Here is a 57,671-nt window from a genome sequence, read left to right as displayed (position 1 = left end):
GTCGGCAGCATGTCCTGCCCGAACGGGGTCAACCGGACCGCGCGGGACGACCGGTCGAACAGGCGCGCCCCGAAGTGTTCTTCCAGGGCGGCGATTCGGCGGCTGGCGACCGACTGGGGGATGCCCGCGGCGGCAGCGCCGGAGGTGAAGCTGCCGTGACCGCTGACGGCGACGAAAGCCCGGCAGGCGGCGACCACATCCATCCGCCGAACCTATACCTGGAACGCATCGAAGAGACGGCAGGGAGCGGGAACGGCATCATTTCGCCGCTGGCCGCTGGACCTCACACTGATGTGAGGTCCAGGCTACCCGCGGGTCGGAACGCGGCCAGTGACACCACGTCACACAGGGCCGTGACGCGGTGTCACTGACACGTGGTCACGAGGACTGGTGTCGTTGAGGCACCTCCACCCGCTGCCGAAGGAAGTCGGCGTGGCCGCTGTGGCTTCGAAGCACGACCTCGCTCCGGGTGGACCACCGCAAGAGGGACAGGAGACCTGGACGTGTATCGAAGACGAGGCTTCGCCCTGACGGGAATTCTTGGCATGGTCGGTGCCATGGCTGCGGTCATCCCGGCGACGGCCGGGGAGTCGACGGCCGGGAAACCGCCGGCGGGGCTGCAGTGGGCGGCGTGCCCGCAGGACGTGGTGGTGCCGCCGGTGGTGCAGGCGTCGGTGCAGTGCGCGAAGGTGCCGGTTCCGCTCGACTACCGCGACCCCGACGGCACCCAGATCGAGCTGATGGTGTCGCGGATCGCGAGCGCCAAGCCGGAGAAGCGGCGCGGGGTGTTGATGTTCAACCCCGGCGGGCCGGGCGGCACCGGGCTGGACCAGCCGGGTTTCCTGGCATCCAAGGGGCTGCCGGCCAGCGTCATGGACGCCTACGACCTGATCGGCATGGACACCCGGGGCGTCGGGCACTCGACGCCGGTGAGCTGCGGCTTCACCGCCGACGACGCGTACTGGGGCAACATCCCGCCGTACGCGGCCGACGACGCGGCCGTCAGTCGGCAGGCGGAGATCGTCAAGGAGGTCGCCGCGCGGTGCGCGGCGAACGACACCGAGGGACGGCTGCGACACCTGACGACCGCGAACATGGCCCGTGACCTGGACCGGATCCGGGCCGCGCTGGGCGAGGAGAAGGCCAGCTTCTACGGAGCGTCCTACGGGTCGGCGCTCGGTGCGGCGTACGTCTCGATGTTCCCGGACACCACCGACCGGGTCGTGCTCGACAGCAACCTCGGCGACACCCACCTGGACCGGGCCGGGCTGCGCCGGTACGCGCTCGGCATGGAGCAGACGTTCCCCGACTTCGCGAAGTGGGCGGCGGCGCGGCACGACTCCTACGGTCTGGGCCGCACGCCGCAGCAGGTGCGCCGGACCTACTTCGCCATCGCCGAACGGCTCGACGATGAGCCGGCGGCCGACGGGCTCACCGGCTCCATCTTCCGGCACCTCACCTTCGCCTGGCTCTACGGTGAGATGCAGTACGGAAATATGGCGCGGGTGTGGCAGTCGCACCTGAACCCGGGCGCGGCGGCGGCGCCGGTGCCGCCGCCGGCGGCGGCACCGAACCCGGTGGACAACGCCCTGACCGTGTTCCTCGCCGTCAGCTGCAACGACGTCGAGTGGGCGGAGGACGTGGACACCTACCGGCGCGCCGTCGCGCAGGACCGCGAGCGATTTCCGCTGTTCGGCGCGGCCAGCGCCAACATCACCCCGTGCGCCTTCTGGAAGCACGAGCCGGCCGAGGCGCCCGTCGCCGTCAGCGCCGAGGGGCCACGCAACGTGCTGATCCTGCAGAACCGGCACGACCCGGTCACCCCGCTCTTGGGCGGCGAGCTGCTGCGGAAGAAGTTCGGGGAGCGCGCGCGGCTGGTGACCGTCAACGAGAGCGGGCACGGCGTCTACGTGCTCGGCGGTAACGGCTGCGCGTTGAACCTGACCACGTCGTACCTGGTCGAGGGCGCGATGCCGGCAAAGGACACGACCTGCCAGGGCGGCTGACCTGAGGCAGGAGCCGGACGAGGGCGCGGAACAGGGATGTTCCGCGCCCTCGGCGTCGAGAAGACCGCCGGTAACGGCTCCGATGTGCTGAAGATTCCCCAATGGCCGCCCGCCCCGCTGAACGGGCGCCAGTGGTACCGGGGTACCACTGGCGGCCGGAAAGTGTCGACTGCGGTACCGCGATCGTGCCGTCGCGCGAAACTAGCGTGGCGAGCATGATTCAGGTACGCGAACTAACCAAGCGATACGGTGCGAAGACGGTCGTCGACCGCCTGTCGTTCACCGCGAAGCCCGGACAGGTCACCGGCTTCCTCGGCCCCAACGGCGCCGGCAAGTCGACGACCATGCGGATGATCGTCGGCCTCGACGCGCCGACATCCGGCGACGTGCTGGTCAACGGCAAGCCGTACGCGTCGTCGAAGGCGCCACTGCGCGAGATCGGCGTGCTGCTCGAGGCGAAGGCCATGCACCCCGGCCGGACGGCGGTCAGCCACCTTCTCACCCTGGCGCGCACGCACGGCATCCCGCGCTCGCGCGTCGGCGAGGTGCTCGACCTGGTCGGCCTCTCGACCGTCGCCCACAAGCGGGTCGGCGCGTTCTCCCTCGGCATGGGCCAGCGGCTCGGCATCGCCGCCGCGCTGCTCGGCGACCCGGCCGTGGTGATGCTCGACGAGCCGGTCAACGGCCTCGACCCCGAGGGGGTCCTCTGGGTGCGCAACCTGCTCACCGGCCTGGCCGCCGAGGGCCGCACCGTGATGCTGTCCTCACACCTGATGAGCGAGGTCTCGCTGATCGCGGACCACCTGGTCATCATCGGCCGGGGCAGGCTGCTGGCCGACACCACCGTGGCCGACTTCGTGACCGCCGAGGGCGTCCGGGTCGTCACTCCCGCCCCCGACGCGCTGCGCACGACGATTGCCGGCCCGGGCATCACGGTCACCTCGACCGGCGTCGAGGAACTGCTCGTCGCCGGCACCTCCGCCCGCAAGATCGGCCTGGCCGCGGCCGCCCGCGGCATCCCACTGTTCGAACTCACCCCGCAGAACGCCTCGCTGGAAGAGGCGTTCATGGACCTGACCCGCGACGCTGTCGAATACGAGGCATCCCGATGAAGATCACCCCTGGTGGCGTCGTCGCCGCCGAATGGACCAAGTTCTCCTCGCTACGCTCCACCTGGATCACGACCGGCATCTCCGCTCTCCTCCTGATCGCCTTCGGCATGATCGCCTCGGCTTCCCTGTCGGGCGACAACTTGACCTCGATCGACCTGGCCCTGTCCGGCAGCGCCCTGGCCGCCCTGTCCGTCGGTGTGCTCGGCGCGCTGCTGGGGGCGAGCGAATACACCACCGGCATGATCCGGGCGACCCTCACCGCGGTGCCGCGCCGGTTGCCCGTGCTGTGGTCAAAGAGCCTCGTGGCCGGGGCAGCCGCCTTCGTGACGATGACCATCGGCGCCTTCGTCGCTTTCGCCGTGGGGTCGGCCGTGCTCAACGACAAGGTCGCCGGTCTGGGCCTCGGCGACGACGGTGTGCTGCGGGCCCTGGTCGGCGCCGGCCTCTATCTGGGCCTGGTCGCGGTGCTCGGCGTCGCGCTCGGCATGCTCGTCCGCTCCAGCGCCGGCGCCATCGCGATCCTGGCCGGCGCGCTGCTGATCGTTCCCGGTCTGGCCGCGCTGCTGCCGGACTCGATCTCCGAGGCCATCACCCCGTACCTGCCCAGCAACGCCGGCAGCGCGGTGATGGCGCTGACCCCGGCGGACGGCACCCTGGCGCCCTGGGCCGGCCTCGTGGTCTTCGCCGGGTATGTGATCGTGACGCTCGCCGCGGCAGCGTACCGGCTCAAAAGGAACGACGCGTAAGCGCGTAAGGGGAGAATCGGCTGATGAGCACGCAGGGATGGCTGGTGGACCGGCAGGCGGGGTTGCGGGCCTTCGACCGGCTCCGCCCGTGGGTCATGGACACCCTGGTGGCCATTCCGATCGTGCTCTTCAGCATCCCGAACATCATCGAGAATCCCCTGTCGGCGACGATCGCGACGCTGGCCCTGCTGCCGCCGCTGTACTGGCGGCGCCGGTACCCGTTCCCGGCGTTCCTGGTCACCGCGACCATCGAGTTGATCGAGGGTTTGCTGGACGTCGGTGTCGGCGCCGGGGTGATCCTGCTCGTGATGCTCTTCGGGGTGGCCTCCCGCGGTTCGTGGCGGGCGCTGGCCTGGGCCACCGTGATCACCATCGCGCTGCTGGTGGCCGAGATCTACCTGCTCAACCCGGTGACGGAGAACCGCATCATCACGCTGTTCCTGGTTCTCGGCACGTCGGGGGCCGCGGTCGCGTCCGGCGTCGCGGTGCGCACCCGCCGGGCGTACCTCATCGCCCTTGAGGACCGCGCCGCCCGCCTGGAAGTCGAGCGGGATCAGCGGGCCCGCCTGGCCGTCGCCGAGGAGCGAGCCCGGGTGGCCCGCGAGATGCACGACATTGTCGGACATCACGTCTCGGTGATCGTGGGCCTGGCCGACGGCGGCGCCGCGCTTGCGACCGCGCGGGCTGAGCAGACCGCCGAGCCGCTCCGGTTGATCGGTGACACCGGCCGGCAGGCGCTCTCCGAGCTGCGCCGGGTGCTGGGCGTCCTGCGCGAGGAAGACGCCGATCCGCAGCTGAGCCCGCAGCCCGGCATCGACGATCTCGACCGGCTGTTGCCGAGCGTGCGGGCGACCGGGCTGCCAGTCACCTATTCCACCTCGGGTGAGCTGCACACCCTCGGTCGGGGCGTGCAGCTCGCGGTCTACCGCATCGTTCAGGAAGCGCTCACCAACACCCTCAAACACGCGGGGCGCGGGGCGGCCGCTGACGTCACTCTGGCTGTCGCCGACGGCGAGGTACGGGTACAGGTACGCGACAACGGTCGCGGCGGGCCGGCTCGCCCGAGTCACGGCCTGCTCGGCATGCGGGAACGCGCCGCCATGTACGGCGGCGAGGTGACCGCCGGCCCGGCCGAGAGAGGCTGGCTCGTCGACGTGGTCCTCAAGGAGCCCTCATGACCACCGTGCTGATCGCCGACGACCAGCAGTTGCAACGAATGGGTTTCCGGATGCTGCTCGACGGCACCCCCGGCATGATCGTGGTGGGCGAGGCCTCCGCCGGTGCCGAGGCGGTGCGAATGGTAGAGCAGACCCGCCCCGACGTGGTGTTGATGGACGTACGCATGCCCGGCATGGACGGTATCGAGGCCACCCGCCGCATTACCGCGACCGGCTCACGCACTCGTGTGCTGATCCTGACCACGTTCGACCTGGACGAATACGTCTACGCCGGACTGCGAGCCGGAGCGAGCGGCTTCCTGCTCAAAGACGCCCGCCCCGAGGAGCTGATCGCCGGCATCCGCGCCGTCGCTAGCGGAGACTCGGTGGTGGCCCCCAGCCTGACCCGCAAGCTGATGGACGCCTACCTCCAGCGTCCAGAGGCGGCCGCACATGCGGACCCCCGCCTGAGGAATTTGAGCGAGCGAGAGCGAGAGGTGCTCGAAGCAATCGGCCAGGGCGCCACCAACACCGAGATCGCCGAGCGCTTCACCCTCACCGAATCCACAGTGAAGAAGCATGTCGGACGCGTGCTAGCCAAGATCGGAGCGCGAGACCGAATCCAGGCAGTCATCTTCGCGTACGACAACGGCCTGGTCGAACCACGGGCCTGAGTTTGCCCTCCTCGCTGTTGGTGCCGATGTGGAGATCAACGTTCGCGCTGCGGCCGGCGTCAACCTTCTCGTCGGTGTCGCCTGGATCGTCGCCTTCACGCGCTTCCTGCGGGCACTCGACGACCTGCAGCGCAAGATCATGCAGGATGGGTTGGCAGTGACCCTCGGAGTGGACTGGGGTCGTCGGCTTCGCCTACTTCGTAACGGATGCCGCCGGCCTGGTCACCTACGGCCTCAACATCGCGCTCTTCCCCGCGCTGCTGGGAGTCGTCTACGTGATCGCCTTTGTGGTCGGCCGGATCAGGTACCGATGAAGAACCGCATCGTGGACCTCCGAGCCGAACGCGCCTGGACGCAGGCTGACCTGGCTCAGCGCATCGGTGTGTCACGACAGTCGATCAACGCGATCGAGACGGGGAAGTTCGACCCCAGCCTGCCGGTGGCGTTGCGTCTCGCCAAGCTGTTCAACCTGACGGTCGAGGACATCTTTACCGATGATCAACGATGCCCATAGCCGCCTGAACTTACCGGCGCCGATGTGATCGGGTGGCAGCGTAGGAGTTCAGACCGCCGGGATTACGGCCTGGATGAGGTGTGGTCCCGGTTCGGTGATCGCGCGGGCGGCGAAACGTCGGCATTGGCGTGTGGTGAACGACGGGTATCCCGGGCGGGGGTCCTGCGTCGATCATTGCCCGGAGATAGATGCGAGTCACTCTCACCTCCTGGCGGAACGCCCGGGCGCGGAGGGCGAGACGTCGGCACCGGAAGCCGGGCGTGACCGAACGGCCCGACTCCGCGTCCCCGGAGGATCGCCATGCCACGTCCCGCTCTCCGTAACCGGCTCGCTGCGTTCACCGCCGCCGTCCTGACCGCGAGCGTCCTGACGGTGACCCCACCGTCACCGGCGCTGGCCGCCACGACGTTCGCCGCCAACGACTACTGCCTCGGCCAGTGCGCCGACATCCTGCCCCCCGGGCAGAACGGCAACGCCACGCTGGTCGCCATCCTGGCGCACCAGGCGCTCGGCACCCGCCCGGCGCACTCCAGCGACCAGCTCGACGGGTACGCGAACCTGGTCTACAACTACGCCGGGCTGACCGACGAGCAGATCGCCCACTTCTACAACGACGCCTCGTTCGGCGTCCCGGCCGCACAGGTGGAGAGCACCGTCTCGCCGCGCGCCGACGTCACCATCGTGCGGGACAAGGCCACCGGCGTCCCGCACGTCAACGGCACCACCCGCGCCGGCACCATGTTCGGCGCCGGCTACGCCGGGGCCCAGGACCGGCTCTGGGTGATGGACCTGCTACGCCACGCCGGCCGCGGCACGCTCACCTCGTTCGCCGGCGGCGCGCCCGGCAACCGGGAGCTGGAGCAGAGCATCTGGGCCAACTCGCCCTACTCGGAGGCGGACCTCCGGGCCCAGGTGGACGCGCTGCGCCTCAAGGGCGCCCGGGGTCAGCAGCTCTACACCGACGTCGTCGACTACATCGCCGGCATCAACGCCTACATCGACAGGTCGATCGCCGAGGACAACTACCCGGGTGAGTACGTGCTCGCGGGCGCCGGCAAGCCGACGCACTTCACCATGACCGACCTCATCGCCACCGCCGGTGTCGTCGGCGGGCTCTTCGGCGGGGGCGGCGGCAGCGAGATCCAGTCCGCGCTGGTCCGGGTGGCCGCCCGCGCCAAGTACGGTGCCACCGAGGGCGACCGGGTGTGGGCGGCGTTCCGCTCGCAGAACGACCCGGAGACCGTGCTCACCCTGCACGACGGGCAGAGCTTCCCCTACGGGGCGACGCCGCCCGGCGCTACCAGCGCGGTGCTACCCGACGCCGGCTCGGTGGTCGCCGAGCCCCTGGCCTACGACGCCACCGGCGGGGCCGCCGCCCGCGCCGGCGCCAGCACCGCCACCCCAGGGCTGCTCGGCGGCCTGGCCAACCTGCGCGCGCACGGCATGTCCAACGCGGTAGTGGTCTCCGGACGGCACACCACCACCGGCAACCCGGTGGCCGTGTTCGGGCCGCAGACCGGCTACTTCGCGCCGCAGTTGCTGATGCTCCAGGAGTTGCAGGGGCCTGGCATCAGCGCTCGCGGCGCCGCGTTCGCCGGGCTCAACCTCTACGTGCTGCTCGGCCGGGGCCAGGACTACGCGTGGAGCGCGACGTCCGCCTCCCAGGACCTCACCGACACGTACGCGGTGCCGCTGTGCACCACCGACGGCAGCGCCCCGACGCTGCGCACCAACCGCTACCTCTACCACGGGCAGTGCCTCGCCATGGAGGCGCTGGAGCAGCGCAACTCCTGGTCCCCGACGCTGGCCGACTCCACCCCGGCCGGCTCGTACACCCTGCGCGCGCTGCGCACCAAGTACGGGCTGGTGGCCCACCGGGGCCTGGTGAACGGGCAGCCGACCGCGTTCACCAAACTGCGCTCGACCTACCGGCACGAGGCTGACTCGGCGGTCGGCTTCCAGGCCTTCAACGACCCGTCGGCGATGGGCAGCGCGGCGGCCTTCCAGGCGTCCGCGGCCGATGTGGGGTACGCGTTCAACTGGTTCTACGTCAACTCGACCGAGGCGGCGTACGTCAACTCAGGCTCGAACCCGGTCCGTCCGGCCACCGCCGACCCGAACCTGCCCACGAAGGCCGAAGCGGCGTACGAGTGGGCCGGCTGGAACCCGGACACCAACGACGCCACCTACACCCCGGCGTCGGCGCATCCGCAGTCGGTCAACCAGGACTACTACGTCAGCTGGAACAACAAGCAGGCGCGGGACTTCGGGGCGGCGGACGGCAACTTCAGCTTCGGCTCCGTACACCGGGCTCAGCTGCTCGACGGCCCGGTGCGCACGGCGATCGCCCAGCGCAAGCTCGGCCGCGCCGACGTCGTCAAGATCATGGCGGATGCGGCGGTGACCGACCTGCGCGGCCAGCAGGTTCTCGGCGACCTGCTGCGGGTGCTGGACAGCACGCCGGTCACCGATCCGGCGCTGGCCGACGCGGTGGGCAAGCTGCGCGCCTGGCAGCAGGCCGGGGCTCGCCGGGTGGAGACGTCCCCCGGCTCCAAGGTCTACCAGCACGCCGACGCCATCCGGATCTTCGACGCCTGGTGGCCGCTGCTGGCCTCGGCGCAGTTCCGCCCCGGCCTCGGGCCGGATCTCTACGCCGCGCTGGTCGACGCCATCGAGGTGAACGAGGCGCCGTCGGGCGGCCAGAACGGCGGGCGCGACGGCACCGCGAGCTGGGCGTTGCAGGGACAGGCGCACAAGGGCTCGTCGTTCCAGTACGGCTGGTGGGGTTACGTCGACAAGGACCTGCGGACCGTACTCGGCGACCCGGTGGCCGGCGGGCTGGGCCGCGCGTACTGCGGTAACGGCAACCTCGGCGCCTGCCGGCAGGCACTGCTCGACGCGCTCGGCCAGGCCGCCGCCGTGCCGGCCAGCACTGTCTACCCCGGAGACAAGTCCTGCGGGGCCGGCGACCAGTGGTGCGCCGACTCGATCGCCCAGTCCGGGCTCGGCGGCATCACCCACCCGGTGATCGCCTGGCAGAACCGCCCCACCTACCAGCAGGTCGTCTCGTTCCCGGCGCGCCGGGGCGACGACGTCACCAACCTGGCGCAGGGCCGCCCGGCCACCGCGTCGAGCACCCAGTTCCTGACCGGCCACACGCCGAACAAGGCGGTCGACGGCAGCCTCGGCAATCGGTGGGCCAGCAGCTACAACGACAACCAGTGGTTGCGGGTCGACCTCGGCGCGGCCCGCAGGGTCAGCCGCGTCGTGCTGCGCTGGGAGGCCGCGTACGGCACCTCGTACCGGATAGAGGTCTCCGGCGACGGCAACTCCTGGACGCCGGTGTTCGCGACCACCACCGGCAACGGCGCCGTCGACAACGCCACCTTTGCCCCGGTCACCGCCCGCTACGTGCGGGTGTACGGGATCAAGCGGGCAACCTCGTACGGCTTCTCGCTCTACGAATTCGAGCTGTACGGAACGTGACAGTGCCCGGAGGGGGCGGCGCGAACCACTCGCCGGCCCCTCCGGGCGTGCGCAGCGCCATCGCTGGCAGTCGGGTCTGAAGCGATCAGCCCGGCAGCGAGCCTGCTCCGATCACAGCGCCGGGTATCACCTCACACGGCAGGCGCCGTCGTGGGCATGGCACCCTCGGCGAGTTTGAGTCGCGTCCAAATGTTCATGTTGATGACAACAGCCACGATCTCCTGGATCTCGTCCTCCGTGAAGTGCGCAGCCACCCGGTCGTGCGCCTCCTGCAGCCGCGTGTTGACTGTGACGTCGGAGGCCCGGGTCAACGCCTCGGTGTAGGCCAGGGCGGCTTGTTCCGCTTCGGTGAACAGGTGCGTCTCCCACCACGCGGTGAGGGTCTCGACCTTGGACGGCGGGATGTCGGCGACACGGGCGGCGGCATGGTGCACCAGAAGGCAGTAGCTGCAATTGTTGATCTGCGCGACGCGTAATCGCAGAAGCTGAGCCAGGGCCTGGTCCACCTGGAGTGTGGCGGTGTGGCCGAAAGCTGCGGCCCCGGCATCTGCCAGAGCCATGAGTTGTTCGTTTGTGACGTTCAGTCGGACGTTCTGAATCCTGGTATCCAAGAGGTGACCTCCTGCAGATCACAACGACAAGACCAGTGGTGGGGACGTCCAGTCGGTGCGCAGCAGACCCGCCCAGCCCTTGCTGGCCGCACCAGCACGGATAGCGAGACCACGTGGCGCAACGAGGCACGCGCCCCCGGCCCGGTGCTGCCGGCCGTTTCTCAGTGAGCCCATCGTCAGGGCAGACGGCCTGTTTTCAGCGCGGCCCGACGAACTCGGTCCGCACGCTCCACGCGAACTGAATCAGCAGGGTCACCGGGGACCTCTCGGCAATGTCGTGCATCACCTTCAGGTCGTCGGGGTCGGGCTCCTCGCTGAGCGTGATCGTGCGTTGCAGGTAGCGCTCTGCGCCTTCCTGCTCGGGTTCGTGGTAGCCGATCTCGACGGTGATATCGCCGGCGGTGTCGTACTTGTAGTCGACATACTGCCGCAGCGTCTGAGCAGTGCACGACGCGAGCGCCATCAAGAGGTACTCCGTCGGCGTCGGGCCGTCACCGAGTGCGCCGTTGTGTGGTTCGTCGGCGACGAACGTGAAGCCGCGGGTAGTCATGTCCGTGCGCCGGCGCTCGGTGGCCGGAAGGACAACTCGGGCCGATGCGACGACATGATCATGAGCGGTTTCCATCAGCCGCGCCTTCCTGTAGATCCAGTGGTGAGGGGCCCAGGGATACGCAGCCGGCAGCAGCCGAGCCGCAGTCCGGGCAGGGGGCCGTGGTCAGGCGTATCGACCTCATGGCCGGGTACCTCCGGAGGTTAGTCTTAGCGGACTAGATAGTCCAATCGGTTGTTCGCTCCCAGGGTCGGCTGCTGGGTGAACCTGGACCGCGTGGTGTTTCGAGCTGCACTGATAGGCGGCGAGGGTTCAGTGTCGCCCCGGATGGCTCGATCAACACCAGGCCCTGGAATGGACCAATGGGTCCGTTGACCGGAGTTGGCTGGGAAGTCGGTGCGTGATGTCGAGGAGCATTGCTTGCCCGGTCTTGAGGGCTCCCACGACCTGGCTCTCATCGACCTGGCTCTCATCGACCTCCGGGCTGCTCGTACCCCGCCGTGAGCAGCCTCGTCACCACTGATCGGCCCCAGTCAAGGGGTCGGCTCACCGGACGGCTGCACGAGGAACGATCTGATGTGTTCCAGTGCCATGTCCAGCGCGACTCCCATGGGTGCGACGTCGTGCGCGGCGTTCGCCAGCAGGTAGCCGCCCTGCAATGCGGCCATCAACCCCGTGGCCAACTTCTCCGGGTCGGCGTCCTGGCGCAGTAGACCGCTGTCCCGCATCCGGTGCAGACCGTCACTGATCAGCTTTTCCCATGCCGCGAACGTCTCCGACAGCGACGATCGAGCCTGCTCATCTTGATCGGACAGCTCAAGAGCCATCGACCCGAGGCCGCACCCGTATTTGCCGTTGTTCAGCGAGTTGGCCTGGACCAGCGCGTTACGCCACCGGACCAGCCCTGAGAATGATCTCAGTCGTTCGAGCCCTGCACGCTCACGCTGAAGCACAAGCGCGCCTCGATACTTGACCAAGGCGCGCACGAGTTCCTGCTTGTCGGCGAAGTGGTGGTAGAGCTGAGACTTGCTCGTCTGGCTTGCCTCGCGGATGTCGTCAAGGGTCGTCGCGTTCACTCCGCGCACGAGCATCAGCCGGTTCGCGGCCTCGAGGATTCGTTCTCGGGTCGCGATGCCCCGTTGACTGATCCTCCGCCTATTCGTCGGCGCAGCCACCTGCTCGTCGCTCATCTGTCAAGTGTATCCAGCGCGCCAGATAATCTAGCGAGAATGGGACCTTTGAGTCCATCCGATGCATGTCGCATTCGGGCGACGGTGAAGGGCGGACCTTCGCGCCGTGAAAGGGATCGACGTCGTTAGCAGGAGCATTCCTGGACTATTTAGTCCTATTGGCAGGAAGGTTTCGCTGCTGTTGGCAACGCGGCGTGAGTGGCCTCTGGTCAAAGCCCGCACCCATCCGGCGGACTCCTCGTCCGGGCCGACCACCTCGGCCCGGACCGGCGCGCCGACCGGGGGCCGCGCGCCCGAGGTGTCACGCCGTCGCCCGCTTCGGCAGCTTCCACCCGGGGCGGGGGAAGTGGCAGGTGTATCCGTTGGGGTAGGTCTGCAGGTAGTTCTGGTGCTCAGGCTCGGCTTCCCAGAAGTCGCCCGCCGCGGTGACCTCGGTGACGACCTTGCCAGGCCACAGGCCCGAGGCGTCGACATCGGCGATGGTGTCCTCGGCGACCCGCTTCTGCTCGTCGCCGGTGTAGAAGATCGCCGAGCGGTAGCTCAGGCCGATGTCGTTACCCTGGCGGTTCTTCGTCGACGGGTCGTGGACCTGGAAGAAGAACTCGAGCAGCGCGCGGAAGTCGGTCTTGTCGGTGTCGTAGACGACCTCGATGGACTCCGCGTGGGTGCCGTGGTTGCGGTAGGTGGCGTTCGGGACGTCGCCGCCGCTGTACCCGACGCGCGTGGACACCACGCCGGGCTGGCGGCGGAACAACTCCTCCATGCCCCAGAAGCAGCCGCCGGCCAGAATCGCCTTTTCGGTGTTCACATCGTCTCCTTGCCTGTCATCGTGCTGGTGTTCGTGCCACTCGTGAACAGGGTGCGGTATTCGCCGTACCCTGCGTCCTGCAGGTCGTCGAGGTGGATGAACCGCAGCGACGCCGAGTTGATGCAGTAGCGCAGTCCGCCCTTCTCGGGGGGACCGTCGTTGAAGACGTGGCCGAGGTGGCTGTTCCCGTGCAACGAGCGGGCCTCAGTCCGGATCATTCCGTGGCTGGCGTCTTCGCGCTCGACGACGTTCGTCTTGGCGATCGGCCTGGTGAAGCTCGGCCAGCCGGAGTTGCTGTCGTACTTGTCGACAGATGCGAACAGCGGCTCGCCGGACACGACGTCGACGTAGATGCCGGGATCATGGTTGTCCCAGTAGGCGTTGGCGAACGGTCGCTCGGTGCCGTCCTGCTGGGTCACGCGGTACTGCTCCGGGTTGAGCCGCGAAACGGCCTCCGGGTTCTTGCGGTACTGGGTGTGCTGGTGCACAGCTCTCCCTTCATGGCCTTGCGACGCAAAGCTGCGGAGCCAGGCGGAGCGCACCTGGACACGCAAGTACAGACAATCTCCGGGTCGGCCATATTCCCGCAGCCGCTGCCAAGACTGGACTCAAAAGTTCGGTATGAGATCTGTAACCGCTGCGTGCGATCGCCTCGTTACCGGCGCTGAACTGGTATTTGTCCTAACCTCAGCAGTGACCGCCTGTCTCAATAGTGGACTTGACAGACCAGTTTTGCCGCAACTAGGTTCGGGATGTCCGACGGGATGCCTCCGGTAGCGATGCGCTGCCCGACCTGCCCGCCGGCTTTGAGTTCGGCAGACGTCCCGCCACTCGGCGACATCCTCGCGCCGCAGCCCCTGCCGGTCAGCGTGGTGTGGCACGGCGTCGAGGCTTGGCGCCGCCAATGCTGGGAACGGAGTTGTGCTCCTCGTGGCAGTGCGGCGAGGACTGGATGCAAGGAGGTATCTGATGAAGGCGATCGTGGTGACGGACGAGGCTGCGGGAACGGCCGGGATGACGCTGGTGGAGCGGCCTGAGCCGGCACCGGCCATTAACGACGTCGTTGTCCAGGTTCATGCGTCGGGTTTCGTCCCGACCGAGATGGAATGGCCCTCGACCTGGACCGATCGCCTCGGCCGTGACCGGACGCCGTCGATACCCGGGCACGAGCTGGCCGGAGTGGTAAGTGCACTCGGGTATGGCGCGACCGGACTGTCGGTGGGACAGCGGGTCTTCGGCCTCACGGACTGGACCCGCGACGGCACCCTGGCGGAGTATGTGGCCGTCGAGGCGCGCAACCTCGCACCGCTGCCCGGCGACGTCGACTTCACGGTGGGCGCGAGCCTGCCGATCTCTGGTCTGACCGCCTGGCAGGGGCTGTTCGAGCACGGCCGCCTTCGGGCGGGGCAGAGCGTCCTCGTGCACGGCGCGGCCGGGGCAGTCGGTTCGATGGTGACGCAACTCGCACGGGAGTTCGGCGCCTACGTCATCGGCACCGGGCGCGCTGCCGACCGTCAAAGAGCGCTCGACTTCGGCGCACACGAGTTCGTCGACCTCGGCAACGAGGCCCTGGAAGACGTCGGCGGAGTCGATCTGGTTTTCGACGTCATCGGCGGTGACATCGGGAAGCGGTCGGCAGGCCTGATTCGAGCCGGAGGAACACTGGTCTCCGTTGTCGGGCCGCCCGAGGTGCGGCCCGCGGACGCCCTGACGATTGATTTCGTCGTGACGTCTGATCGCGGCCAACTGGGTGAGATCGTCCAACGGGTACGGGACGGGCGACTGCGGACGAACATCGGCAACGTCGCGGGCCTCGACGACGCCGTCGCCGCTCTCAACCCGACCGAGCGGATCACCGGAAAGACGATCATCAGCGCTCGCTCGTGAGGATTCGGGGGAAGTCGGCCCCGACGACGCGTGTTCACTGCCCCCGCTCGGTTGGGTGCGACCGAGGGGATGCCGGGTCCAGCACGTTGGCATACTCCGGATGAGCACTGACGAATGCTGCCGCGAACGGGCACGTCACGGTAGCGGTCTTCCCTTGCCTGCGCAGCTCGTCGAGAACGCCGCCGATGAGCCTGCTCGCTACTCCCTTCCCCCGGAACTCGGGGAACACGGATGTCGCCGACAGGATGACGCGGCCTCCGACCGTGCTGTAGACCAGCCCTGCCGCTGTCCGGCCCCCTATCGCGGCCTCGTAGATGCCGCTCGCGCTGTTGTTGGTGATGACGAAGTCGTCCGCGCCGGGCGGGGTGGCTACCGACAGGCTCGAGCCACCCGAGTCCTGCTCGGCGCTGGCCAAGGTGATCATGCTTCCGGTGTTGTTCACCAATGTTCCTCCTGAATATCATTTCGCTCCGATTGTGCGGATTCCTCGACGTTCAGGTAACCGGCACCGGAATGCTGACGACGAGCGACCCACGCAGGTCGGCCAGGGCCCGATCAGCCGTGCGCACCAGTCGCATGACCGTCCACCCAGGGGGATCGTCAGCTTCGACGTTTGTGGTCGGCACTGTCATCCTCCGGTGGGTCCGAAACGTTCGGTGCGGATGTTCGAGGGGTCGTAGCCGATGTCGACGAGAAGGTCGGCCACGGTTTCGACGAATCCGGTGGGCCCGCAGACGAACGCGACAACGCCGGCATCGCGGGGCCAGGCGACGCGGGCAAGGATGTCCGCGTCCAGTCGTCGAGGTGGGGCCGGCCAGCCGGGGGGCGCGACCCTGGTATAGACGTGGGTGACGGCGACAGGAGTATCGCCGGTGGCTTGTGCAGTCGCAAGATCCGCCGTGAACAGGGCATCCGACGGGGATCGGGTCGAGTAGAGGAGCCTGGTGGGAGTCGTCGCCGCACGCACCATCGACATCAGGGGCGCCACGCCGGATCCACCGCCGATCAGCAACGCCGGGCGCGGGTCGGCGGGTCGGCGTACGAACCAGCCGCCGAGCGGCCCACGGATCTCGAGGTGGTCACCCGGCTCCGCAACCTCGACGAGGTGCGGCGAGACCTCGCCGTCGATCACCGCCTGGACGGTCACCTCGAGCCGGTCGGGCCCCGGGGCGGACGAGATCGAGTAGCTGCGGTGCGCCATGTAGCCGTCGGGAGCCGTCAACCGGACGTCGACGTGCTGGCCCGGCACGTGACCTGTCCAGCCGTCGACGTCGAGGACCAGGGTCCGCGCCGTCGCAGTCTCCGCGCGGGTGGCGGCGACGGTCGCCGGCTGCCAGGTCAGTCCTCCAGGTACCGCTGCTCGCGCCACGGGTCACCGTCGTTGTGGTAGCCGGCCGTCTCCCAGAACCCGGGCTCGTCGTCGAGACGCAGTTCCAGAGCGCGCAGCCATTTCGCGCTTTTCCAGAAGTACAGGTGAGGAACGAGGAGGCGAGCTGGCCCGCCGTGCACAGGAGCCAGCGGCTCCCCGTCAAACTCGTACGCCACCCAGGCTTGACCGTCGAGAAGGCCCTCGAGCGGGATGTTCGTGGTGTAGCCGCCGTAGGAGTGGGCGACCACATACTCGGCCGTGGTCTCGACGTCGGCCAGCAACGTGTCCACGGAGACGCCTCGCCAGCTCGTGCCGAACTTCGACCAGCGCGTGACGCAATGGATGTCCACGGTCGGCTCGTCGGCAGGAAGGGCGGTGAACTCCGCCCATGACCACGTGCTCCGCTCACCGGTCTCGGTGACGACGGCGAACTCCCACTCGTCGAGGTCGATGCGCGGTGTCGGTCCCGCCGACAGTACCGGGAAGTCGTCCGTGCGGTACTGACCGGGTGGGAGATCGGCGTCGTCGCGTCTGCGGCCCCCGAAACCGCGGGTGATCACTGCCATGCGCCCCGCCCTGAGTTGTGGGCGTATTGCCGCACTCTGGCGTCAGTAAACTGGACCATACCGTCCAGGTTACGCTGATGTGGTGACTGTCGGCAAACCTCGCTGGCTTTCGGTGGCGTAAGCCTCAGCATTCGTGGCGGTCGCGGCGGTGCGTGGTCGTTCGGCGGATGCCTCTGTGATACGGACTTGACGGTCCAAACAATCTCGGTCGTCGGTGAGAAGCCTCGCCCAGCAACCTGGGGCAGTCGTGGTCAGAGCCTCCACGGCAATCCTTTCCGTGGAGGCTCTGACCACTGTTGCGGATAGGTCGGCTAGCTCAGAGGCGCGGGTCCTGCTGGACCTTCAGGGCGTTGAGGATCGGGTCGCTCTCGCCCTTCTCCCGGCGAAGCTCGATCTTCAGATCGCCACCGGCGTGCTCGACGGTGACAGTGTTCATGTCCGCGCTCAGCGCACCCACCTTCGCCCGCACGTCGTGGTCGTAGAGCACGACCTTGCCGTCGGCCAGCACATCGAAGGCACGCTTGCCGGCCTTGACCTTCTCGATCTCCGCGAAGTCGAGGCCGATCCGGTACGTCCCGGCGGGGGCGTTCTTGAACACGTAGCTGAACGTCCGCCCGGTCCGCTGGGTGCGGAACAGCGCGTCGTCCTCGGTGCCGGCGATGTCGGCAGTGGTGGCACGCGCCTTGCCGCCGACGTAACCCCACGGCCGCGAGTCGAGCCCCTGGTCGGGCGACCAGAAGAAGCCGTCGGCACCGACGTACCCGGATCCGCCGACGTCGACGCCCTTCCAGTAGGCCGAGGTCGCCAGACGGACCGGCTTGAGCTGAGCCTCGCCCTTGCCGGCGTTCGATGCCACGAGCAGGTCCCCGACGAGTACGCCGGGCTCGACGCCGGCGTTGTCGGCGGTCGCCGTGACAGTGGTGGACGTGCCGGCCGCGAGCGTGACGGTGCCGGTTGCTGCCGCGCCCGTGAGGGTCAGCCACGGAAGATCGGCGGCCTCGTGCCCACCGTCGCTGGTGCGCTTCTGCTCGCTGATCCGCACCTCGAGCGGGGCGGAGCCGGTGTTGGTCACTGTCAGGTCAGCCGTCGCCTTCTGGTCCCGGTCGAGGAGCCAGTCGAAGTCACCTGCGGTGACGGTGGCGATGCCCGTGGTCAACGCCGTGTCGACCGTCTCGGCCTGGTCCTTCTTGGCGATGGTCACGGGGTGGCTGGCGGTGGCGTAGTTCGGTGCCTCGACCTGCACGGTGTTCTCGCCGACCAGTGCCTGAGCCTTCCAGCGGCCCTTGGCGTCGGCGGTGATGACCCGTTCACCGGCCGGCCCCTTGAGCGTGATGATCGCGCCCTCGATCGGCTTGCCGTCGTTCTTGTCGGTGACGGTGCCCTCGATCGTGCCGGCGGCTGGGAGGGTGTACTCCAGCCCCAGGCCTGCCTTCAGGATGGGCTGGTTGAAGGAGTATTGGCTCGCGGGGTTACGCGTCAGGCTCTCCACGCCGACCGTTGCCGACGAGCCCTTGGTGAGAGGGTTGTCGCCGCCGCCGCCGACGCCGTCGCCGTACCCGATCTGGATCCGTCCGTCCGCGATCAGGGTGACCGAGAAGCTCACGCGAGCGGTCCGGTCGCTGTAGAAGGCGATGTTGCGCCACTCGACGACCTGCGCAGCCAGCCCGTCCACCTCGCTCGTGCCGAAGTAGATGCCCGCCTCGTCGTCGACGATGAGGTCGTCCCAGAGCGGATAGATCGCGTCGATCGGGTACGACGACGGCAGTGCCGTGTTGTTGCCCAGCGTGCTGGCGCGGTCGAAGGTCAGCGTGCCGTTCGTCGTCACGCACACCCCGTCCCAGGCCGTGTCGTAGAACGGAGCCAGGAAGCTGGAGTCGAACCACAGAGGGCCGCAGAGGTCGTCGCCGTGCCACCCGGACTCCTGCGTGCCCTGGCGGTAGAGCCCGTCGGTCACCTTCATGGAGTACGAGCGACCGGCGGGGGCCACCGGCACGGGGCCCGGCTCCGGCTCCTCGGGCTGAGGCTCCGGCTCCGCCTCGTCCGCCCGCGGGTCGAGCGTCACCCGCAACGCGGCGATGGTCGGGGCCTTCAGGCCCTTCGAGCCCCGTAGCTCCACCGACAGCGGACCGCCCTCGTGCTTCACGACGGCGGTGCGCCAGTCGGCGACGCTCGGCCCCACGACTGAGGCCGGGTCGTACGCGTACTCCGTCAGTGTTCCGTCCACGAGGACGTCGAACACCCGCTTGCCCTTGGCCACGTTCTCGATCTCGGCGAACCCGAAGTCGATCGCGTAGGTGCCAGTGGGCGCGTCCGGGAAGCGGTAGAACAACTGCTTGTCCGGCGTGGTGCGCTGCGACTGGAACAGGGCGTCGTCAGTCGTGCCTTCGATTCCGGCCTTCGTGGCGGTGACCTTGGTCTTCCCCTCGTAGCCCCACGCCTTCTTACCGGCGGCCTGGTCGGCGAGCCAGGTGTAGCCGGAACCGTCGGTGAACTTTGCGCCGCCGGCGTTGACGCCGACCTGGTACTTCGTGGTCGTGAGCGTCACCGGGACGTAGGTCTTGGACTGGCGTCCGGAGTCGGACCTCACCACGATGTTCGCGCCGAGGACCCCGGGCTTGGCGTCCTTCGAGGAGATCGAGACCTTGACTGTCGTCGACTGACCAGGGGCGAGGGTGCCGCCGGTCGAGGAGAGCGACAGCCACGGCAGGTCGGTGAGCAGATCGTCCTCGACGTCGACAAGCACGACGTCGTCGGCGAGCTGGTCCGCCGCCCACAGCGCACCGGTCGCGTCGGTTTCGAGGCCGCCGCCCTGGCCCGCCTTCTGGCCCGGGAACCACCACGCGTTCACCAGGGAGCAGTCGTCGGGGTCGACCTGCAGCAGGCGGGTGGGCCGGTTCGAGGTGAGGTCGGTGTACCAGATGGTGTCGGACGCCTGGTTGTAGGCCAGGCCCATCACCTCGGGCAGCGGCGGGGCGCAGAAGGACAGCAGCGCACCCGGGTTGTCGTGCGACGTGCCGGCGACGGTGCCGATCATGCCGTTCGCCCGGCCGCCGACGTAGAACACGTCAGCGGTCGGGTTGTAGGCGAGACCGGTCAGTGGCAGCGTGGACCAGTCACCCTTGATCTGCCTCGTCTCCTTGCCGGTGTCCCGGTTGAAGCAGTGGATGTAGCTGGCCGGGCTGTCCTCCATCTGGCACATGTCACCGGTCTTGGTGTCCAGGGCCATGTCGAACGCCCGATACGCGGGGTTCCACGACGCGTCGAAGACCTTCCCGGTCGGCTTGCCCGTCACCGTCCAGGCGGTGTTGGTCCGCTTGTTGTAGTCGTGGACCCAGACGTCGCCGTCGTACCCGATGCCGGTGGGCTCCTTCTCCGCGATCGTGCCCGGGATGGCGATCCGGGTGATCACGTCTCCGCCGGAGGTCGCGCCGACCTTGCCGGCCGCCTGCGCTTCCGCGGCACGCGCCGTCGCCGCCTTGCCGTCGACGTTCGACGGCTTCATGCCGCTCGCACCGGCCTTCCAGGCGGCGAGGTCGATCGTGCTGGCCGTGCCCTTCCCGGTGCGCGCGGTGACGCCGGCGGCGTCGAGGTCGGGGTGGCGCGCGACCTCGCCCAGGTCGTACGTGAGCGGGGCGGAACCGTTGTTGGTCAGCGTCAGCGTGCCCGCGCCGTTCTGGTCGGCACCCAACAGCGCGTCGAGGCCGTCGGCCTTCAGGCCGGCGACACCAGTGGTCAGCCGCGCGTCGATCTTCGCCTTCGCGTAGAGCTTGTCGAGCGAGAAGGGGTACGCCGCGGTCAGGTAGTTCGGCGCGTCGACGGTCATGGTGTAGTCGCCGACCGGAAGCTGGCGATGCACGATGCCCGTCCCGTTGGTCGTGACGGTCTCGACGAGCCCCAACTTGTTCGTGAACGAGACCTTGGCCCCGGCCACCGGCAGCCCGTCGTTCTGGTCGACGACTGTCGCGTCGAGGTACCCGAAGTCAGGCAGGTCGTAGGTGACGACCATCCCGTCGCGCAGCACCGGGGCGTGGTCGGAGAACCTGATGCCGTCGACGCCCGCCCAGCCCTGAATGCCGGTGACGGCGTGCGCGCCGGCGGTCACCGGGTCGTCGGACCCGACGCCGTCGCCGTACCCGAAGATCACCGTGCCGGAGCGGGTGAGCGTGGCCGAGAAGTTGACCGGCTCCGTGTACTCCGTCCGGTCCGGATAGGCCCAGAGCTTGGCGTTGCGGTACTCGACGACGAACGCGTCCTCACCGTTGACCTTGGTCGCTGCCGTGAAGACGCCTCCACCGGGCGCGAACTCGACGGGGGTCTCGACGTAGAACGGGAAGATGCCCGCCCCGCCATAGCCGGGTCCGGTGGCGCCGTCCGGGGCGATCACACCGCGCAGGCCGACGCCGAGGCTGTCGTGGCTGCCGTTGTAGAGCGCGATCGGGAACGGCAGTTGCACCGTCGCCCACACGCCACTGCCGAACGCGACCGGATCGGTGCCGCGCAGGTACTCGCCGTCGGAGAGGGCGCAGCTGTAGCCGCCCTCGTCGACGACGAGCCCCACGGGGATCTCCCGCGACTCGTTCTGCGCGCCGACGGTCAGCGGCACTGTGGTGGGGGAGAAGCAGGCGTTGGGCTTGACGTTCAGCGTGTACCCGCCCTCGGGGACAGCGCCGATCGTGAACGCGCCGTTGGCGTCCGTGCGTACCGGCTTCAGCGGCGTGTCCTTGACGGAGACGTCGGCATTCGGAACGGGCCGCTTCTTGTCATCGACAACCCTGCCACTGATGTCGTGCCGCACGGCGGCCGTGAGCGGCAGCTTGACGGAGCTGTCCCGGCCGAGGGTGATCGTGACGTTGGCGGTCGCGGTCAGGTAGCCGAAGACCTTGGTGCTGAGCTGGTAGTCGCCGACCGGGAGGTTCGTCGTGAACCGGCCGTCCTTGTCGGTACCGATCGACCGGCTGAACGGCCCGCTGATCGTCACCTCGGCAGCGGGGACCGGGGCGCCGTTGGCGGTGACGACACCGGTGAGGGTGCCGCCCTGCCGGGGCGCGAGCTCGAGCAGGCGGACGAGGTCGAGCCGGCCCTCGCCGTACTTGTTGTTGACCTCGGCGGTGCCGCCGCACTCGGTGTCGTCGACGTCGACGGCCGACTCGGCGAGCAGGCGGCGGGTTGCCTCGACCTGCCCGATGAGGGTCGGGTCGTAGCTCCACAGCGCGGCGACGGCGCCGGCGACGTGGGGTGCCGCCATCGAGGTGCCAGACATCTCGACGTAGCTGTTGCCCGGGTAGGACGAACGGACGCCGTCGCCCGGAGCGGAGATCTCGGGCTTGATCCGGCCACCCTGACCCTCACCCTTGCGGGAGAACAACGAGAGCGTGCCGTCCGGCCGGTAGGCGCCGACGGAGTAGGCGCTCTCGGCGGAGCCGGGCGAGGAAACGGTGTCGCAGGCCGCGTACGGCGTGGTGTTGCCCGATGACCAGACGCTGAAGATGCCCGCGGCGCTCCAGGCCTCGTCGATGGCCCGGAAGAAGTCGTCGAAGCTGTGCTCGACGGTCTGGCCCCACGAGTTGTTGACGACGTGGGGGCGCTTGGACGGGTCGGGGTTGTTCCCCTGGACGTCGGTCGGGGCGAGCAGCCACCAGCCGGACCGCAGCAGCGACTCGACGCCGCTGCTGTCGCAGCAGCCGTTCGTCGCAATCCACTGCGCGTCGGGGGCCACGCCGACGTGGTTGGTGCCGTCGTCGCCGACCATGGTGCCCATGGTGTGCGTGCCGTGTCCGTTGTCGTCGCACGGTGCGCCAGTGCACGTGCCCCGGGCGCCCATCCAGTTGTAGTTGTGGTCGACGGTGCCGTCGGGCTTCGTGCCGCGGTACTGGTGCACCAGGGCGGGGTGGTCGAACTGGACACCCGAGTCGAGGTTGGACACTGTGATACCCGCACCGGTGGCGCCCATGGCCCACGCCTGCGGGGCGTGGATGGCGTCCAGACCCCACGACACGGTGCCCGCCTCGGCGCCGGCCTTCGGGGCGGTCGGGCGGGCAGCCTGGTCAGTGGGGACTTTCTCGTCCACGGGCTCGACCAGCGCGACCTGTGGCGTCGCGTGGATCTCGGCGACCTGCACCTTGGAGGCCACGTCGAGGGCGAGCTTCTCGGTGCCTCCCTTGACGAGCACGGCGTTGGCGATCGGGTAGGAGGTGTACTTGACGCCCGCCCGGTCGAGGTCGGTGGAGACGGATGCCAGGGAGTCCTTCGTCGCTGCGGTCAGCGCGTCGTAGACGAACTGACCACGAGCGGTCCAGTCGCTGAGCTTCTTCGCCGGACCGAGGTCGGCAGTGGTCTCGAACCTGATCCAGAAGTCGGAAGCCGGAGACGTGCGGAAGCGATCCTTCAGGTTCGCGGCGATCTTGTTGACGGCGGCGGTGGGATCCGGTTCAGCGGCAGACGCCGGTGGAGCCTGGACCATGCTCAGACCGACCGCTGCGGCAAGCGTTGCCGCGAGGGCTTTGAGTCTCATGAGAATCCTTCGACCTACAGGGGTTGGTAGGGGTCGTGGTTCTTGTGGTCGTCGGCACCGTCGCCACCGTCAACGTCACGGGCGTCGGGAGCGCTGACGCGCGGCTCGTGGGGCAGCTCGGGTGGTGGCGGGCGCTCGATGGCGGCGTCGTCACCCACGACAGGTCGCTCAGGCATGCATCGCCCAACGGCTATGAATCATCCAGTCATGCTCGGCGGGACGAGTGACCGTCGCTATCCAGCGGATACGTCAATTTTCACGACGCGTCGTGCAAGGAGTCCTCTTCCGCGAAAACTCCGGCCTCCACTGCCTTGACCGCGAGCGCGGTCCGCGAGCTCACTTTCAACTTGCGCATCGCGGCACGCAGCTGCTGATCCACTGTGGCCGGCGACTTGGCCAGGATCCGGCTGATCTCCCGGTTCGTCTTGCCGGCGACGACCAGTTGGACCACGTCGAGCTCGCGGGGTGAGAGCTGGTCGCCGTACCCGCGTCGGCCGCCGCGCCACAGTCGAGGGACGTCGGCGCCCTGTTCGCGAAGCCGCTGTGCGACCCGGTCCGCATCGCCGCGGGCCCCGAGCCTGAACAGCTGCTCGTACTGTGCCGCCAGCAGCTCTCGGCCCTGCTCGATCTGGCCTTGCGCGATGAGCGCCTCGGCTTGACGCTCGCGGGCGAGCATGGCGTCGTACGGGCGCGGCAACGCGCTCCAGGCGCGCGCCGCCCGACCGTGTGCCGTCGCCGCGCGGGCGTGGTCTCCGGCCGCGGTGAGCAGCAGGGCACGGCATACGGTGAGCGCGGCGCGAGGCGCAGGCGCCGTACGGCCACGCAGCCCTCTGGCGAACTGGTCGCCCAGACGGGTCGCGGCCTGCAGATCCCCTGCGGCGAGGTGCGCCTCGATCCGGGCGGGAACGAGGTCCGTCGCCCAGACCCAGATGCCCTTCCTCCGGACGGTGTCCATCGGCTCGTTGGTGATCTGCAGCGCCCGGCCGCTGTTTCCGTCCGTCAGCCACAGTCTGGCCAACGCGGCGGCGGCCTCCATCGTGTCGTCGGCTGCGCCGAGACGGGCAGACTCCTCGAGGACCAGCCGGAACTGCTCCTCCGCCGCGCGCCGCCGCCCGGCTGCCGCGGCCAGCCGGGCAGCGAGGCGAATGCTGCCGAGGTAGTGCGCCGGCCGGTCCCGGTCGGCATCGGCGAGTGCCGCGCTTCGCTCCGCGAGACCCTCCCACCGACCGGTCAGCCACGCCAGGTTGGCCTGTTCGAGTCCGACGTTATGGTGCAACCGGGACGCCTGCTCGGCCTCGGCAAGGCGCATGGCCACGTCGAGGTGTTCCTCCGCGTCGGCGTACCGACCCCAGATCAGCGCGCCGGTCCCGACATTTGCGTGGATCCGGGCCACGTCGAGACGCTCCGCCGCCGTCGCGCCGTCGACGGGCAGGTCGGCGACGACGTCCCAGGCCTCCTCCTCGCCGAGCATGAGCAACGCCGCGGCGCGGTTGCCGGCCAGGTTCAGCCGCTCCGCGGGAGAATCGAAGCCGGCGGTGAGTTCAGCGGCGCGATCCAGCCACCGCCGATGGGTCGACGCCGGCCACGGTCCCGCATAGGCCCAGCCAAGGTAGGTCATCGCCCGAGCCGCCTCGACCGGGTCGTGGTCGAGGTTGGCCACCGCCTGCTCCAGCTCGCTGAGTGCGGCCTGCGCCTCACCCCCGGTGATCAGGAGCCGACCCAGGGGGTTGCGGATCTCGGCCTGCTGGCGGGCGGAGAGACCGGGGGTTTCCAGCACCGAGCGCAAGGTACGGATCACGCGGTGGTGGACCTCGTCGACCGGTTCACGGCGGCCCAGTGCGGCGACTCCGGCGATGCGCGCGACCCGTGCCCGGTCCACCGGCGCCAGCACGGCCCACGTCAACAGATCGACCAGCAGCTCGACCGCCTTGGTGTGGTCACCCGAGGCCATGGCCAGCTCGGCACTCTGCTCGGCGTACCTCGCCCAGGACTGCGTCTCGCCCGCCTCACGGAAGTGGTGGGCGAGGCGTGCCACCGGCGGCGGATGGATGTGCTCCACGGCCCGGCCGGCCAGCAGGTGGAAGTGCCTGCGGTCGGTCAACGGGATCGCTTCGTAGACAGCCGTGGCGGCCAGCACATGCCGGAATCGCCACCGGCCGCGGTCGTCTCCGTCCAGGACACCGGCGCCGGCCGCCTCCGCGACAGCGCCTCGACACGCACCTGGTGACAGACCGGCGGTCATCGCTATCGTTTCCACCGACGACCGCTCAGCCAACGTCGCCGCGGCCCGCAACACCTGCTGCGCCGTCGGCGACAGACGGCCCACCCGCTCCCGGGTGGAGTCGCGCACCGTTGGCGGCACCTGAAGCTCGCGCAACTTCAGCCGGACCCACTGTCCGTCGCGGAACACGAGGTCGGCGCGGTCGCACATGAGGCGAACCGACTCCTCCACGGCCAGCGGAACGCCGCCGGTCCGCTCGTGCATGAACGTCGTGAACTCCTGGGAAATCGGGTTGCCGTCCAGCATCGAGGACACCAGCGCTGCCGTGTCCGCGGGGCGCATGGGCGCCAGGGCGATCCTCAGCTGGGTCACGCCAGCAGGCAACCGGGACGTCAGCCGCAGCAACAGTGATCCGTCGTCCACCTCCTCCGGCCGATAGGAGATCACGAGACTGGGCCCGTTCGACTGCTGCCGGGAGGTGACGAACAGCAGGAACTCCAGGGTCACCTCGTCGGCCCAGTGAGCGTCCTCGAGCACGAGGACGTCGACACCCAGAGCCCGCAGCAGCTCCTCCAGGGCGCGGAACAGGCGATGCCGTGCCGCCTTCGCATCGCCCAACGGCTGCAACGCGGGCGGCAGGTCCGCGGACCACTCAGGGAACAGGGGCCGTAACGCACCCGCAAGCTCGGTGAGCCGCAATCGCGACACCGGGCCGTCGATCCCCCGGAACGCGTCGACGATCGGCCCCAACGTCAGCGACTCGCGAAGCGGTGGGCACACCGACACCAAGGCAGTGCGCTGATCCGGCGCGGCCAACCACTCTCGCAGCAGTCGGCTCTTCCCGATCCCCGCCTCGCCCTCGACCAGCACGATCGCCGGTGGCCGGGCCAAGGCGCCCCGAAGGGCCGCCATCTCCCGATCACGACCCACGAAATGCGGAGTGGAGACGGTCGGTGAGGTCCCGTCGTCCTCGGGCGAGGGGTCGAGCATGCGTGATGATCTCGCTTTTCGCTGCTCGGACACAAGTACCACCGTGGGCGACCGTCGGGCGACTGACGCGGGTGTGGTCAGCGGTTGTTCGCCGATGTTGGCCGCCTGCCACTCGACCGGGTGGCACCCTGAGCACGTGGACTGGGCAGTGAGCCGGGGAGAGCTGGCATCGGGACTACGGTGAACGGCCTCTGATGCGTACCGCGTTGATCGTAGTGGCCGCGCTGGCGACGGCGGTGGTCGTGGACCTGATCTCGGGCATGGTCGTCCGCCGGGTAGCCCGCGGCCGTTACCAGTGGCTGCTGGAGCCCCTGCGGCATGCCTGCCGCCGCCCGGCGGGGGTGCTGCTGCTGGTCGGGGCGCTGTACTACGCGCTGCCGTTGGGTCCGGCCGGGTGGCAGCGTCATCTGTGGCACGTCGTCCTGGTGGCCTTGGTGCTGTCCGGGGCATGGTTAGTGATCAAGGCGTTGCACGTCGCCGAGGCGGTCGCGTTCAGTCGACTGCCGGGCGACGCGGTCGCCAGCCGGCGAGTCCGGCGGGCCCGAACGCAGATTCGCCCCGTGCGGCGGCTCACCGTCGCCGTGGTCACCATCGTCGCGATCGGCCTGATCCTGATCACCTTTCGGCCGGTACGCCTCTTCGGCGTCTCCGTGTTGACGTCGGCGGGGGTGGTCGGCGCGTTGATCGGCCTGTCGGCCCGTACCGCGCTCGGCAACGCGTTCGCCGGTGTCCAGGTCGCCTTTGCCGACGGCCTGCACGTCGGCGACGTGCTGGTGGTGGACGGCGAATGGGGCCGAGTTGAGGAGGTGAAGCTGACCAACGTGGTGATCCGGCTCTGGGACGAGCGGATGCTCATCCTGCCGACCACCTACTTCACCGAGCGGCCGTTTCAGAACTGGACCCGGAACGAATCTCGGGTAGTCGGCAAGATCCAGATCCATGTCGACCACACCGCCGACCTGGACGACCTACGCCGGGAAGCGCGCCGGTTGGTCGAGTCCTCACCGCTGTGGGATCGCGACCAGTGGGCGCTCCAGATGGTCGACTCCACTCACCAGACAGCGGTCATCCAGGTGCAGGCCTCGGCCGCCGACGGCGCCAGCGCCTGGGACCTGCGCTGCGACCTGCGCGAGGGACTGGTTCGCTATCTTCGCGACCGCCATCCTCAGTGGCTGCCCCGCACCCGCGGCCAGTATCAGCCTTGAGTCGGGCGGGCCCGACGGCCCGATTACCTCCCGCTGTGCGACTGCCCGCTCTTCTCGTCCCGCCAGCCATCGGGGTGGGGATGATAGCCGTAAGCGGCAGCCCGTACCGTTTCCTCGTTTTCCAGCCCGGAGCCGATCGCGCCGCCGACGGTGGCCAGCGAGCCGGTGATCCAGGCGAGCGTCAGATAGTCGGTGAAGTCGACTGGCCGCTGCAAGGTCTGTTCCAGCACGGAGGTGTCGATCAGCAGCGCCGCGACGAGCACCGTTCCCACGAACAACACCACGTAGGACAGCACCGTGGCCAGAGTGAGGGTGAGGATCGTACCCAGGTTGAACAGCCGTGCCAGCTCGGTCGGCGTCTCGCGGCTCGGTTTCTCCCACAGGTCGTGCGCGATGATCAACCAGGCCACCAACGCTGTCAGCCCGAGCAGCATGATCACGGCGAGCCGGAGTCCGCCGAGCGCATCGCCGATCTGCCAGATGGTGTCCGTGGTGAGCGCGAACGCGGCGGTGCCGAACGCGCCGACCAGCAGCTTCGACAGGCCCAGCAGGGCACGCCCCGGACGGTTGGCTCGAACCATGCCGATCAACAGCCGTAACCGGCCGGTGAGCCGTGAGGCGACGTAGCGCCGCTCACCGGCGTCGGCCTCGCCGACCACCCGGTGTACGGCGGGAACCCGGCTTGCCATCTCGGCCGGTGCCCAGCCGCCCGGCGGCACCCGCTGGTCGGTTGCGTCGGCCAGCAGCCGGCTCACCAGATCCGGAACGGCTGCGCGGGCCGCTCGCAGTTGGTGCATTCCCAGCGCGGGCAGGGACACCACAGCGACTCGACGCCGAGCGGAGGTCTGCGCCACCAGCGGCACCCGCTCGGCATGCAGCGGCAGATCGGTCAGGCAGATGGCGAGGTCCCAGTGGTCCTCGGCACGCCGACGGGCAAGATCATCGAGTAGCGCCTCAACGCCGCCGTCGCGGCGGGGCGCCACCTCGCCCCAGCCTTCCCGGACGATCCACCGCACGTCCGCGTTCACCCGCTCGGCCAGCCCGCTGGCCAGTTCGGTGGTGAGCCGCGCGGCCACCCGGGCCGGGTGGTCCGGCGGGGTTGCCACCAGTCCGACGACGATCTCCGGGCGGTCCTGTTCACTCTGCGTCATCGGTGCTCCTCACCGGTAGCCGGGCCCGGCCGCTGACGGCGAACAAACCGGGCCTCAGGCGCCGTCGCGGCAGCTACCCGTGCCGGCTGAGGTAGCGGTACGGCCAGGCCGCCGAGAGGAGCACCCCCGACCAGCCCGTACAGCGCCACCGCGACGCACTCGTCGAACCGGGCGCCCCGCCCACGCAGCCTAAGAGAACACCCTGATCGGTGCAGCGGATTCAGTGGAAGGTGCCCTTGACCCTTCTGCGCCGGGCCGAGGGCACCGGCCAGGTGCGGCCTGACGTGGTCCTGGACGACCTCGGTCAGAGCGCCATCTGCATGAATACGTTGGCGCGGGCGTACGGCGCCAGTGGAATCTGTTCCGGGCTGACGTGCTTGAAGCCGGCGGACTCGTAGAGCCGTACCGCGTTCGGGAGCTTGGTGCTGCTACCCAGGAACAGGGTGGTCGCGCCGAGCGTGCGGGCCCGATCGATCGCCGCCTGAATCAGCTGCCGGCCGATGCCCTTGCCACGGACCGCCGGGGTCACTGCCATCTTCGACAGTTCGAAGACGTCGTCCGAGCTGCGGACCAAGGCGACACAGCCGACGATCTTCGCTTCGTCACGGACGATCAGCACGTCCCCGCCCGGGTCGACGATGGCCGCGAACGGGTCGCTCAGGGTCTTGCGGTCCGATTCCTCGATGGCGAACAAGTGGGAAATCCACTCCTCGTTGAGCGTCCGGAAGGCCTGGGCCTCCTCCCCGGTGGTGATCGACGTGATGGTCAGCGTGCTCGGGTTCATGGGTGGATTGTCAACCGCCGCCATCGCGGCGGCCAAGGCTTCGAGGCCGGTCACCTTCGCGGCGGCCAGCGGTAGGCGGACAATGGGGTGATGAAGCGAGACGTAAGCCTGATGCGGTTGACCGGAACGCGCGCCAACGGCGCTGTGGCGACGGGCGCGGCGGCTACCGGCGCGCGGGCTGCGGGGGCGGTGTCGCTCGGTGCCCTCGCCGTGGGTGCGCTGGCCGTCGGGGCCGTGGCCGTCGGGGCGTTGGTCATCGGGCGGTTGGCGGTCCGCCGGGCGGTCGTGCGGGAGTTGCGCGTCGGCCGGTTGGAGATCGACGAGTTGGTGGTGCACAGCCGACCCACTGCTGAGGGATGACCGGCGCGTCAGGGGTAGCGGCCGCCCGGGACGGGGTGGACAGACGGTCGGTCTGCCCACCCCTGGCGTCGAGTCAGTAGCGACGCAGGACGCGCTTGTCCGCGTCCAGATGGCGGTCGAGTTTGATCACGATGAACTCGTTGTTGTCCGCCTGGCCGGCCGTCCGGCCCGCCGACGACGGGAAGTTGTTGTCGTTCAGGACGGCGAGCGTGCGGTCGTCGAGGATCACCACGTCCTCGATCGTCTGGAACGGGAACGTGAACGGGTCACCGAACCCGCCGACGTGCCGAGGGTTGGCGACTGCCATCAGGTCGGCGACCAGCGTCTTGTCGAGCAGTCCGTCGCGGTTCCGGTCGCGCTTGTCGGCGAGATAGATCTTCTTGACCTTTGCCGTCTCTCCCTGGCCGTTGTCCCGCTCGATGATCAGGAAGCGGTCGCGATCGACCATGATGGCGTCACCGATCGCGTGAGCAGGAGAGTCGAGCGCGTAGGTCCAGCGCCGACCGGTGTAGGTGTTGGTTCTGGTGTCGAACTCGTTGAGCCGGAGGGTGCCGGCCGGATCGCCAGTGGTCGTGCCCTCGAGCAGCGGGTAGAGCGTGCGACCGTCCGGCGACTGGGCCATGCCCTCGAAGCCCTTACTGCTGGCGAGGTTGGCCGGGGTCGCACCGCGGCCCGGGTTCTCGGGGGCGAACACCCCGGGCAGCGGCACCGGCGCCTGTAGCAAGCGGCCCGCCCGGTCGAAGTGCAGCAGGTACGGACCGAACTCGTCACCGAGCCAGTACGTGCCGTCCGGCGTCCGGGTAATCGACTCGACATCGAAGTCGGCTCCGGTGAGCACGCGGTCGGCACGAGTGAGCGGGAATGGCACCTTGCCATACGGGTCGGTCAGGTTGATGCCACCGAGCACGTCCACGGCGCCGCTGCCGAAGTTAGGCGCGACCCGCTGCACACGCAGCACGAAGTCGGCACTGTTGGCCTTGTTGCCGAAGCCGTTGTCGGACAACACGTCGAAGGTGCCGTCGGTGTTGCGTAGGACGCCGCTGAACCCCTGGATCGGTTGGTCGGCGAACGGCGGGGTGATCCCGTTGATGGGGGCGCTGCCGAGTGACGAGCCGGACGGTTCGCTGCCGGGAACGAAGGTTGCTGCTGGCAGCGCGGCGAACTTCAACAACTCGGCCTGGTCCCACGTGTTCCGCTCGGCCGCGGCTGCGGTCGCGCCACCCGGCAGCGTCAGGGTCAGGGCGACCACCGCAGCAGTCAGGCCCACCCGCTTGCTTACTGCCATCAATCCTCATCTCTCCAGGTACGAGCAGGGCGTTCTCGGTCCGCTGGCACCGTAGAGCGACGCGGTGAATTCGAACTGACCACAGGGGAATGCACGCTCAAACCGTGCTGTCACTTCTCGTCCCTGTTCGTCACCCCGTCAGCGGCCCTGCAGGCGCTTCACGTTGTCGCCGAAGGTCCAGCCCTTCGACCCGTCCCAGTTCGCCGACCAGGTCATCAGGCCCTTCAGGCCGGGCACGGAGTTCCAGGCCTGGGTGACCAACGACGTCGACATGTAGCCGCCGCCCGCCCCGGTCTGCGCCGGCAGGCCCGGGACCTGCTTGTCGTACGGCACCCGGATGGTGGTGCCCTGAATGGTGAGCCCGTTGTTCAGGCACTGCGTCTGCACCGTGAAGCCCTGCACGGTGCCCGCCGGGTACGAGTCGCCGGCGCAGCCGTACATGCTGCCGTTGTAGTACTGCATGTTCAGCCACCAGAGCCGGCCGTTGTCCACGTACTTCTTGATGATCGGCAGGTACGAGCCCCAGATCGAGCCGTAAACCACGCTGCCGCCGGTGACGTAGGCGGTCTCCGGTGCCATGGTCAGGCCGAAGTTCGACGGCATCCGGGCCAGCACGCCGTCGATGATCCGGATCAGGTTGGCCTGCGACGTGGACAGAGTGTTGATGTTGCCGCTGCCGGTCAGGCCGGTCTCGATGTCGATGTCGATGCCGTCGAAGTGGTAGGCAGTCAGGATCGGCACTATCGTCGCGATGAACCGGTCGGCGACCGCCGTGGAGCTCAGGTCGATGCCCGCGGCGGCCCCACCGATCGACATCAGGATCGTGGCGCCGGCCGATTTGGCCTGGCACATCTCGGCCGGGGTGGCCACCTTCACGCCGACGTCCATGCCGTTCTCCCAGAGGACCGTGCCGTCCGAGCGGATCACCGGGAACGCCGCGTTGATCACGTTGTAGCCGTGCTGGTTGAGCCGGCTGTCGGTGATCGGGATCCAGCCGAGGCCGGGGTGTACGCCGTTGGAGGCTCCGTCCCAGTTCTCCCAGTAGCCCTGCAGCACCTTGCCGGCGGGCCGCGACTTCACCGCACAGGTCCCACCGGTTGGCGGCGGTGTGGTGGGGGGAGGTGTGGTCGGTGGTGGCGTGGTGGGCGGCGGGGTCGTGGGTGGTGGCGTGGTGGGCGGTGGCGTCGTCCCCGAGCACGCGCCGAGGTCACGCCAGAGCGACGGAGTGGCGGCGGGGTTCCACCCGGCGCCGGGGTGCGCGGTGTGGGTGACCAGCGCCTGGTAGAGCCGGCCGCCGTAGGTGACCTGGGCGCCCGCCTGGTAGGTGGGGCCCTCGGCCCAGGTGGGGGCGGTGCAGGCGACCATCGGGACGGCGTTGGCCGAGGGCACGGCCGCCATGCTGCTGGGGACGAAGGCGACGGCGGCCGTGACGGTCATCGCCGCCCCGGCTACCACTGCGAATATTCGACGGCTTCTCATGGCTCACTCCCCAGGCTTCGACGACCCGCGACCTCCACATATTGACGTTCGTGAGAGTTAATATCAAGGGTTGTTTACAGATACCGGGAAGTCGGTGGGGGAGCGGCCCGCACCCGATCCGCTCACTCCACGTACCGCACTGTTCGCCTGACCGACGAACAGCCGTGACGTCGCAGCCAGATCCAACAACATGTATATAGCTATGACTGGACATCACCCACACCACTGCCATCACGACCACGGATCCGACGACAACGTGCCGTACGGCCAGGTTGACATCCCCGCCGGCCTCGGCCGACGGGCACTGCTGGCCGGTGCCGGCGGAACGCTGATGCTGGCCGCGCTACCGACCGCCGCCCGGGCGGCCAACACGACGATGGCCGGCGCCCCGACCGCGGCGGTCGGTGCCGGCCGGTCGTCCCTCATCACCCAGGGCACGATGCTGGTCCACACCGACATGCACAACCACACGGTCATGTCGGACGGTGACGGCAGCGCCGAGGCCGCGTTCGCCTCGATGCGCGAGGCCGGTCTGGACGTCGCCGCGCTGACCGATCACGCCACCCTCTTCGCCATTGACGGGCTCAGCTCGTCAGAGTGGCGGACCACCGGTGACCTGGCCAACGCGGCCAACGACCCGGGCCAGTTCACAGCGATCCGCGGGTTCGAGTGGTCGCATCCGTTGCAGGGGCACATCAACGTCTGGAACACCTCCGACTTCGCCGACCTGTTGCGGGCCGGCAGCCCCGGCAGCCTGTACAACTGGCTCACCGGCCGGCCCGGGGGTCTGGCGAGCTTCAACCACCCCGGTCGGGAGGCGGGCCGGTTCAACAACTTCTCCTTCAACGCCTCGGCCCGCGATCAGCTCGTGGGGCTGGAGATGTTCAACCGGACCGACGACTTCCTCTTCGAGGGCTGGTCGTCGGGTGCGACATCACCGCTGGTGGCCTGCCTGAACGCCGGTTGGCGCCCGGCTCTGACCGGTGTCACCGACGAGCACGGCACCACGTGGGGCTTCCACGAGGGCAAGGGCCGAAGCGGCCTGTGGGTCGCCGAGAACACCCGCGCGGCGGTGTTCGAGGCGATGGCCGCCCGCCGTTCCTTCGCCACGCGCGTCTCGGGCCTACGGGTGGACGCCACCGCCAACGGCGTACGCATGGGTGGCGTGCTGAACGTGACCTCCGGCGACGTCCGGTTCCTGCTGGACCTGGACCGCGGCTCGGCCTGGGACGGCAAGCCCCTACGGATCCAGGTCCTCCGTCCCGGCACCTCGGCGCCGACCGTCGTCGACGTCATCGACACCGTCAACGGCCAGGTCACCGACTTCACAGTGCCGCTCGACGTCACCGACGGCGACTGGGTGGTGCTCCGGATCTCCGACCCGTCGCTGCCCAACGGCACCCCCGGCCCCGCCGGCCACCCGTGTAACGACTTCGCGGTGGCCTACACCAGCCCCTGGTGGCTCCGGCCCTGACCGTCGAGGTGCCGGTCCCGGCACTGCCGGCCAGCCGCAGCCTGCTGGGTCGGTCGTTCCGGGACCGGCATTCGATTTCGCGAGGTGGTCGCGTCTCGGCGTGGTCAGCGAGGTAGCGGGGGCAGCGTCGGGCTGTCGAGCCAGGCGGCGAACAGATCGCCCAGCGGCTCGCGGGCGAAGCGCTGGGCGTGCAGCCGGAACTGCGCTGTCGTCACCGTCGCGTGCTGGTGCTCGGCGACCCAGGCTCGCAGGAGCGCGAAGAACGAGTCGTCACCGACCCTCTTCCGCAGGGCGTGCACCGCGAGCGCGCCACGCTTGTAGACCAGCGGGTCGAACATCCGGTCGACACCGGGATCCGCGACGACGACCTCCCGCGGACGATCCGCGACCCACGCGTACCACTGTGCGGCCAGGGCGTCCGTGGGCAGGTCGCCGCAGACGCCGGACCACAACCACTCGGCGTACGTGGCGAAGCCCTCGTTGAGCCAGATGTGCCGCCAGTCCGCTACCGTCAGGCTGTTGCCGAACCACTGGTGGGCCAGTTCATGCACCACAAGCCGCTCGTGTGTGCGCCGCCCGTCGACGTGGTTGCGTCCAAAGACGGCCATGCCCTGCGCCTCGACGGGATCGTCGAGGTCGTCGTCGGCGACCACGACGACGTACTCGCGGAACGGGTACGGCCCGAAGAGCCGCTGCAGCGCCGACATGATCTCGCCGTGCCGGCCGAAGTCGTGGGCGGTGTTCCTGCGCAGCACCGGCGGGATCGCTAAGCGCTGCACCACCGCACCGACAGCCAGGTCCACGATCTCGTAGCGTCCGATCTGCACGCTCATCAGGTACGGCGAGGTGGGCTCGCGTCGCTCGTACACCCAGGTCGTGCTGCCCGCGCCCCGGCGTTGGAGCACCGGATCGCCGGTCACCAACACGGTGTACGCAGCGGAGGTCGTGACCGCCACCCGGAAGGTGGCCTTGGCGCCCGGCTGGTCGTCACACGGAAACCAGGACGGCGATCCGTTCGGCTGGCTGGCCACGAGCGCCCCGTCGGTGAGCTCCTCCCATCCGAGCTCGCCCCAGCGGCCGGAGATGGGCACCGGCTTCCCCGCGTACCGGACCTCCACCCGGAAAGTGTCCCCGGCGCCGATCGGCCGCTCGGGTTTGATCTGCAGCTTGTCCGGCCGGTGCAGGTACTTCGCCGGGCGCCCGTCCACCCGGACGTCCTGAACGCGGAGACGCCCGAGGTCGAGAGTGAACCGCGACAACGACTGCACGGCCACCGCGGTGATGTCCGCCCGGCCGCCGAGGCGGTTCGACGAGACCCGGTAGTCGAGGTCGAGGTCGTAGTGCAGCACCCGGTAGCCGCCGTTGCCGTGCTCGGGCAGGTAGGAGTCGCCGGAGCGGCCGGCGCCGGGCGTTGCGCCGCTCGACGGCGACGCCTTCGGGCTCACGCCGACCGTGCCGCTGGGGCCGGCCAGGTGGTGATCGGGTTGCCCAACCACCGGCTGTCGGACGGCACGGCGTCGCCGCGGGTCACCAGCGAACCGGGCCCCACGGTGGTCCGCGCGCCGATGCTCGCGCCCGGCAGGACGATGCCGTGTGGGCCCAGCGCGGCTCCCGCACCCAGTGTCACCTCGTCCATGCTCATCACACGATCATGGAACAGGTGGGTCTGCACCACACAACCGCGGTTCACCGTCGCGCCGTCGCCCAGCCGCACCAGGTCGTACTCGGGCAGCCAGTAGGTCTCCAGCCAGACACCCCGGCCGATCTTCGCACCGAGCGTGCGCAGCCACGCCGCGAGCAGTGGCGTGCCGGTCGCGAAGCGGACCAACCATGGCGCGGCGAGGACCTCGACGAACGTGTCGGCGAGCTCGTTGCGCCACACGAAGGAGGTCCACAGCGCGCGCTCGGCGACCCGGAAACGCCCGACCAGCAGCCACTTCGCGGCCGTCGCGATGGCGGCGGCGACGATCGCCGCACCCAGCAGCACCGGCCCGGCAGCGAGCGCGGCCGCCCACCACCCGGCAGCGCGCCACACGAGCGCGAGTACGGCCAGGACGCCGATCGCCAGGGCGCCGGCGCACATCACCGGAACGATCCGGCACAGCTCGATAGCAGCCCGGGCCAGCTTCAACCGGACCGGCGGATCGAAGGTGCGGCTGGTGTCGGCCGCTTCCACGGTCCGCCGCAGCGGCATCGGCGGTGCGCCGAGCCACGACGAGCCCTTCTTCGCCTTGAACGGCGCCGACGACAACACGCCGACAAGCCCACGCTTGGGCACCGAACGCCCAGGCGCCGCCATTCCTGAATTGCCGAGGAACGCCTGCTTACCGATGCGGGCCGGGGCCACCCGCAGCCACCCGTGGCTCAGCTCGTAGGTAGCGACCATTGTGTCGTCGGCCAGGAAGGCCCCGTCGGCCACCGTGGTCATCGCCGGCAGCGCGAGCACAGTGGATGCCTCCACCCCGCGCCCCACCTTCGCGCCCAGCAGCCGCAACCACACCGGTGTGAAAAGGCTGGCGTAGAGCGGAAACAGCCCGACCCGGGCCATCCCCATCAGCCGCTCGGTCGTCCAGACCTGCCACGCCACCCGCCCCTGCACCCTGTGATACCCGGCGCGCAGGCCGATGCTGAGCATCCGGACGGCCCCGAGCACCAGCAGTGCGTAGCCCACCATGTAGGCGACGGTCGCCGCCGCGACGGCGCCCAGCACGGCGCCGACCGCCGGTCGGACGGCGAGCGTCCAGCCGAGCAGGGCGAGCGCCGGGAGGGCGGCCACGACCGGAACCAGCCCCAACACCTGGGCGGTCATCCCGTACGCGAGCGGCCAGAGGCGCGCCCCCGTTCGCGATCGAGGGGGACGCCGCCCGGGCCACCCGTTCGAATCCTTGCCAGCTGCCGCGGCCGGTGAGCCGGCCCAATGGTGGTTCGCCGGGACGGCGCCGGCCACCGTCGAGCCCGCGGCGACCCGGGCACCCTTGCCGACCCGCGCGCCCGGCATCAGGGTGCTGCGGGATCCGACCCGTGCGTCGGCACCGACGCGAACCCTGCCGATGCGGACGACATCGCCGTCGACCCAGTGGCCGGACAGGTCGACCTCCGGCTCGATCGCCGCGCCCCGGCCGAGCTTCAGCAGGCCGGTCACCGGCGGCGCGGAGTGCAGGTCGACGTCGGCCCCGATCTGCGCGCCGAGAGCCCTGGCGTAAGTGATCATCCAGGATGCTCCGGCGACGCTGGTGGCGCCGCTCAGCTCGGCGAGCCGTTCGGCGGCCCACAGCCGCAGGTGCACACCGCCGCCGCGTGGATAGCTGCCGGGGCGTACCCCACGAAGCAGCAGTCGCGCTCCCGCGGCGGCCAGGGCTATCCGACCCGGCGGACTGAACAGCACAAGCCAGCCCAGCGCCACCCACCACCAGGAAACGGCCGGCGCCCACGGTGCGGGAGCGAACAGGGCGAGGACGTTGCCGAGGGCGGCCAGAACGGTCAGCCAGCGAAGCCCGACCAGCGCGAGCATCGGCACCATCATCGCTGCCTGGATCAGCCCGGCGCGCCTCGGCACCGGCCGGACCTCCCGGCGCGTCACCGCCGTGGTGTCGAGCGCGACGAGCCCGGCCGCGAGCCGCGACAGTTTCGGGTGGCGGTCGATGTCGGCCACCGAGACGCGCGGATGCCGGTGCCGGATCCACGCCACCAGTTGCGCCGCGTTCAGGCTGCCGCCGCCGTAGGTGAAGAAGTCCGCGTCCGCCTCGGTGGGGCGTACGCCCAGGATCTCCGCCCAACCGCCAGCGAGCCATTCCTCCGTCGCGGTCAGCTCAGCCACCGTGTCGGCGGGGGTGGCCAGCGGCCAGGGCAGCGCGGCCCGGTCCACCTTGCCGGATGTCCGGGTCGGCAGCGCATCCACCACCGCCAGCAGCGGCACGAGCGCGGCCGGCAGCTGCTCACGGATCCGCAGCGCAGCCGCCGCGGCATCGAAGGTGACGCCGTCGTGCGGAACCACGTACCCCACCAGCAGTTGATTGCCCGCTGCGGTGCGCTGCACCGCCGCGGCCGCACCGGCGACGGTGGGCAGCGCCTGCAGTGCGGCGTCGATCTCACCCAGCTCGATCCGACGTCCGCCGAGCTTCACCTGCTCGTCACCGCGACCGATGAACAGGAGCCCTTCGGGCTCCGCCCGGACGATGTCCCCGCTGCGGTACGCCCGCTGCCAGCCGAGCGCGGGCAGCGTCGCGAACTTCTCGGCGTCCTTGCCCACGTCCAGGTAGCGGGCGAGTCCCACCCCCCCGATCACCAGCTCACCGGTCTCACCCATCTCGACCGGAACACCGAAGCCGTCGACCACGGCGAGCTCCCAGCCGGCCAGCGGCAGCCCGATGCGTACCGGGCCCTCGCCGGTCATCCGCGCGGCGCAGGCAACCACAGTCGCCTCGGTCGGTCCGTAGGTGTTCCAGACCTCGCGACCCTCGACGGCCAGGCGCTGCGCCAGCTCCGGTGGGCAGGCCTCCCCACCGAAGATCAGCAGCCGGACCTCCTCCAGCGCCTCGACCGGCCACAGGGCAGCGAGCGTCGGCACCGTCGACACCACCGAGATGCGCTGCTCGGCCAACCACTGACCAAGGTCGACGCCACTGCGGACGAGTGACCGCGCGGCCGGCACCAGACACGCGCCGTACCGCCACGCCAGCCACATCTCCTCGCAGGACGCGTCGAACGCGACCGACAGCCCGGCCAGGACCCGATCCTGCGGGCCGATCGGCTCACTGGCCTCGTCGGCGAGGAACAACTGCGCCTCGGCGTCCACGAAAGCCGCCGCCGCGCCGTGGCTGACCGCCACACCCTTCGGGGTGCCCGTCGAACCGGAGGTGAAGATGATCCAGGCGTCGTGGTCCGGGCCGGGCCGGCCGGTCCGACCCGCGGGGGTACGGCGCAGCGACACCGCCAGCCCGTCACCGAGGACCGCCACGACTCCCGCCTCGGCGAAGACGAGCTCGGCGCGTTCCTCGGGATCGTCCGCGTCGACCGGCACGTAGGCCGCGCCCGCCGCGAGAACGCCGAGGATCGCCAGGTACAGCTCTGCCGTACCGGAGGAGACCCGGACGCCGACCCGATCGCCGACACCGATTCCGTGCCCGGAGAGCGACCTCCGTACGGCCTCGACCTCATCGGCCAGGTCGCGGTACGTCAGCGCCGTAGCACCGTCGTCGAGCGCAAGGGCCTCGGGATGCGCGCGAACGGAGTCGTCGAGAATGTCGACCAGCGTCCGGCGGGCCGGGGCCGTGGAGGATCGGAACACCGCCGGGGTCACCGGTGCGGCAGCTATCGGCGGTAGCGCGACCACCTGGGGATCACTTGTTACGGGCACCGGGCGTTCACCATCTTCAGCTCGCGGATCAGCGTCAACCAGGCGTGCGGCAACGGACCCGCCCCGGGCAGCCCTCAACGCTACGTCGCTCCGGTCGATGATGACGGCGGAGCATCGGCTTCGTGTCCACCACCACACAGTTCATTCCGGGAACGCCGAACGACTGCGCCACGCGGCCCACACTCCTGACACCGGCGGCCGGAGACAGCCGACAGGGGTAACACCGACGCCTTGGAACCGGCAGGGGTGATGGTCGGACAGCGGCGACGAATTCAGGGATGTCTCAGTCCGCCGGGGAAGGCTTCTCGGGCGGCTGGTGGGCCGCGCGGTGGGCGTCGGCGACAGCGACACCGAGCAGCACGAACGCGGCCACGATGGAGGCGGTCAGCGGCGGGGCGTGATGCAGCGGTACGGCAGCCGTCGCCAGTGCGGCAATGGCGACGACCCGGCGGATCGACAGCCGGTTGAACACGATCCGTTCCAGGCGGATGCGGCCGTAGAGGAACAGGGCCGGACCGCCGAGGATCATCGCGAGCCAGACTGGTTCCGGACGGCCCGCGGGGTGTTCGAGGACAATCTCGTAGCCCACGGCGGTGGTGACGATGCCAACGACCATGACGACATGGGCGATGCCGGTGGCGCGGCCGGCAGCCAGCCGGTCCCGGGCGGCGGCGACCGCTTCGGCGAGGACCTGCCCGGAACGGTAGAAGTAGATCCTCCACAGCAACACTGTCGACAGGTACGCCACCACCAGCGTCGCCCAGGTGGACGTGGTGGCAGGTAGGTCGGTGAAGGTGATACCCACGGCCAGGACGGTCTCCCCGAGGGCGATCATCAGCAGTTGCTGGTAGCGCTCGGGCAGGTGGTGACCGCTGTCCATGGCCCAGGCGCTGACCGGTGGTCGGGCCCGGCCGTAGACCGGCCACCGCAGTTGAGCGGCCACGATGTCCACGGTGACGGCGATTGCCCAGAGGGCGGCTCTGGCGTTGCCACTGACCAGCGCGCCGGCCACCCAGATGCCCGCGCCGGCCGCGCACCACGGCACCGATCTCGCGTAGAGATCGCGGAGGGCGTGCCCGTGCAGGCTGGGCAGCAGGATCAGCGGGCGTACGCAGTGCAGGACCACGTACGGGAGGACGAACGACCAGCCCTTGCCGGTGAACGCGTAGGGCAGGGACGAGGCCATGACCAGTAGGCCAAAGGCGCTGGCCAGCACCACCCATTGGATTTTGCGTCGGCGGGGGTCGAACCAGCTGGTGATGTGCGCAGTGGTGATCCACAACCAGATCAACGGCAGGGCGAGCACCAGCAGGTACGCCAGCGACCGCCACTGCACGACGCGGTCGACTGCCGTGGCGTCCCTTGCCACCCGGGTCACCACTCCGGAGAGGGCGAAGACCAGCACCAGGTCGACGAAGAGCTCCAGGAAGTTCGCCTGCCGCACGTCCTCGCGGCGTTCCAGCAGATCCCGTCCGCCACTTCCCGGAAACCCCATGCCGCCCATGCTGGCTCCCGCGACACCGCCTCGACGTCAGGTCGGCCGTCCATCACACGGTCGAAGCTTCCCCCTACCGCCTCGGAAGTCGGTGCGAGTCGGGCTCGCACGGTTTCGTCGGTCGGAGCCCGCCGAGCGGGCGCTGATGGCGACGACAGCGCCCAGAAGCGCGCCTCCCGGTCGAAGCTGGTTGAGAGCGCACACCCCAGGACAGGGTGACGCTGCTCGACGACGCGTTCCCGGACAGCACCCCGCTCCCCGGCGCGGTGGACCGGGGCACCGGACGGTAGCCCACTGCTCGACCTGTCCGCGTCCGTAACGCCCGACAAACCGCCTGGCAAGTGCCGGCTGAGGCCGTTTGCGACCCCAACCGATGGGAAGGCGATGGTCACCCTTCCGAGGAGGCCGCCTGTTCCGCGTGACGTGCTGTCTGTCGAACCTGCCGGTTCGCCTCGTCCGCCGAGCAGCCGGTTGCCCTGAGCAGGTCGCTGGCGGTCACCCGGATCTGCGTGGCGGTGGTGACACCGAAGTTCTGCAAACCGGTGGCCATGGCCCGGCCGGCTTCGTCCGCGGCCCGCAGGGCATGGCGTCGAGTCCGGTCGTGGGGTTTGTCGGCCCGCGTCTCCCGGTCCAACTGGCGAATGGCCTCGGCCAGGGCAGCGACAGCGTCGGGAAGGTGCCCGGCAGCTTTTCCTGATACTGGATCATCGTGGCTGACCGTCGGGCCAGGGCTCTGCTGTCGTCGATGACCCGAACCAGGTAGTTGACACCTCGGTCGTAGTGTTCGACGTGGCGCCGCCAGTGCCAGCGGGCCGGTGCGACAGTCACCACCTCGTCGGCGCCGCTGAGGGCTTCGCGGAGTCGTTCCACGTCCGGTCCCATGGCGCGGAGTCCGTTCAGTGCGTGTCTCGCCCGGTTCCGGTCGTTGGTCCGCATCGCCGTCTCGATGTCGCGCAGGTACGCGGCGAGCGCGTCGAAGACCGGCGCGGCTGCGCGGTGCAGGACGCGCATGGGGTTCAGGGGCAGCAGCAACGCCACCACGACCAGGCCCACCACGCTGCCGGTGACCGCGTCGACGACCCGGGGTAGTTCCAGATTCCGTTGGCTGGAGGAGAGCGTGGCGATCAGCACCGCCGTACCACCCACCTGACTGACCACGGTGCCGCCTCGGCCCACGAGGCCGAGGGCGATGGCGATGGCGAGGGTGACGATGATGCCCGTCTGCCATGCCCCGGTGCCGATGAGCAGGACCAGTCCGTCGCCGATGGCGATGCCGAGCCCCACTCCGACCAGCAGTTCGACGGTGCGCCTTGTCCGCTGGCCGATCGCCGCCGCGATGGTGCCCACCGCCGCTGTCGGTGCGAAGACGGGGTTCGGGTTTCCCAACAGGTCGTGCGCCAGCCACCAGGCGAGCGCCGCCGCGAGCCCGGCCTGCACCGCGATCAGCCCGATGATCTCCATTTGACGCCGCCGCAGCCGGCCCGCTCGACTTCCCCGACGTCGGGTGCCGGCGGCCAGGCTCCGGATGCGGCTACCCACCGCGACGAGCGGTGCCTGATCACCGGGTTCGGATCGGGAAGCGGCCACGTGGCGGACTACCCGTCACGTCGTCTCCCGAACCAGGCCAGAGGCCGTCGGCAGAACCGTCGGCGATCAGGGGGTGGGCATCCCACCGGTGGCGCCGAGCGTCTCCCCGATGACGTAAATGGCCCTCTGGCTGTCGGCTCACGGCCGCACAGTCCCTCCGAGTCGCTGCAGTCTGTCTACGGTCGGCGACAATACGGTCGGTATTCTGCACCCGTCATCCGACAATCGTCCCCTGCGTGTTCGTTCTCGGTGACCGGAGCGCCCAGGGATGCGGCCATTGAGAGGACCCGGCGATGAGCCTGTCGTTCCCGTTGCACCAGAATCCGAGCCCGGCGAGCGCGCAGCGGCGAGCCGAGATCATGGCGAATCCGGGGTTCGGCACGTACTTCACCGACCACATGGCACGGGCGGTGTGGAGGCCGGACGGCGGCTGGCAGGACTCCGAGATCATCCCCTTCGGTCCGATCCTCATGCACCCGGCGGCAGCCGTACTGCACTACGCCCAAGAGATCTTTGAGGGGATGAAGGCGTACCGGCACCGTGACGGCTCGATCTGGTCGTTCCGGCCGCAGGCAAACGGCGAGCGCTTCGCCCGATCAGCCCGGCGGCTGGCACTGCCCGAACTGCCGGTGCCGGATTTCATGGCCTCGGTCGAGGGACTGGTCCGCGCCGATCAGGTGTGGGTGCCGGACGAGGACGAATACAGCGTCTATCTGCGGCCGTTCATGTTCGCCTCCGAGCCGTTCCTGGGGGTTCGCCCGGCGAAGGAGATCACCTACATGGTGATCGCCTGCCCAGTCGGCGCGTACTTCTCCGGCGGCGTCAAGCCGGTCTCCATCTGGCTCTCCACCGAATACACCCGGGCGGCGCGCGGCGGCACGGGCGAGGCGAAGTGCGGCGGCAACTACGCCTCCAGCCTGGCGCCGATGGTCGAGGCCGCTGAGCACGGCTGTGAGCAGGTCTGTTTCCTGGACGCCGCCGAGGGCCGCTACGTGGAGGAGCTCGGCGGCATGAACCTCTACTTCATCACGGCCGACGGCCGGATCATCACCCCGGAACTCGGCACGATCCTCGAGGGCGTCACCCGGGGGTCGATCCTCATCCTTGCCAAGGATCTGGGCCTGGAGGTCGAGGAGCGCCCGGTGGAGATCCGGGAATGGCAGGAGGGCGTGGCCTCCGGCGCGATCACCGAGGTCTTCGCGTGTGGCACCGGCGCGGTGGTCACGCCCGTCGGACGCCTGGTCTGGGAAGGCGGCGAGGTGACGGCCCCGAAGGCTGGCGCCGAGGACTCGGTGACCATGCGGCTGCGCCGCCACCTGCTCGACATCCAGTACGGCCGGGCCGCCGACCCGTACGGCTGGATGGCCCGCCTCGTCTGACGAGGAACACCCGGGACCGTCCCCACTGCCCGCTCAGGCCAGCCGCTGCCGTCCGCGGTGGCACCACTGGCGGGCGGCAGCGTCACGGTGTGCGGTAATGGCCGGTGAGCCGACCGAGCTTCATGGCCAGGTGCAGGCACAACCGTTCGTTGCCGTCCTTGAGGTCGGTCCCGGCGAGCTGTTCCACCCGTTGCAGCCGGTAGTAGAGCGTCGTCCGGTGCAGGCGGAGCTTCTCGGCGGTCGCGTGCGCGTTGCCCGCCAGGTCAAGGTAGGCCTCCAGGGTCTCCAGCAGCACCTGGTGGGCATCGTCGCGGAGCAGCCGCTCCAGCCCGGGATGGACACCCGCGACGTCGAGCTGCTGGCTGTCCAGTTGAGACAGCACCCGGTAGATGCCCAGGCCGGCCCACGAGACCACCCCGCCGAGCGCGGGCAGTTGCATGCCGACCCGGGCTGCCTGCGCGGCCTCCTGGTAGGACTCCACGGCGCTGGACAGCCCGCCGCGAGGCTGGCCGATCCCGGTCACCGTCCGGCCCACCGAGGCCAGGCCCCGGGTCGCGGTGCCCAGCGCCTCGTTGAGGTGCCCGGCGGAGGCTTCCGGCGAGGGGCGGCCGGCGACCCGGTCGCCGCAGACCAGCAGCACGCCGTGGTCGTGCCAGACCAGGTGCAGCGTCTCCCGCACCCCGATCCACCGGCGGGTGGTGACCAGGGCCTGTTCCAGAGCGATCCGGGCCACCTCGTCGGGCTGTCGCCCGGCGGCCGGCACGAGTTGGGCGACGAGCGCGATCGTCGACCCGTCGGCGACCACCACGCCCTCCTCCAGCAGCGCCCGCGCCGCGTGCTCGCGCGCCTGTCGGCCCTCCACCAGCAGGGTGCGGGTGGCCTCTGTCTCCCGCTGTGAGGCGAGCTCACCGAGCAGGTTCGCCCGGTAGAGGGCCAGTGACAGGTCGGTGAAGGGGCCGGTCGCGGTGGCGATGTCGGCGTCGGTCATCGAACCGTCCGCGTCGATGAACCAGACGAACCCGAGCAGCAGGTCGTCGTGCCGGATCGGCACGCAGACCCTGGCCAGCAGGTCCAGCTCGGCGCACGCTGGGGTGCGGACCGGCGCGTGCGCCGTGAGCACGCCCTTGTCCCGGAACCAGGCGATCACCTCCGGCGTCGTCTGCCGGCGCAGGATCGACGTCCGGCGGACGTCGTCCATCGGGCCGTCGTGCTCGCTGTAGGCGACCACCCGCTGTCGGCGGTCCTCGATGAGGGCGGGTCGCCCCACCCGGGCGGCGACGGCGTCGACGATTCGCTGGAGCTCACCGTGCATATGACTCCCATGGTTGCGCTGCGTGACAGGGATCGCGCGACCGCCAGTCTTTACCCTCCGGTGCCGGTGGGTCATCGCGCAAGGTCCACTGTCGAAGTCACGACAAAAAGACGGGCGGCGTCGCGACGGTTCCGGCATCTGTCCGAAGACCGGGGGCGACAGGCGTTCCTAGGGTTCCGGTACGGACCGCACCAGCACCGGCGTGCACGGTGCGGGTGGGATGACGAGCGGGGGATTGCCGAGTGGGAGCTGGTAGGCCCTGGCGGGGCGTGCTGGTCGCCATCACCACGCCGTTTCGCGCCGACCTGTCGGTCGACTTCGACAAACTCCAGGACCATGTCCGTTGGCTCGCCGCCGAGGGGTGCGACGGGGTCGTGCCGTGCGTGTCGATGGGGGAGAACCGAGCCCTCTCCGACGACGAGCGGGCCGCCGTGGTGAGGGCGACGGTGCAGGCCGCGCCGTCCGGCTGCGCGGTGGTGCCGGGCGTCGGTGGCTACGGCAGCAGGCAGGCCCGCCGTTGGGCCGAGCAGGCCGCCGGGGCCGGCGCCCACGGCGTGCTCGCGCTGCCACCCGACGGACCCGCCGCCCGCACCGCCGACGTGGTCGCCCACTACCGGGAGGTGGCGGCGGTCGGCCTGCCGGTGGTCGCCCACAACGACCCGTACGACACCCGGCTGGACCTCACCCCGGACCTGTTGGCGACCGTCGCCGAGATCGACGGGATCGTCGCGGTCAAGGAGGTCACCGGCGACGTACGCAGATTGCACCGCCTGCGGGACCTCTGCCCGCACGTCGACGTGCTGGTCGGCGCCGACGACGTGGTGCTCGAACTGGTGCTGTGTGGCGCCACCGGATGGGTCGCCACCCTGCCCAACGCGCTGCCCCGCCAGGCCGTGCGCCTGTACGAGCTGTGCGTCGCCCGCGACCTGGGCCGGGCGCTGCCGCTCTACGCCGAGCTGCATCCGCTCCTCGGCTGGGCCTCCCGGCCGGAAGCCGTGCAGGCCGTCAAGCTCGCCATGGAGTGCGCCGGACGGTTCGGGGGGCGGTGCCGTCCACCTCGCGGACCGCTGTCCGGGACTGCCGCCGACCGGGTGCGCCGCGACGTCCTGCGGGCCCTCGCGGCAACGGCCGATCCGGCTTCCGGGGTTGGTCCTGGCTGATCCGCGGGTGGGCCCCGGTCATTCAGGTGTCGGAAGTCGCCGGCCCACCTGCCGACATCTGCACAGTGACCGGCACCGGCCCGTACTCCTAGATTCGCTGCGCGGCCTGCTGACAGGTGTTCCGCCACACCCCCATTGGGACGCCGGCGCCGCGTTCCCTCCGACGAGAGGTGGTTCCGTGCACCGTGCTACCCCCCATCGCACCCGGCTGAGGCGGGCCGTGTTGGCCGCGGCCGTGGTGACCACGCTCGTGGCGACCGGCGCGGCGCAGGCCGCCGCGGCCCCGGCCAACCCGGCCGGCGGCACCGCGCCGTTCCAGGTCCTCGATCCGCAGGCCTGGCAGAACCCGGACACGATGACCTGGAACGACTACAAGGCCGTGCCCGGCAAGAACTGGGCCGACCCGAGCGTGTCCGGCTCGGTCCGCAACTTCAAGATCGCCCTGGTGGCGCTCGACTATCCCGACGAGACGTTCGCGGTCTCCCAGCGGGCCCGCTCGACGGTCTTCGGCAACCCCCAGTCCGTCGCGACAAACATTCCCCGGGCGGACGTGCCGAAGTTCTACCAGGACTTCCTGAACACCCCGAACACGCTCAACAAGGGCCACACCCTGCACGAGTACTGGATGCAGGACTCCAACGGCCGCTACGGCGTCGACCTCACCGGGTTCGGGCCGTACCAGATGCCAGCCAAGTCCTACCAGTACGGGCTGGACAACGGCTTCAACCCGGGCGCCTGCCCGAGCGGGGACGTGTGCGGCAAGAACATCCGTACCGACGGCCTGGGTGCCTGGCGGGCGGCCGTCGGCGAGGAGGTCGCCAACCAGTACGAGTTGGTGTTCATCCTCAGCGCCGGTCAGGACGAGTCGTCGACCTGGCAGGAGTTCGGGCAGATGATCTTCCAGAACAAGGAGGACGTGCCGGACGCCTGGGGCCCGCCGGACCCCAACCTGCCGAACTGGGCGAAGACCCGCTACGTGGACTGGACCTCGTGGAAGGCGGCGGCGACACTGTGGCCGAACGCCGGCGGCGGTTCCTCGACGCAGGGTGAGAGTTCCGGCATGGGCGTCTACGCCCACGAGCTGACCCATCTGCTGGGCATCGGCGACAACTACAACAACCCGTACGGCGAGCCGCTGCGCAGGGCGTACACCGGGATCTGGAGCATGATGTCGCGCGGGTCGTTCAACGGCCCGGGCGGTCCGCACACCCGCTGGCAGATCCCGCCGACCAACGGCGGCTCGATGGGCTCGCTGCACACGGTGCGGGACAAGCTCAAGATCGGCCTGCTCGGTGAGGAGCACGTGCTGCGGCTGTCGCGGGAGTCGCTGGCCTCCTCGGGCCTGGTGGTCGCGCAGGTCACGGCCCGGGCGGTCGACGCCGGCCCGAAGGGTCTGAGCGGCGTGAACATCGCGCTGAACAAGGACCTGTCGCCGGCGTGCGGCGTCACCACCGACCCGTTGTGCGACGGTGGCAACTTCAACAACTACACAGTCGAGGTCGTCGACCGGATGGGCGCGGACTCCTTCACGCCGGACAGTGGCGTGCTGGTCAGCAAGACGAAGAACGCCGACAGCGCGCCGTTTCAGTGGGTGGTGGACGCCAACCCGCAGGACATCGACATGATCGACTTCTACCGGCCCGACGGCACCCCGCAGAAGATCACCATGGGTGACTACCGGCAGCTCTCCGACGCGCTGTTCCACGCCGGCGCGGACACCGGCAGCCAGTACGAGTACGTCGACGAGGCCAACCGGCTGCACTTCTACATCATCGACCTCAAGCGGGACTCGGCCGGCTCGCTCTCCTACACGGTGGCGGTGCGTTCGCTCGACGGCACCGGCGGGCCGAGCAGCCACGACGTGCTGCTGGGCAAGGGCGAGGTGAGCGGCGGCGGCAAGCCGACCAACCGCGGGGTGACCTGCTCGTTCGAGCTGACCAACACCGGTTCCTACTCGGCCGGCGGGCAGCAGCACCCGGAGGACGTCAGCGCGTACCTGAAGTCGGACGTCTACCGCCTGTCGGCGGAGGTGGCCGGCAAGGGCTGGCGGACCTGGCTGCCCAACCAGCTCGCCACCGCGCAGTTCGGCAAGGCCACCACGGTCAAGGTGTCGGTGGGTGCCACCGCCGCCGCAGCGAACACCGGTTTCGTGAAGCTCACCGCGACCTCGGAGAGCGACCCGACGAAGACGGTGACCAAGCAGTGCCGGGTCGAGAAGTCCTGACCGGCGTCCGAGGTTGACCCCGTTCCTGCCGGGTCCGCGGCGGTAGGCCGCCACGGACCCGGCAGGCGGACGGAAGGAGGATGACGTGCGGCGAAGCATCGTGCCCCTGCTGCCCCTGCTGCTGGCCGGCGCCACCGGCTGCGGCACCGTCGGCGCCGCCCAGGAGGCGGTCGATCCGACGACCGTCCGGGTCCTGGTTCGCGACATCAACATCCGGGCCGCGGGAGTGGACTGCGCCGGCACCGGTCCGTACCAGCACTTCCACAACCGGGCGCCGTTCCGCGTGCTCGACCCGGACGGAGCGGCGCTGGCCAGCGGGCAGCTGCCGGCGGGAACCGCGGTGGCCGCCTTCGCCGAGGATCTGGGGGTCGAGCGCCTGCCCACCTACTGCGAGTTCGCCGTTGGAGTGCGCGTGCCGCAGCGGACCTCCTATCGGCTGGAGGTGGACGGCCGCCCTGCCCTCGACCTGACGCCGGACAGCAGCGAGGGCCCGGCGCTGGTGGCGGTGGTCCCGTCATGAGGCGGGCACTCCTGCCGCTGGTGCTGGCGGCGGCGCTGCTGGGCGGATGCAGCACGCCCGAGCCCGCGCCCGCGCCGGCGCCCGCCGGAGGGGCGGCGGCGCTGCCCGGGCCGGTCCCCGCCGACCTGGCGTTGCGCCCGGCGCCCGGCACCGCGCCGGCCGCCCCGGCGTTCACCGGCACGCTGACCGACGGCACACCGTTCGTCGCCGCCGAACTGTGGGCGCAGCGTCCCGTGGTGCTCACCTTCTTCAGCTCCTGGTGCACCACCTGCGCCAGCAGCCAGGCCGCCCTCAGCGAGCTGGCCCGCAGCTATCGGGACCGGGTGGTCTTCGTCGGCGTGGCCGGCGCGGACCAGGCCGACGAGGTCCAGGACTACCTCCGCGCCCACCGGGTGGAGTACCCGGTCGTCCTGGACGACCAGCAGACGATCTGGCGTTCGTACGCGGTGCGGGAGCCGCCGACCGTCGTGCTGGTGGCCAAGGGTGGCGCCCTGCTCCGCGGCTGGCCGGGTGGGCTGGACGCCCCGACACTCGACCGGCGGCTGCGGGAGCTGGTGCTGGCCGACCAGCCGTAGTCCCGTCGCGCGGGCACCTCGGGTGCGGCCCACGTCGAAGCACACCCGGCGAAGTTCCTACACGTGCAGGTGGTGGCACCGGCCACCGGCTCGTAGCGTACGCAGCCTCGGACACATCAAGGAGACTGCATGCCTACAGTGGGAACGCGCTGGCGCACAGGAGTGGCCGTACTGTCCGCGACTGTGCTCGCCGCCCTCGGCGCGGCGCCGCAGGCGCAGGCGGCGGACGGCCCGCCGTCGATCGTCGTCCAGGACGGCGTCACCCAGCCGGTGTTCGGCTACGCCGACGCCATCCGGGAACGCCTGTTCATCGACTCCACCTTCGACAGCGACAACGACGGTCTGCGCGACATCATCGCGTTCGACCTGATGCGGCCGGCGGCCACCGCGCAGGGGCTCAAGGCCCCCGTGGTGATGGACGCCAGCCCCTACTACTCGACGGTCTGCCGGGGCAACGAGTCCGAGTGCAAGGCGGACCTCGACGGCGACGGGCTGCTCGACAAGTGGCCGCTGTTCTACGACAACTACTTCGTGCCGCGAGGCTACGCGGTCATCCTGCTGGACATGGTCGGCACCAACAACTCCACCGGCTGCCCGACCACAAACGCCAACCAGGACAACCTGAGCGCCAAGCAGGCCATCAACTGGCTCAACGGCCGGGCCACCGCCCGCAACGCCGCCGGTGAGGTCGTCAAGGCGGACTGGCACAACGGCAGGACGGGGATGATCGGCAAGTCGTACGACGGCTCGCTGGCCATGGCCACGGCGGTGACCGGCGTGAAGGGCCTGACCACTGTCGTGCCCATCAGCGGACCGACCGAGTACTACGACTACGTGCGGAGCAACGGCGTGGTCACCCGGGGCAACAGCTACGTGTCCTCGCTGGCCAACACCGTCACCAACCCGGAGCGCCGGGAGTACTGCAAGCCGGTGCGCGACGCGATAGGCGCCGCCGACGGCGACGAGCACGGCGACTACACGTCCTTCTGGAACGAGCGCAGCTACGTCAAGAAGGTCCCCAACGTCACCGCCAGCGTCCTGCTCTACCACGGGCTCAACGACGACAACGTGCGACCGGACCACTTCAGCAAGTTCTGGTACGCCCTGGCGGAGAACAACGTGCCGCGCAAGCTGTGGCTGTCGCAGGAGGGCCACGTCGACCCGTTCGACTCGCGCCGCGCGGTGTGGGTGTCGACGCTGCACCGGTGGTTCGACTTCTGGCTGCAGAACGTCGCCAACGGCATCATGGACGAGCCGCGGGTGGACCTGGAGCGTTCTGCCGACGCGTGGGAGACCCACGCCGACTGGCCGATTCCCGGCAAGGCAGACACGGAGGTGTTCCTGCAGCCCGGCACCACGGGCGCGGGCGGTCTCGGGCTGGTGCCCACCGCGAAACCGGTGACCGGGGCGTTCCAGGACAGCCGCACGCAGAGCCAGAACACGATGATCCTCAACCCGGACGCGGTGCAGCCCAACCGGCTGGCCTTCCTCTCCGCGCCACTGTCCGCGCCGCTGCACATCTCCGGCACACCCACAGTGCAACTGCGGGCCTCCGCCGACCAGCCCGACACCAACCTCGGGGCGATCCTGGTCGACTACGGCACCGACGAGCGGGTCGCGCACCGGGCCTCCGGCGAGGGAATCATCACCCTGACCACCGAGGACTGCTGGGGCCAGAGCAGCCCCACCGACGACGGCTGCTACAAGCAGACCACGAAGCGGGTGGCCACCGCCGACTACGAGCTGGTCACCAAGGGCATCATGGACGCTCAGAACCGGCAGTCGATCCGCGTCGCCGTGCCGCTCGTGCAGGGGGAGTCGTACAACTTCAGCTTCCCGCTGCTGCCGGAGGACTACGTCTTCAAGCCCGGCCACCGGATCGGCGTCATCATCGTGGCCAGCTACCCGCAGTACTCCAGCCAGGCCGACACCACCGCCGCGAACCTGCAGGTCGCGCTGAAGAGCAGCAACATCGTCCTACCTGTGGTCGGCGGCACCGCCGCCGCGCACGCCGCCGGCCTCTGACCGGCTGACCGGCGGGCCGCCGCGCACGGCTCGCCACCGGGACGGCCCGGCGATCAACCCTCCGCGGAGGGCCGACGATCGCCGGGCCGTCTCGCTGTCGACACCCGACGAACTTCGCCGGGATGCTGCTCGGGTCTGGCGGCGCTGGTCAGGGGCTCGGCGTGTGGGTCATGGGACACCTGGTGGTCGGACGCCGGGTCGCTCTGGCGTGTCTCACCTGCTCCGGCCGTGGCGCAGCGGCCGATCCAAGGCGTTTGCCAGCGCGTTGTCAAGGCGGTGTGCCTCGCGCAACGTGGCGGCGGCGCGGGGGTCGCCCAGATCGCTGTAGATTTCGGCCAGGTCCACCACTGTGCACACGTGGGTGGTCGACCCACTGAGTCTGGTCTTGACGCAGTATTCCCGCAGAGATTCGAGGTAGTCGCGTGCCTCACGCAGATCACCGGCCGCGCGGCATGCCCGGGCGAGGTTCAACGTGATCTGCGTCCAGCCGTAATCGCCGCGTCGCACCAGCTTGTTCGCCTCATCTAGCAGCTCCCGAGCGGCAGCGGTAGGCGCACCGCTGGTAAACAGGTGTCCCGCGTGGTCGTTGAGAGCCTCGACCAGCAGCCCACGAATGTGGTCCGTCGAACATGTCCCGTACAACGTCCGTAGGATTCCGACCGCCTGCTCGTGAGCCCGGCCGGCGTCCGCAGCGCGTCCTGCCACGGCAAGGATGTTGGCATGCACTGTAAGGCTCTCGGCGTACGTCTCGCAGCCGGTGCCGTACGTCGCGGCGACGTGGTCCAGCGACTCCGTCGAGGTACGGACGGCATCTGCTATCCGGTTGGCGGCCCGGTGTGCCAGTGCCAGATTTCCCAAGCTGTCGCCAGTCAACTCGCGATCCTGCACGGCCAGGGCGATCGCGACGGCGCGCTCCGCGAGAACGGTCGCCGCGTCCGGGTCCTCGACACCCTCGCGCACATACACCGATGCACGGTCGAGTAGGTAGGCAACGTCACTCAACTGCACCTGGTGCCGCTCCGCCTCCCGGCATACGGCCAGCACATGGGGGTACCCGAACTCCCACTCCGTCCATGAGTCGCTGTGGTGGGTGTCGGGCCGCAGCGCATGGGTGAGGAAACGCAGCACGGCAGCGGTCCAGTGGGCATCCTGCTGAGGCGTCACCTGTTCTCTCACGTGGACGGCGATATTCGCCGGCACTGATACGCGATCGCCATCTGTGTCCAGCAGGCCCCGGGTCCGCAGCGCTGTGTACGCCTCTCGTAGCGCGGCTGGGGAAGCGCATGCGACCTCGGCGCGGCCGGGTAAACAGTCACCCGCCTCGCGCAGCAGCGAGTTCGGGAACGGGTTGCCCGGAGCCAGCCGGGCCAGCACCTGGAGTAGGTCACGGCCATCCGGTGCCGCGGTAGCGAGGCGCTCCCACTCGTATCCGAAGGTCGTGGCGTCCATTCGGGGTCCGTCGGGTAGATCCGTAGAGAGCGCGGTGCGTAGTTCGGCGGCGAGTTTCAGGACGCCCGGGAGGGAATCCTTGTCCCCCCGTGCGCCGCCAGCCCACATGAGGCTCTGCACGCGTTGACGTTGGGCAGTAGCCCTGTCTGTGGGTACGTCGTTCAGGATGAGGTGGGGATACGCGCCGTACAGCTCAACAGGTGTCAGGCCCTCGTCGATGTATCGGGCCCAACAGCGGATCGCCCGGTCCGCGGCTGCCTCGGCGACGGCGCGTTCGAGGTCGAGGAGGCAACCTCGGATGCGTCCGACGATCCAACTCGCGCGGTTCGGTGAGGACGGGCCGAGCCCCACGAACGCGGCGCTGTCGGCGACCTTGGCCAGCGCCGCGCGCTCGACCGATCGGGTGCAACCGCGGTTGACCTTGCGAATGACGTCTCGGACGGTCACCAGCCCGGTGGCCATGGTCCGCCACGCCGCCTCATCCGGCATCAGTGACTCCAAACGATCTTCATTCGATCGGTGTTGAATTCATTCTTTTGTGCTGGTCGGCTGCCGCCATGACCGAGACACCGCTGACCATCTTGTTCGTTTGCGACGAGTGGTCGCCTGCAAAAGGTGGCATCTCCGTGCTCAACCGAGCCCTGGCCGTCGCGTTCGCCGAGTGCGGCGACGCTGTGCTGTGCCTTGTCGCGCAGGCCACGGATGCCGAGCGCGCGGACGCCGCCCGACATGGCGTTCGGCTGTTCGTCGCCGACCGCACGCCTGCGGGTCCGGATCTCCACCTGCCAGTTGCTGAGGTCGTCGCACGGCAACCCGACGTCGTTGTAGGGCATGACCGCGTGACCGGGCATATCGGCTGGCTCTATGCCCGTAACTTCGGTGCCGCCGCGATGGTCCACATAGTGCACACCGCCCCTGCTGAGATCGAACCGTACAAGGGTAGCGGTGAGGCGTCTGCCCGGGTGGAGGCGCGCGAGGCATACACCGTTGATCTTGCGGGACAGTCTGACGTCGTCGTCGGCGTGGGGCCCCGTCTGGCCCGGTACGCCACACACCTCCTCGACGACGGCTACGGGGGTCGCCCTGTGCACCGCCTCGACCCAGGTCTCGACCCGGACCCCCTCGACCGGGCACGCCGGATTCCGGTACGCGCGAATGTGATGGTCCTCGGTCGTACCGGAGACATAGAACTCAAGGGCCTCGACATCGCGGCTGGCGCTGTCGCCAGCCTGCCGCACAGGCCCGACCGCCTGGCTCCGCTGCTGTACGTTCGCGGCGCCCCAGCCGAGCAGTGCGAGCAGGTGCGCGCCACGCTCGTCGGCCTTACCAACCTGGCCCGAGGCCGAGTCGACGTACGCCCGTTCTCGGAGGACGGTGTGGCGGTGCGCCGGGACCTTCGGCGTGCAGCGCTGTGCCTGATGCCTTCCCGGGCTGAAGGCTTCGGTCTGGCGGCGTGGGAGGCGCTCGCGGTGGGCACCCCGATCCTCGTCAGCGCGCAGAGCGGGCTGGCGGAGTTGCTGCGGGAACAACTGGGCGCCTCCGCTGACAGTTTGATCGTTGACATCACCGACGACCGTGACCGCGATATTCGGACGTGGTCAAAGGCGGTGCAGCGAGTATTGGACGACCTGCCCACCGCCTTCGCCGAGATCCACCGCCTGCGCGAGCGGCTGCTCCACCGCTTCTCCTGGTCAGCGACGGTCGCGACGCTCGGATCCGCGATCCGGGCGGCCAGGCTTCAGCGGAGATGAACGTGCGCTGTCTCCTCCTGTCGGATGCAACAGGAAACACGTTCCGGAAAGAGGTTCGGACGGTTGACGCTCATGGCAGTCGGCTGGTCCTCCTACCAGCCCAGAGTGCAGAGGAGAGTGCGCGATGTCAGAAACCAGGGTTGCCTTCCGCCGCCGTCTCGGGCGGATGACCGCGATCGTCGGTGCGGCCGGGGCACTCGTGGCGGCGACGAGTGTGCCGGCATCCGCCGCCGGTCCATACATCAGTTCGAACTCCGGAGGTGCCAACATCCGAAGCTGCGCCAACACCGGGTGCTCGTCCAACGGGTACTACGGCAACGGCACGTCCGTCACGATGGTCTGCTGGACCGATACCCAGTGGGTCTACCCGCCGAGTTCCAACTACGCGTCCAACCGCTGGTTCAGGGTGAGTGCCCCGACGGGCGGCTTCATCCACTCCTCGCTGGTCGCGGCCCAGGTGTCGACGCCCGTGTGCTGATCGTGGCGGTGGTCCGGCCGTCACCTCCCGCCGCCGGACCACCGCCGTACGAAGGTCGACCTTGATACAGTTACGATGTGTCCTGCCAAGGCGACGCTGCGCCATGATGGCCGCGCGCGACGAGGAATTCGAACCGCCTAACGACACCGTAGAACGGCTGGGAGAGTGCCTCCGCCGACGCCGTAAGGCCGCCGGGCTGTCTCTTTCCGGGCTCGCTCGAAAAGTCAACTACAGCCGCGGCTATCTCAGCAAGGTGGAGACAGGCCGCGCACCGGGCAACATCCAGTTGGCGGAGCGTTGCGACGAGGCGCTTGGGACCGGCGGCGCGTTGGCCAAGCTTGCGCGGACGCAGCCGCGTGACCCGCACCCGCCCGAACGGACGGAGCCACGCGATCCCGCGCGGGAGGCGCCGCTCGGGTTGCCTCGCCAGCGTCGCCGCGACGTCGCGACATCTCAGCACCGCACCGACGAGCCATTCGCCGAGGCTGAGCTGCCGGTTTCGTCGGGCACTGCCGTCGCGTTCATGCTCGCTCTCGACGAAGCGCACAATGCCCTGCGCGCCGTCGCCCGTGCCGACCTGCCGCCCTCGGCCCGACGTGACCCAGCCAATGACGTGCTCCATGACGCACGGGTGTACGCGCTCCGTGAGCGGCTCCTCGTGCTGGGCACCGTGCCGTTGGTGAGCGCGGCCGAAGCGGCGTTCCTGCGGCTCATCGCGGTTCGGGACGCGATCCGGACCGGGGCGCGTTTAGAGGAGGCGGCCTACCATCAGGTCTACCACCCGTTCGCCGAGGCGCTGTGGACCTTCCGGATGGCTTTGCGGGCCGACCTGGGGCAGTCGCCGTTGACCCCGGATGCGATCGGCCGGCGAGACTGGTCGGACCGTGAACGGTGCCGCGACTGTGAGCAGCAGGGATTTCCCTCCGCGTAAGACCCGGTGGTGACGGCATTGGGCGACGCGCAGAGAGGCCAGTAAGGCGGGTCTCTGTGTCGTCTGGATACACGGTAATCCGGCCACGATTCCGGCAACACCCTCCGCCGGTGTTTCCTGACCCCAGTCATACCGGAGACAGGAACACATGGTGGGCCGGACATCGTCGGCGGAGACTGAAGACGTGGAATGGATACCATTCGTCGGTGCGATCTGCGGAGCCGCTATTGCCCTCGCCAGTGCGGTGAGCGTCGAGGTACAGCACAACCGTGCCGAACGTCGACGCGGCCGTGAGGGGGAGCGCATCGGCTATTACCTGGACTTTGCCGTGGCGCTCGACACAGCCCACAGCGCGCTCCGGGAGATCGCCCAAAGCGGCGAGGACCCGTCACACGGTCTCCGTTCCGCCAGCCGCGTTGTCCACGAGTCGAACGTGTTTACCGCGCGAGAACGTCTACTCGTCGCCGGTACCAAAGAGATCGTCAAAGCCGGGGAGATGGCCTACCAGGGGTTGATCGGGGTGCGGAACGCGATCCGATCCGGCGTGACGCTCTCGTCGGGGGAGTACCACCGCGCATACCACGAGTTCGCCGAGGCGATCTGGCAGTTCCGGATGGCGGTGCGCACAGAGTTCGACCAGGCCCGGTTGGAGCCGGCCGACCTGAAGCGACGAAGCTGGTCCGAACGGGAAGATTGTCGTGGGTGTCTTGAGTTGGCAGGACGATGATCTGGCGGCCACGAATTGACTGTGGCCTCGGCATCGCGACGCTTCGATGAACAAACCAGGCGGGCTGCGCAAGGCACCGGGTTCTAGACACTCGGGTCCGCCGGATCCCGAAGACTCAGCGGACTTACCACGAGTGCTGGCCCTTGACCGCGCCGGCAGCAGCGGAAACCGCCACCACCGGCGCGGCCCGACGTCAGAGCCGGGAGGTGAAGGTGGCCAGGAAGCGGTGCGGGGTGACGACGCCGGCGTTGTCGAAGCAGATGACGTCGACGTCGGCGTTTGTGGTGTACGGCCAGGGTTGGGTGAGGTGGCAGTAGTTGCTACCGGTGCCCTGCGCCACCACCTGGGCGTGCGTCTCCTTGAGGCCGACCTGCGGGAAGGTCGCCAGGTAGCGGCCGGCGGGCGCCAGCGGTGCCACAGTGTTCGCGCCGACGCCGAGCACCGAGTTGTCGTTGGTCGGCCCGCCGACGGCGGTACCCAGGTAGCCGAAGTACGAGGGCGGGCCGAGGGAGCCGATCACCGGCCGCCGACGGTGGTACGAGAGGACGAAGTCGGTGTTGATGAAC

Annotated in this window: 44 protein-coding genes (2 of these 44 only partly in view); 21 read left to right on the top strand and 23 right to left on the bottom strand. The window is 69.5% G+C overall.

Annotated elements, in window-relative coordinates:
* Nucleotides 1-203 carry the beginning of a LysR family transcriptional regulator gene (locus KBX08_RS00495; RefSeq protein WP_210780511.1) on the bottom strand. 730 nt of this gene lie to the left of the window's left edge, so 203 of the gene's 933 nt are visible here — the first part of the coding sequence; the start codon lies at nt 201-203; the stop codon falls past the left edge of the window.
* Nucleotides 204-557: 354 nt separating this feature from the next.
* Between KBX08_RS00495 and KBX08_RS00490 the strand changes: the two genes are divergently transcribed.
* From KBX08_RS00490 to KBX08_RS00460, 7 genes are all read left to right on the top strand, one after another.
* Nucleotides 558-2,006, top strand: coding sequence for an alpha/beta hydrolase (locus KBX08_RS00490; protein ID WP_210780510.1), 1,449 nt, complete (start codon nt 558-560; stop codon nt 2,004-2,006).
* A 215-nt stretch (nt 2,007-2,221) separates the two neighbouring features.
* The gene (locus tag KBX08_RS00485) at nt 2,222-3,118 is read left to right on the top strand and encodes an ABC transporter ATP-binding protein (RefSeq protein ID WP_210780704.1); all 897 of its coding nucleotides are present in this window, start codon (nt 2,222-2,224) and stop codon (nt 3,116-3,118) included.
* Nucleotides 3,115-3,864 (top strand): ABC transporter permease, encoded by a 750-nt coding sequence (locus KBX08_RS00480; protein ID WP_210780509.1) that lies wholly within the window; start codon nt 3,115-3,117, stop codon nt 3,862-3,864. Before KBX08_RS00485 ends, KBX08_RS00480 begins: the two co-directional genes overlap by 4 nt.
* Before the next feature lie 23 nt (nt 3,865-3,887).
* Complete coding sequence (locus tag KBX08_RS00475; protein ID WP_210780508.1) at nt 3,888-5,042, top strand: sensor histidine kinase; 1,155 nt, start codon at nt 3,888-3,890, stop codon at nt 5,040-5,042.
* Complete coding sequence (locus KBX08_RS00470; RefSeq protein WP_210780507.1) at nt 5,039-5,695, top strand: response regulator transcription factor; 657 nt, start codon at nt 5,039-5,041, stop codon at nt 5,693-5,695. The genes KBX08_RS00475 and KBX08_RS00470 overlap by 4 nt, the downstream gene beginning before the upstream one ends.
* 28 nt (nt 5,696-5,723) lie before the next feature.
* Entirely contained in the window at nt 5,724-6,209 is a 486-nt protein-coding gene (locus KBX08_RS34555; RefSeq protein WP_307850417.1) for a helix-turn-helix transcriptional regulator, read from the top strand.
* A gap of 300 nt (nt 6,210-6,509) precedes the next feature.
* Nucleotides 6,510-9,695 (top strand): penicillin acylase family protein, encoded by a 3,186-nt coding sequence (locus KBX08_RS00460; protein WP_210780506.1) that lies wholly within the window; start codon nt 6,510-6,512, stop codon nt 9,693-9,695.
* Nucleotides 9,696-9,826: 131 nt separating this feature from the next.
* Here the strand turns inward: KBX08_RS00460 and KBX08_RS00455 are convergent, their stop codons facing one another.
* The 5 genes from KBX08_RS00455 to msrB form a co-directional block, all read right to left on the bottom strand.
* Nucleotides 9,827-10,255 carry a carboxymuconolactone decarboxylase family protein gene (locus KBX08_RS00455; RefSeq protein WP_210780505.1) on the bottom strand — a complete coding sequence of 143 codons (429 nt, stop codon included), beginning with the start codon at nt 10,253-10,255 and terminating at the stop codon, nt 9,827-9,829.
* A 247-nt stretch (nt 10,256-10,502) separates the two neighbouring features.
* Entirely contained in the window at nt 10,503-10,931 is a 429-nt protein-coding gene (locus KBX08_RS00450; protein ID WP_210780504.1) for an OsmC family protein, read from the bottom strand.
* Nucleotides 10,932-11,389: 458 nt separating this feature from the next.
* Nucleotides 11,390-12,046, bottom strand: a complete 657-nt coding sequence (locus tag KBX08_RS00445; protein WP_210780503.1) for a TetR/AcrR family transcriptional regulator — start codon at nt 12,044-12,046, stop codon at nt 11,390-11,392.
* 301 nt (nt 12,047-12,347) lie between these two features.
* Entirely contained in the window at nt 12,348-12,809 is a 462-nt protein-coding gene (gene msrA / locus KBX08_RS00440) for a peptide-methionine (S)-S-oxide reductase MsrA (RefSeq protein WP_247668680.1), read from the bottom strand.
* A gap of 41 nt (nt 12,810-12,850) precedes the next feature.
* Nucleotides 12,851-13,342: a peptide-methionine (R)-S-oxide reductase MsrB gene (msrB, locus tag KBX08_RS00435; protein WP_210780501.1), complete on the bottom strand. Its 492-nt coding sequence runs from the start codon at nt 13,340-13,342 to the stop codon at nt 12,851-12,853.
* A gap of 481 nt (nt 13,343-13,823) precedes the next feature.
* On the opposite strand from msrB, the gene KBX08_RS00430 reads away from it, so the two are divergent.
* A complete protein-coding gene (locus KBX08_RS00430) occupies nt 13,824-14,741 on the top strand; it encodes an NADP-dependent oxidoreductase (RefSeq protein WP_210780500.1) in 918 nt (305 codons plus the stop codon).
* A 34-nt stretch (nt 14,742-14,775) separates the two neighbouring features.
* On the opposite strand, the gene KBX08_RS00425 is transcribed toward KBX08_RS00430, so the two are convergent.
* From KBX08_RS00425 to KBX08_RS00400, 6 genes are all read right to left on the bottom strand, one after another.
* On the bottom strand, nt 14,776-15,183 hold the full coding sequence (locus KBX08_RS00425; protein ID WP_210780499.1) for a GNAT family N-acetyltransferase: 408 nt from the start codon (nt 15,181-15,183) through the stop codon (nt 14,776-14,778).
* Nucleotides 15,184-15,369: 186 nt separating this feature from the next.
* Nucleotides 15,370-16,110: an FAD-binding oxidoreductase gene (locus KBX08_RS00420; RefSeq protein WP_238689796.1), complete on the bottom strand. Its 741-nt coding sequence runs from the start codon at nt 16,108-16,110 to the stop codon at nt 15,370-15,372.
* The gene (locus tag KBX08_RS00415; protein WP_210780498.1) at nt 16,080-16,676 is read right to left on the bottom strand and encodes a sulfite oxidase-like oxidoreductase; all 597 of its coding nucleotides are present in this window, start codon (nt 16,674-16,676) and stop codon (nt 16,080-16,082) included. The genes KBX08_RS00420 and KBX08_RS00415 overlap by 31 nt, the downstream gene beginning before the upstream one ends.
* A gap of 316 nt (nt 16,677-16,992) precedes the next feature.
* Nucleotides 16,993-23,187: a S8 family serine peptidase gene (locus KBX08_RS00410; RefSeq protein WP_210780497.1), complete on the bottom strand. Its 6,195-nt coding sequence runs from the start codon at nt 23,185-23,187 to the stop codon at nt 16,993-16,995.
* Nucleotides 23,188-23,201: 14 nt separating this feature from the next.
* Complete coding sequence (locus tag KBX08_RS00405; RefSeq protein ID WP_210780496.1) at nt 23,202-23,345, bottom strand: hypothetical protein; 144 nt, start codon at nt 23,343-23,345, stop codon at nt 23,202-23,204.
* Between the two features lie 98 nt (nt 23,346-23,443).
* Nucleotides 23,444-26,398 (bottom strand): AAA family ATPase, encoded by a 2,955-nt coding sequence (locus KBX08_RS00400; protein ID WP_210780495.1) that lies wholly within the window; start codon nt 26,396-26,398, stop codon nt 23,444-23,446.
* A gap of 194 nt (nt 26,399-26,592) precedes the next feature.
* On the opposite strand from KBX08_RS00400, the gene KBX08_RS00395 reads away from it, so the two are divergent.
* Nucleotides 26,593-27,603, top strand: a complete 1,011-nt coding sequence (locus KBX08_RS00395; protein ID WP_210780494.1) for a mechanosensitive ion channel family protein — start codon at nt 26,593-26,595, stop codon at nt 27,601-27,603.
* Nucleotides 27,604-27,626: 23 nt separating this feature from the next.
* On the opposite strand, the gene KBX08_RS00390 is transcribed toward KBX08_RS00395, so the two are convergent.
* Together KBX08_RS00390 and KBX08_RS00385 are read right to left on the bottom strand one after the other, a co-directional pair.
* Nucleotides 27,627-28,754, bottom strand: a complete 1,128-nt coding sequence (locus KBX08_RS00390) for a hypothetical protein (RefSeq protein ID WP_210780493.1) — start codon at nt 28,752-28,754, stop codon at nt 27,627-27,629.
* A gap of 304 nt (nt 28,755-29,058) precedes the next feature.
* On the bottom strand, nt 29,059-29,592 hold the full coding sequence (locus KBX08_RS00385) for a GNAT family N-acetyltransferase (protein ID WP_238689791.1): 534 nt from the start codon (nt 29,590-29,592) through the stop codon (nt 29,059-29,061).
* Nucleotides 29,593-29,628: 36 nt separating this feature from the next.
* Between KBX08_RS00385 and KBX08_RS00380 the strand changes: the two genes are divergently transcribed.
* A complete protein-coding gene (locus KBX08_RS00380) occupies nt 29,629-29,898 on the top strand; it encodes a hypothetical protein (protein WP_210780492.1) in 270 nt (89 codons plus the stop codon).
* Nucleotides 29,899-29,971: 73 nt separating this feature from the next.
* Here KBX08_RS00380 and KBX08_RS00375 read toward each other — a convergent pair whose 3' ends face one another.
* Complete coding sequence (locus tag KBX08_RS00375; RefSeq protein ID WP_210780491.1) at nt 29,972-31,183, bottom strand: esterase-like activity of phytase family protein; 1,212 nt, start codon at nt 31,181-31,183, stop codon at nt 29,972-29,974.
* A gap of 138 nt (nt 31,184-31,321) precedes the next feature.
* On the bottom strand, nt 31,322-32,662 hold the full coding sequence (locus tag KBX08_RS00370; RefSeq protein ID WP_210780490.1) for a carbohydrate-binding protein: 1,341 nt from the start codon (nt 32,660-32,662) through the stop codon (nt 31,322-31,324).
* Nucleotides 32,663-32,864: 202 nt separating this feature from the next.
* Here KBX08_RS00370 and KBX08_RS00365 point away from each other — a divergent pair, with 202 nt between their 5' ends.
* Complete coding sequence (locus tag KBX08_RS00365) at nt 32,865-34,136, top strand: CehA/McbA family metallohydrolase (protein WP_238689790.1); 1,272 nt, start codon at nt 32,865-32,867, stop codon at nt 34,134-34,136.
* Nucleotides 34,137-34,240: 104 nt separating this feature from the next.
* Here the strand turns inward: KBX08_RS00365 and KBX08_RS00360 are convergent, their stop codons facing one another.
* From KBX08_RS00360 to KBX08_RS00345, 4 genes are all read right to left on the bottom strand, one after another.
* Nucleotides 34,241-35,581: a M1 family metallopeptidase gene (locus KBX08_RS00360; RefSeq protein WP_210780489.1), complete on the bottom strand. Its 1,341-nt coding sequence runs from the start codon at nt 35,579-35,581 to the stop codon at nt 34,241-34,243.
* The gene (locus KBX08_RS00355; protein WP_210780488.1) at nt 35,578-39,492 is read right to left on the bottom strand and encodes a Pls/PosA family non-ribosomal peptide synthetase; all 3,915 of its coding nucleotides are present in this window, start codon (nt 39,490-39,492) and stop codon (nt 35,578-35,580) included. Before KBX08_RS00355 ends, KBX08_RS00360 begins: the two co-directional genes overlap by 4 nt.
* A 283-nt stretch (nt 39,493-39,775) precedes the next feature.
* A complete protein-coding gene (locus KBX08_RS00350) occupies nt 39,776-40,987 on the bottom strand; it encodes a low temperature requirement protein A (RefSeq protein ID WP_210780487.1) in 1,212 nt (403 codons plus the stop codon).
* Nucleotides 40,988-41,482: 495 nt separating this feature from the next.
* Nucleotides 41,483-42,448: an aromatic acid exporter family protein gene (locus KBX08_RS00345; protein WP_210780486.1), complete on the bottom strand. Its 966-nt coding sequence runs from the start codon at nt 42,446-42,448 to the stop codon at nt 41,483-41,485.
* A 419-nt stretch (nt 42,449-42,867) separates the two neighbouring features.
* On the opposite strand from KBX08_RS00345, the gene KBX08_RS00340 reads away from it, so the two are divergent.
* Nucleotides 42,868-43,953 carry a branched-chain amino acid aminotransferase gene (locus tag KBX08_RS00340; RefSeq protein WP_210780485.1) on the top strand — a complete coding sequence of 362 codons (1,086 nt, stop codon included), beginning with the start codon at nt 42,868-42,870 and terminating at the stop codon, nt 43,951-43,953.
* A gap of 82 nt (nt 43,954-44,035) precedes the next feature.
* Here KBX08_RS00340 and KBX08_RS00335 read toward each other — a convergent pair whose 3' ends face one another.
* On the bottom strand, nt 44,036-45,265 hold the full coding sequence (locus KBX08_RS00335) for a CdaR family transcriptional regulator (protein WP_210780484.1): 1,230 nt from the start codon (nt 45,263-45,265) through the stop codon (nt 44,036-44,038).
* A gap of 242 nt (nt 45,266-45,507) precedes the next feature.
* On the opposite strand from KBX08_RS00335, the gene KBX08_RS00330 reads away from it, so the two are divergent.
* The 5 genes from KBX08_RS00330 (at nt 45,508) to KBX08_RS00310 (ending at nt 51,769) form a co-directional block, all read left to right on the top strand.
* Nucleotides 45,508-46,425, top strand: a complete 918-nt coding sequence (locus tag KBX08_RS00330) for a dihydrodipicolinate synthase family protein (protein ID WP_210780483.1) — start codon at nt 45,508-45,510, stop codon at nt 46,423-46,425.
* 178 nt (nt 46,426-46,603) lie between these two features.
* Nucleotides 46,604-48,649, top strand: a complete 2,046-nt coding sequence (locus KBX08_RS00325) for a M6 family metalloprotease domain-containing protein (protein WP_238689788.1) — start codon at nt 46,604-46,606, stop codon at nt 48,647-48,649.
* 85 nt (nt 48,650-48,734) lie between these two features.
* The gene (locus tag KBX08_RS00320; RefSeq protein WP_210780482.1) at nt 48,735-49,169 is read left to right on the top strand and encodes a hypothetical protein; all 435 of its coding nucleotides are present in this window, start codon (nt 48,735-48,737) and stop codon (nt 49,167-49,169) included.
* The gene (locus tag KBX08_RS00315; protein ID WP_210780481.1) at nt 49,166-49,744 is read left to right on the top strand and encodes a TlpA disulfide reductase family protein; all 579 of its coding nucleotides are present in this window, start codon (nt 49,166-49,168) and stop codon (nt 49,742-49,744) included. Before KBX08_RS00320 ends, KBX08_RS00315 begins: the two co-directional genes overlap by 4 nt.
* 129 nt (nt 49,745-49,873) lie before the next feature.
* Nucleotides 49,874-51,769 carry a CocE/NonD family hydrolase gene (locus KBX08_RS00310; protein ID WP_210780480.1) on the top strand — a complete coding sequence of 632 codons (1,896 nt, stop codon included), beginning with the start codon at nt 49,874-49,876 and terminating at the stop codon, nt 51,767-51,769.
* A 213-nt stretch (nt 51,770-51,982) separates the two neighbouring features.
* Here KBX08_RS00310 and KBX08_RS00305 read toward each other — a convergent pair whose 3' ends face one another.
* A complete protein-coding gene (locus tag KBX08_RS00305) occupies nt 51,983-53,707 on the bottom strand; it encodes a hypothetical protein (RefSeq protein ID WP_210780479.1) in 1,725 nt (574 codons plus the stop codon).
* Between the two features lie 68 nt (nt 53,708-53,775).
* Here KBX08_RS00305 and KBX08_RS00300 point away from each other — a divergent pair, with 68 nt between their 5' ends.
* From KBX08_RS00300 to KBX08_RS00285, 4 genes are all read left to right on the top strand, one after another.
* Nucleotides 53,776-54,969: a glycosyltransferase family 4 protein gene (locus tag KBX08_RS00300; RefSeq protein WP_210780478.1), complete on the top strand. Its 1,194-nt coding sequence runs from the start codon at nt 53,776-53,778 to the stop codon at nt 54,967-54,969.
* Nucleotides 54,970-55,093: 124 nt separating this feature from the next.
* Nucleotides 55,094-55,447 carry a hypothetical protein gene (locus tag KBX08_RS00295; protein ID WP_210780477.1) on the top strand — a complete coding sequence of 118 codons (354 nt, stop codon included), beginning with the start codon at nt 55,094-55,096 and terminating at the stop codon, nt 55,445-55,447.
* 106 nt (nt 55,448-55,553) lie between these two features.
* Complete coding sequence (locus KBX08_RS00290; protein ID WP_210780476.1) at nt 55,554-56,378, top strand: helix-turn-helix transcriptional regulator; 825 nt, start codon at nt 55,554-55,556, stop codon at nt 56,376-56,378.
* Nucleotides 56,379-56,562: 184 nt separating this feature from the next.
* Nucleotides 56,563-57,105, top strand: coding sequence for a hypothetical protein (locus KBX08_RS00285; protein WP_210780475.1), 543 nt, complete (start codon nt 56,563-56,565; stop codon nt 57,103-57,105).
* Between the two features lie 193 nt (nt 57,106-57,298).
* Here the strand turns inward: KBX08_RS00285 and KBX08_RS00280 are convergent, their stop codons facing one another.
* Nucleotides 57,299-57,671, bottom strand: the 3' end of a protein-coding gene (locus tag KBX08_RS00280) for a hypothetical protein (RefSeq protein ID WP_210780474.1). The gene runs 713 nt beyond the window's last position; only the last 373 of its 1,086 coding nucleotides appear in the window; its start codon lies beyond the right edge, outside the window; the stop codon is at nt 57,299-57,301.

The sequence above is a fragment of the Micromonospora sp. H61 genome, assembly GCF_018070325.1.
Classification (GTDB): Bacteria; Actinomycetota; Actinomycetes; order Mycobacteriales; family Micromonosporaceae; genus Micromonospora; species Micromonospora salmantinae.
The sequence above is the reverse complement of the archived record's forward strand: the minus strand, read 5'-3'. Positions and strand labels throughout refer to the sequence as shown.

Excerpts from the sequence above, each read along its gene's own strand:
- KBX08_RS00295 (WP_210780477.1), top strand. The coding sequence starts at position 55,094 with ATGTCAGAAACCAGGGTTGCCTTCCGCCGCCGTCTCGGGCGGATGACC.
- KBX08_RS00335 (WP_210780484.1), bottom strand. The coding sequence starts at position 45,265 with ATGCACGGTGAGCTCCAGCGAATCGTCGACGCCGTCGCCGCCCGGGTG.
- KBX08_RS00375 (WP_210780491.1), bottom strand. The coding sequence starts at position 31,183 with ATGGCAGTAAGCAAGCGGGTGGGCCTGACTGCTGCGGTGGTCGCCCTG.
- KBX08_RS00470 (WP_210780507.1), top strand. The coding sequence starts at position 5,039 with ATGACCACCGTGCTGATCGCCGACGACCAGCAGTTGCAACGAATGGGT.
- KBX08_RS00410 (WP_210780497.1), bottom strand. The coding sequence starts at position 23,187 with ATGAGACTCAAAGCCCTCGCGGCAACGCTTGCCGCAGCGGTCGGTCTG.
- KBX08_RS00345 (WP_210780486.1), bottom strand. The coding sequence starts at position 42,448 with ATGGAGATCATCGGGCTGATCGCGGTGCAGGCCGGGCTCGCGGCGGCG.
- KBX08_RS00350 (WP_210780487.1), bottom strand. The coding sequence starts at position 40,987 with ATGGGGTTTCCGGGAAGTGGCGGACGGGATCTGCTGGAACGCCGCGAG.
- KBX08_RS00340 (WP_210780485.1), top strand. The coding sequence starts at position 42,868 with ATGAGCCTGTCGTTCCCGTTGCACCAGAATCCGAGCCCGGCGAGCGCG.
- KBX08_RS00475 (WP_210780508.1), top strand. The coding sequence starts at position 3,888 with ATGAGCACGCAGGGATGGCTGGTGGACCGGCAGGCGGGGTTGCGGGCC.
- KBX08_RS00490 (WP_210780510.1), top strand. The coding sequence starts at position 558 with ATGGCTGCGGTCATCCCGGCGACGGCCGGGGAGTCGACGGCCGGGAAA.
- KBX08_RS00430 (WP_210780500.1), top strand. The coding sequence starts at position 13,824 with ATGAAGGCGATCGTGGTGACGGACGAGGCTGCGGGAACGGCCGGGATG.
- KBX08_RS00380 (WP_210780492.1), top strand. The coding sequence starts at position 29,629 with ATGAAGCGAGACGTAAGCCTGATGCGGTTGACCGGAACGCGCGCCAAC.
- KBX08_RS00315 (WP_210780481.1), top strand. The coding sequence starts at position 49,166 with ATGAGGCGGGCACTCCTGCCGCTGGTGCTGGCGGCGGCGCTGCTGGGC.
- KBX08_RS00400 (WP_210780495.1), bottom strand. The coding sequence starts at position 26,398 with ATGCTCGACCCCTCGCCCGAGGACGACGGGACCTCACCGACCGTCTCC.
- KBX08_RS00310 (WP_210780480.1), top strand. The coding sequence starts at position 49,874 with ATGCCTACAGTGGGAACGCGCTGGCGCACAGGAGTGGCCGTACTGTCC.
- KBX08_RS00455 (WP_210780505.1), bottom strand. The coding sequence starts at position 10,255 with ATGGCTCTGGCAGATGCCGGGGCCGCAGCTTTCGGCCACACCGCCACA.
- KBX08_RS00485 (WP_210780704.1), top strand. The coding sequence starts at position 2,222 with ATGATTCAGGTACGCGAACTAACCAAGCGATACGGTGCGAAGACGGTC.
- KBX08_RS00480 (WP_210780509.1), top strand. The coding sequence starts at position 3,115 with ATGAAGATCACCCCTGGTGGCGTCGTCGCCGCCGAATGGACCAAGTTC.
- KBX08_RS00300 (WP_210780478.1), top strand. The coding sequence starts at position 53,776 with ATGACCGAGACACCGCTGACCATCTTGTTCGTTTGCGACGAGTGGTCG.
- KBX08_RS00395 (WP_210780494.1), top strand. The coding sequence starts at position 26,593 with ATGCGTACCGCGTTGATCGTAGTGGCCGCGCTGGCGACGGCGGTGGTC.
- KBX08_RS00290 (WP_210780476.1), top strand. The coding sequence starts at position 55,554 with ATGGCCGCGCGCGACGAGGAATTCGAACCGCCTAACGACACCGTAGAA.
- KBX08_RS00445 (WP_210780503.1), bottom strand. The coding sequence starts at position 12,046 with ATGAGCGACGAGCAGGTGGCTGCGCCGACGAATAGGCGGAGGATCAGT.
- KBX08_RS00305 (WP_210780479.1), bottom strand. The coding sequence starts at position 53,707 with ATGCCGGATGAGGCGGCGTGGCGGACCATGGCCACCGGGCTGGTGACC.
- msrA (WP_247668680.1), bottom strand. The coding sequence starts at position 12,809 with ATGGAGGAGTTGTTCCGCCGCCAGCCCGGCGTGGTGTCCACGCGCGTC.
- KBX08_RS00415 (WP_210780498.1), bottom strand. The coding sequence starts at position 16,676 with ATGGCAGTGATCACCCGCGGTTTCGGGGGCCGCAGACGCGACGACGCC.
- KBX08_RS00450 (WP_210780504.1), bottom strand. The coding sequence starts at position 10,931 with ATGGAAACCGCTCATGATCATGTCGTCGCATCGGCCCGAGTTGTCCTT.
- KBX08_RS00370 (WP_210780490.1), bottom strand. The coding sequence starts at position 32,662 with ATGAGAAGCCGTCGAATATTCGCAGTGGTAGCCGGGGCGGCGATGACC.
- KBX08_RS00460 (WP_210780506.1), top strand. The coding sequence starts at position 6,510 with ATGCCACGTCCCGCTCTCCGTAACCGGCTCGCTGCGTTCACCGCCGCC.
- KBX08_RS00390 (WP_210780493.1), bottom strand. The coding sequence starts at position 28,754 with ATGACGCAGAGTGAACAGGACCGCCCGGAGATCGTCGTCGGACTGGTG.
- KBX08_RS00365 (WP_238689790.1), top strand. The coding sequence starts at position 32,865 with ATGACTGGACATCACCCACACCACTGCCATCACGACCACGGATCCGAC.